We start from the raw sequence: 57233 nt of genomic DNA, 5'->3' as shown, positions 1-57233 counted from the left end.
TCTCGCTTCCCGATCCTTGCCGTCGAGTACAGCCGTTTCAATGTTTGATCCCAGAAGCTGCAGGGCTTGCCTGGCGAGCAATTTCGACAAGGGGTTGTTGTTCGCGTTCTTGGACGTGTAGGCCTCTATCGCATGCACCATCGCGTCAACGCCCGTGGCGGCTGTGATGTGAGGCGGAAGGCCCACCGTAAGGTCCGCGTCGAGTATCGCCACATCTGGCAGGATAATCGGCGACGAAACACCGCGCTTCTCATCGCCCCCAACCGTGATGATGGAGACCGGTGTGACTTCCGATCCGGTGCCGGCTGTCGTTGGAATGAGCGCCAGAGGGAGCCGCGGTCCCTTTGCGTTCCCAACACCCCAGGCTCCGTCGACGTCTTCGCCGGAACCGCAGAGAAGGGCGACCACCTTCGCCACATCGAGGGACGAGCCGCCGCCGAAGCCGATGACACCGGTCACTCCAGCCGCCTTCGCAACGTCCGTGGCTGCGAGAAGCGTTGTAAGCGAAGGGTCTGCTTCGACGCTGTCAAATATGATCACGTCGATTCCCGAGTTCGCCAGGGATTTCAGGGCAAGGTCGCAGAGGCCGAGCCTGCGGAGTCCTGTGTCGGTGACAAAGAGGATGCGGTCACCGAGCTTGTGCTTCACTAGACCGCCGATTTCGGACGAAGCACCAGGCCGAAAAACGATCTGGGCGGTCGTGCTGAAAACAAAGGGATTCATGCAAAACTCCATTCTGTATACTTAGTTACGCCGCTGGAAGCCTCTCACGAAGCTTCACTCGCAGGATCTTGCCTGATCCGGTGCGCGGAATTTCATCCACGACGTAGATCCGATCGGGAATCTTGTATGCGGACAGACGTGCCTTGCAGTGGCCGATGAGGTCATCTTGGTCGAGCGTGGCTGCAGTTTTGAGTACCACGCAGGCGACCGGTACTTCTCCCAACATGGCATGAGGCATGCCTATGACTGCGCAATCCATCACTGCATCGAGGAGAAGGATCGTCTCCTCGACTTCCGCCGGCGCGATGTTCTGCCCACCGCGAATGATCAACTCTTTCAGACGGCCGGTGATCGTCAGGAAGCCGTTCTGGTCGCATCTCGCCAAATCCCCGGTGTGATACCATCCGTCTATGACAACCTTCTGCGTCTCCTGGGGCTTGTTGTGATAACCCTGCATCAGGTTGGGACCCTTGCAGATTAGCTCGCCTTCCATATCGACAGGCATGTCGAGACCTGTGTTGGGGTCGACAAGCCGGACACTTAAACCCGGCAGGGGCAAACCACAGGAACCCGAAACACGCCATTTGCCTGGCCAATTCATGGTAACCATCGTCGAGGTCTCGGTAATGCCGTAACCGTCAAGCAGAGGGACACCGAAGAAATCCTCGAAATCGTTGTTCAAGCTGCCTGGCAAGATTGCTCCGGCGGATACACAAAGCCGAACCGAAGATAGGAGTCTTTCGCCGCTCGTCTGGCATGCCGATAGGAAGTAATGGAAAACCGTCGGAACGCCCGGCATGAACGTGAAGCGGCCTGTCCGAAGCAAGTCCGTGGCTTGAGAAGTCGAGAACTTCTCCATGATGTACTCACTCGCACCAGTGGCGATGATTGAGAGTACTGCGATGTTCAACGCATATGAATGATAGAGGGGTAGCGTATTCAAGACGACGTCGTTTTCGCTCAACCCTGCGATCGGCGCCCAACACGATGCAGTGACCCACAACATCGATCGCGTCGATAAAAGCACTCCTTTGGGCTGCCCCGTCGTTCCCGACGTGTAGACGATATAGGCAGGCCGGTCGATATCCCGGTCGTCCTCAAAAGACGTAGTGGAAACGTCCAACTGAATCTGAAAGTCAGCGTTATCGCTCTCAGTCACAACTAAGGTAGAACGGCCCAGCCGCCGCACCAATTCTTCCGCCATCGCTCGCTTTTCCGGCGGGACCACCAAGAACGCGCAATCGGCATCTGTGACTCGATAGCTAAGTTCTGCTTCCGTAGATTCAATGCTGACGGGAACTGCGACGCCTCCAGCGCGCACGGCCGCAAGACACGCGACGACCCAATTGACAGAGTTCGGCAGAAAAATCGCCACAGCCTGTCCCTTTTCGAGACCCATAGCGATGAATTGAAAGGCCAGGTTCCGTGTCTCGCTTTCCAGACCTCGATAGGAGACGGACCGCCTCCTGTCCTCGAATGCCAGCTTTTCGGGGTACAGGCCGGCATTCCGCCGGAGCATCTCTCCGACGGGCGCGATAAGCTCAAAGTGTATCATGTTTCCTCCTCCCGCTCCTTTGGTTAGACCATGCAGAAGCCGCCGTTCACGCTGATAACCTGCCCCGTCACCCAAGACGCCGCCTCTGAAGCCAGGAACGTAACCATCGGAGCAACGTCATCAGGTTTTCCGATCCGGCGGAGCGGATAGGCCTTGACGATCTTGTCGAGGTTCCGGGCTAGGAATTCGGGGTCGGAATGGGACGTCTCGATCAAACCGAGCGACACGGTATTGACGGTGATATTGTTGCGGCCAAACTCCCGGGCCAAGGACTTTCCAAGCGCTATAGTGCCGCCCCGCGCAGCCGCGGCGAGCGCCAAATTGGCCTCCCCAATTCGCGAGCTGTCACCCACGAGATTAATGATGCGGCCGGAGTTCTGTGCGATCATTGATGGCGCAACCGCATGGCAGCAGTTGATCGCGCCGTAGAGGCATACGTCGATCTGCTTCTTCCAGTCCTCCGGAGTCGATTCCACGAACCGCTGGTATTTGACGTAGCCGGCATTGTTGACCAGCACGTCAATCGTTCCGAAATCCGCATGCGCGGCAGCGACCATCGCCTTGACCTGTTCGTTGTCACTGATGTCGGCTTGGTAGGCTTTGGCCCTTCCGCCAGCGTCCTTGATGGACCTGACAACGGACTCGGCCTCCGCTTGCGAGCGGCTATAATTGACCGCCACAATCGCGCCTTCGGCAGCGAGTGCGCGAGCGATGTCACCGCCAACGTCTCGCCCGCCGCCTGTAATCAGCGCGACCTTGCCATTCAGATTGGTTTGCACTGCGATATCTCCTTGAAGTCTTTGCTGCCCTCGGCAGCCCGATTTGCGGCCACACGATGTGGCGGCTTAATACGTCGAGGCGTGTTGGCTACCGCCCCAAGAATCGCGGCGACCGCTTTTCCTTGAAAGCCTTGCGCCCTTCGACATAGTCATGACTGGCGCTTGCCTCGTCGATCAACCGCTCGGCGGCGTTTCGATTTAGTTCGCCGCGCGCGCAGCCGTTCAGAATGAACTTGGCGCCCTTGATGGTAAGGGGAGCGCTCTCGGCCATTTCCGCAGCGCGATCACGGGCCGCGGCTTGCGCTTCCATCGCGATCTCATCGACGAAGCCAAGCGCAAGGGCCTCCTCGGCATTGAACCGCCGCCCCGTGTAAAGTATGCGCTTCGCCTTCGTGACGCCGACGAGTGAAAAAAGCTTACGCGTAGCGGAGACGCCGTAGACGATAGATAGACGCGCGGCCGGGATGCCAAACACGGCGCTGCTTTCCGCGATCCGGAAATCACAGGACATAGCGAGATGCGCAGCTCCACCCAGGCAATAACCCCGCAAAACTGCAATCGTCGGCTTCGAAACTCCGTAGATCGCATCACCCGCGGCATCGACGGCTACTTCGTAGCGCTTGCTTTCTTCAAGTCCCTCGCGAACTGCCTCGAACTCGCTGATGTCGGCTCCCGCTGAGAAATCAGCGCCAGCGCCCGTCAGGATGATCGACCGCACTGCGGAGTCGTGATTAAACCGTTCAAATAGATCCGCAAGCTGCTGCCACATCTCGTACGTAACAGCATTACGATGCTGAGGTCGGTTCAGCGTGACCAACGCAACCCCACCGGCATTCTCTACTAAGATGTTACTCATGTTCCCGCTCGCATAACGTCCTACTGCGCGCTAAGTCGCATCGGCATCTCGATTGTTTGGGGTGCCCGGCCCACGGATAGCCGGACACCGCTTGGCTTAGTTTTTGACCAGCGGGCACTGGCTTTCCGACAAAGGCCTAAAAGCCTTGTCTCCCGGAATAGTCGTAACAAGCTTGAGCAGATCCCATTCGCCGGTAGATTCTGCGGGCGTCTTGACCTGGTAGACGTACATATCGTGCACGAAACGGCCGTCCTCCCGGATCTTTCCGTTCTTCGCAAAGAAGTCGTTGACCGGCATCTCCTTCATTTTTGCCATGACCTGTCGAGTATCGGTCGTGCCCGCGGCCTGGACAGCCTGCAAGTAGTGCATCGTTGAAGAGTAATCCCCTGCGTCTCCCATATGGGGGGGACGGCCGACGCGTAGTTCAAACTTCTTGGCAAACGCTCTCGTTTCGTCGTCCCGGTCCCAGTAGAACGCGTTTGTGAGGATCATGCCCTGTGCGGTCTCCAAGCCGAGGGAATGTACATCGGTGTCCCAGACGAGCAGGCCTGCGACGATCTTTCCCGACGAGGTCAGGCCGAACTCGGCGGCCGATTTGACAGCGTTGACGAATGTCGTTCCTGATCCTGCCAAGGCAACGACTTGCGCAGGGGACGCCTGGGCCTGCAACATGAACGCGCTGTGATCCGAAGTCTCGATCGGATAGCGCACTGCTCCCGACACCTCACCACCGTTCGCCTTAACAATCTGCGTTGCATCAGCTTCGAGCGCGTGACCGAAGGCGTAGTCGGCAGTCAGGAAGAACCAGTTCTTCAACCCCTGTCGGATCAGCTCGTTTGCGGTTCCGTTCGCGAGAGCGTAGGTATCGTAGGAATAGTGAATGCTGTTTGGCGTACAGCTATCATTGGTCAGGCGGGACGAACCCGACCCGTTGACGATCGCGATCTTGTCCTCGTCTTTTGCAACCTGCGCGACCGCAAGCGCGATTCCCGAGTTGATCAAATTGTTGATCATCGTGACGCCTTGGGACTCGTACCACTCACGCGCTGTGGATACCGCGACCTCGGGCTTGTTCTGATGGTCGGCGACGACAACCTCTAACGGTCGATCCAGAACTTTTCCGCCGAAGTCCTCGACGGCCATCTTCACCGCCGCGATCGCCCCCTCGCCGGCTTCATGTGAAAACTGACCGCTAACATCGGTGAGCACGCCAATCTTTACAGGGCCCGCGCTTTGCCCCGCAGCTGGCATGGCTACAGTCCCGAACGCGGCAGCGCACGACAGCAACATCCTCAAATGTCTCATGATCCATCCTCCCAGTTTCGGCGTCTATGCCCTCAAAACGCCAACTTCGTAAACTTGCGCTATCATACTTGAACTCGCATGATCCTGTATCTTGATCGCTAATTCGTTGGGCGCATGATAAGTGTAAGCAGAAAATTTAAGTCAGCGCAAGCTTGCATTATTAGACTTGATGTGTTTTCCTGAATTCGCCTTCTCAAGCAAGCTGAAGGTTGCGGGCCGACTCTTGATCGCCCGCCGGAGGAGAAAAAAATTCGGTAAGGGAGGACTCGTGCCGGATAACGCACCCATCATCGAGGCGCGCGAACTGACGCGCGCATTTGGCGGCTTCATTGCCGTCAGCAACGTCAACCTGAAGATCAACGGCGGGACGATTCACGCGTTGATCGGACCCAATGGCGCAGGCAAAAGCACGCTCTTCAATCTATTGACGAAATTCCTCTCGCCGAGCAGCGGACGGATATTTTTCAAGGAGAGAGACATTACGAATATGGCGCCGGCGGAGATCGCTCGTCTCGGCCTTGTTCGGTCTTTCCAAATCTCATCGGTCTTTCCACACCTCAGCGCACATGAGAACGTCAGGGTGGCACTGCAGGCTCGCGAGCGCGAAACCTTCGCATTCTGGAAATCCAATAAGAACCTTCGACGGTTCAATGATGAAGCCACCGCCCTTCTCGAGAGCGTCGGCTTGGCTGATAAGGCTCGGACGAAGGCGAGCGAGCTGTCTTACGGACGAAAGCGCGCACTGGAACTGGCGACAACATTGGCGCTGGACCCGGACGTGCTACTCTTGGACGAACCCATGGCAGGCATGGGGACAGAAGACATCGGCCGAACGGCGGAACTCATTCGGACAGTCGGACGAGGGCGCACCGTTCTCATGGTCGAACACAACCTGGGCGTCGTCGCAGATCTTTCCGATAAGATCACAGTTCTAAGGCGCGGTGAGGTCATCGCCGAGGGGACCTATTCCGAAGTCTCCGCAGACGATGAAGTCCGCAAGGCGTATTTGGGAGGAGCCCATGGCTGAGATCCCGCTCCTAGCAATCGAAAACCTTGAGGCATGGTACGGCGAAAGCCATGTGCTGCATGGAGTCAACTTCGACGTCAAGAAAGGTGAAGTCGTCACGCTCATCGGCCGCAACGGCGCGGGAAAGACGACGACACTTAGGAGCCTTATTGGCGTAGTCAATAAACGCCGTGGCACGGGCATCTACAAGGGCGTCGACCTTTTGACGGTTGCGCCACACAAAGTCGCGCGTCTCGGTATCGGCTACGTGCCTGAAGAGCGCGGGATCTTTTCGACGCTGAGTGTACTTGAAAACCTGCTGTTCCCGCCCGCCTGGCAGTCAGGCGGGATGGAGATAGATGAGATTTACGGTCTGTTTCCAAATCTGAAGGGACGCGACAACACCCCAGGAACGCGCCTATCAGGCGGCGAACAACAGATGCTGGCAATCGGACGCGTGCTGCGGACAGGTGCCGATCTCATCCTGCTCGACGAGCCGACCGAGGGCATCGCACCTGTCATTATCGAAGAGATTGGTGCGGCACTGCGCATCCTCAAGGACAGGGGCATGACCATCATCCTGGTCGAGCAAAACCTGCGCTTCGCTGCCTCCGTTGCCGATCGCCATTTCGTCCTCGACCAGGGGAAAGTGATCGACGAAATCCCGAACAGCTCGCTCGATGCCAACATGGATCGGCTGAACCGGTATCTTGGAGTTTAGACCATGATCGTATTCTCAAAACAGGTGGAAGCCGATGACTGAGATCTTCGGGGTTCCGACACCCGTCCTTGTCGGCCAGCTGCTGCTCGGCCTCATCAATGGCTCCTTCTATGCGCTATTGAGCCTGGGGCTGGCGATCATCTTCGGCATGCTGAATGTGATCAATTTCGCTCATGGCGCGTTCTACATGCTTGGTGGATTTGCCGCCTGGTTCCTGCTTTCGACGCTGGGCCTCAACTATTGGGCGACCCTTATAGCAGCGCCCCTGCTGGTGGGCCTAGTCGGCATTGTGGTAGAGCGGCTCTTCCTCAGGCGACTGTATCGGATGGACCATCTCTACAGCCTGCTGCTGACCTTCGGGGTAGCACTGATGATCGAGGGACCGTTTCGCCATATCTTCGGTGCGGCAGGCAAGCCCTACCCGGTTCCATCCGCACTTTCCGGAGGAATCAATCTCGGCTTCATGTTCCTGCCGATCTATCGCGCCTGGGTGATCGCGATCTCCCTCGTGATTTGTCTCCTGACCTGGCTAACCATCGAGCGCACGAAACTCGGCGCCTATCTGCGAGCAGCGACAGAGAGTCCATCTCTAGTACAGGCGTTCGGGATCAATGTCCCACTGATGCTGACACTGACGTATGCATTTTGCGTCGGCCTCGCGGGATTCGCCGGGGCCCTTGCAGCCCCCCTCTACCAGGTAAGCCCAGGCATGGGGTCAAGCATCATCATCGTTGTCTTCGCGGTTGTCGTCATCGGCGGCATGGGATCGATCGGTGGAGCCATCATTACCGCACTGGCCCTGGGTGTCATCGAGGGCCTGACGAAAACATTCTATCCAGCAGCGTCCTCGATCGCGGTGTTCGTCGCCATGGTCCTGGTCATACTTATACGTCCGTCCGGCCTATTTAGTCGCGAGGCATGATCATGAGTTCGACCCTATCTCCTTCCATGCCGGCGCCCACCTTCGCCCGCAAAACTGGACCTATACTTCTCGCCGGCGTCGCGCTGCTGATGCTATGCGCCCCGCTGGTGATGTATCCGCTGTTCCTCATTAAAATCCTGTGCCTCGCGCTGTTCGCGGCAGCTTTCAACCTCGTACTCGGGTATGCAGGCCTACTTTCATTCGGACATGCCGCCTTCTTTGGTGGCGGGGCTTACATCGCGGCGCATGCCGCCAAGGTTTGGCACCTGCCGTTTGAACTCGCCGTGCTTTCCGGCACACTTTTCGCTGCCATCCTCGGCTTCGTGTTTGGAGCCTTGGCCATCCGTCGTCACGGCATCTACTTCGCAATGATCACGTTGGCGCTTGCGCAAATGGTCTACTTTATGGCCGTGCAGATGCCGTTCACAGGCGGAGAGGATGGGATTCAGGCGGTTCCGCGCGGGTACCTGCTTGGAACAATCGATCTGCGGAACATCACCGCCATGTACTATACGGTGCTCGGCGGGACCGTGTTAGGCCTCGTGGTCATCTGGCGAGCAGTGAACTCCCCCTTTGGCCACATCCTGGCTGCGATCCGTGAAAACGAGACCCGAGTGACGTCTCTCGGCCTCAAACCTGAGCGCTACAAGCTAATAGCATTCACGCTCTCAGCGAGCCTGTCAGGTTTCGCAGGATCCCTCAAGGCGATTGCCTTCCAACTCGCCTCGCTCGTCGATGTGACTTGGCATATGTCGGGCGAAGCCATCCTCATGACACTGCTGGGCGGCATGGGAACGCTAATTGGGCCCATCGTCGGAGCGTCTATCATCGTCGGCTTGGAGCATTTCCTGTCGACCAGCGGCCTGCCGATCACTTTCGTCATCGGCCTGTTCTTCGTCGTCTGCGTGATGGTCTTCAGGCGCGGAGTGTTTGGAGAACTTAAAGCGGCCTTAGAGCGCCGCTCAAACTAACCATAAGTCTCGTTATGCAAGCGTTATTGGCCGGGGTCTTGTGCAACCCCGGCTCTTTTGTTTATCAACCACGGATGCAGGAACGCGCTCCGAAGAGATAACCGATGGCGGCAGCCATAATCAGTTGCACGACGCTCGCCAGGTCCGGCGATATGTGCGCGCGGCCTTCTGCAGCCGGCGCAATACTGGGGAGCAATCCACCGAAAATCGCCCAAATGGCCACCACCACCGCTGCAAAGACAACCGCCGCAAGTATCGGCAGGCTCGGGGAAGCAGCCGTGCCCATGGCTGGCGCTGGCGAGGCGGGACGATGCGCAGACGCCGCGCTCACATCGGAACCGTTTGCTGCAGGCGTAGTGCCCTGCTGTTTCTGCTTCGTTTCAACAGGATCGGATCGATCGGTCGATTCACGCACCCCTTGGCGCGCTTGGATTTCTTGCGCAAAACGTTTGAAGAATTGGCCGGACATCTGTTTCGCCGTCACGTCGATAAGGCGCCCCCCAAGCTGTGAAAGCTTCCCACCTATCTGCGCGTCGACCGTGTAGTGCAAGACGGTTCCGTCTACGACCGACTCGAGCCGCACATTCGCGACGCCCTTCGCGAAACCGGCGACGCCGCCCTGCCCCTCGCCTGTGATCTTGTAACCGTTCGGCGGATCGAGATCGGACAATGTAACCGCCCCCTGAAAGCGCGCTTTTACGGGACCAACCTTGATAACTGCGACCGCCGCCATCTCCGTATCCGAGGACTTCGTAAGCTCTTGGCAGCCGGGGATGCACACCCTTAGCACCTCAGCGTCGTTAAGCGCGCTCCACACCTCCTCCTTGGTTGCTGCGATATGCTGTTGACCCGTCATATCCATGGACTTTCCTCCTCATATATCTTTGCGATCGCCCTTCCTGTCAGGGCCAGCAGGTCGCTTGACATTCGTACATTAAGTCTAATAATGCAAGTTACAATGACAATAATGACCCACTGAGGGCGAATATCGGAGGAAAGCCCAAATGGCATGTTTCCCACCAACTGCACACCGCACCGCGGTCACATCGGCCCAGCACTGTCGCCGGGTTCTTCACTCCTTGGTGGAAGCGTCCATCCGCAAGGCGACGATATGAAACCGGCGCAATTCGAATACCTCGCCGCATCGACCATAGCCGAGGCCGCTGAAGCACTAGCCGCTGCGGACGGTGACGGCAAAATTCTCGCGGGCGGCCAGAGCCTGATGCCTATGATCAATTTCCGCCTGGTAAAGCCAGCCATCCTCGTCGACATCAATCGTATCGCCGGTCTCGATCGGATCGAACTACAAGGGGATCGGCTGCGCATTGGAGCCACGGTCCGCCATCATATGACGGCTACTGACGCTCTGGTTCAGACGCATCTTCCGATCTTGCACGACGCTATGCACCACGTCGCGCACATGACCGTACGTAATCGCGGGACGTTTTGCGGGAGCGTTTGCCACGCAGATCCCGCGGCTGAAATGCCCATGATGACACTCCTTCTCAATGGCACGATCACGGCCTGCTCCATCCGAGGTGAACGACATATCCCAGCCTCAGAGTTCTTCGTCGGCTCACTCATGAACGCCCTTGAGCCAGACGAATTCGTCACTGCAATCGAAATCGACACGCTGCCTGCCGACACGGGATGGGGCTTCGAAGAATTCTCCAAGCGTCACGGGGACTTCGCGCTGGCTTGCGTCGCTACAACAATGCGTAGCGTTGACGGCGTGGCCTGTGACGTCCGCTTCGGCATGATGGGCGTCGGTGAGACGCCGCTGCGCCTGTCAGAGATCGAACAACTCATCGAGGGGAAGACGATATCCGACCACCTCCTAGCCGACATCGCGGAAACCCTGAACGGCGCACTGCACCCGAACACGGACATACATGCTTCCGCGGATTATAGACGGCATCTTGCCGGAGTACTTGCACGACGCGCCATTCGCAGCGCGTGGAAACGGGCACATCCTCAGGAGAGCAAGGCCGATGACTGAGAGAGCAATCACCGTCACCGTCAACGGTTTGAGCTACACGAAGTCGATCGAGTCGCGCTTGCTGCTCAGCGACTTCCTGCGCCATGAGTTGGGGCTAACCGGCACGCACGTTGGTTGCGAACACGGGGTGTGCGGGGCTTGCACGGTCATTCTGAATGGGCGGAGTGCCAGATCTTGTCTTACGCTTGCAGTGCAGACTGACGGCATGCAGATCGAGACCATCGAAGGACAGGGGGACGTGGAAAACCTGGGCCGCGTCCAAGACGCATTCCGGCAGCATCACGGCCTTCAATGCGGATTCTGCACACCCGGTTTCATTATGGCCGTGACCGACCTCCTGCGACACCACCCACTCGAGACCGACGACCAGATCCGGGAGGCGCTGTCAGGCAACATCTGTCGCTGCACGGGCTACGAACACATCGTCGACGCCGTCCGCGAACTGGCAAAAGAAAGAGGACCCCTGAAATGAAGATGCACTTTCTCGCGGGCGGCCGCTTGCGCATGCGCCGATCCATCTACTTCTCTGGGGCCGCAAAAGAAGAAACGATCGAGTTGCCGGTGCATGCAACGCTGATACGGCACTCTCAAGGCAACGTACTTTTCGACAGCGGATGCAACCCCGGAGCCGCAATCGATCCACAGGCGCGCTGGGGCGGCCTAAGCAAGGTCATGACACCGATCTTCGCACCCGAGCAAACGGTTGTGTCTGAACTCAAGCGACTTGGATTGACACCCGGCGATATCGACGTCGTGATCTGCTCACATCTTCATCCGGACCACTGCGGCTGCAATGCGAGTTTCCGGCGCGCCACGATCCTCTGTCACGAGGCGGAACTGGACGCCGCGAAAGCTGACGGCGCTGAGCAACAGGGCTATCTGAAAAGTGAGTGGGAGCAACCCCAAGGTTTCCAGACATTCAGGGATGAACACGACGTTTTCGGCGACGCGCGTGTCGTACTTCTTCCGATGCCGGGGCATACCCCTGGGATGACTGTAACTCGGCTGACGCTGGAACGAGACGGAACGTTCATTCTCGCTTCAGACGCGGCCCCTCTACAAAAGAACATTGACGACGGGATCGCGCCCAAAAACACGTGGAACATGGATCTAGCCGAACAGGCGCTTGGACGGCTCAAGACGTTCAGGGACGGTGGCGACACAGTCATCTCTGGGCATGATGACACGCAGTGGCAAACCTTGCGAAAAGGTACGGAGTTCTACGAATGAGCCAGCACGACCACTCCGTCGAGCTCCGCCCCAAACTCGTTGGCCAAAGGATAAGGCGCACCGAAGACCCGCGGCTCCTAGCGGGCGTCGGACAGTATGTAGATGACATGGCACCGGCGGGAATGCTCCATGTCGCGTTGCGGCGATCCGATCAGCCGCACGCGCGTATCGTGGGGGTCGATATTGGAGACGCCTTTTCCGTTCCGGGCGTCGTGGGGATATACGACGCAACGGACCTCGAAAACGACATCAAACCCGCCATTCCCACGTCGCGAATGCCCGGTTACTACGCCACCCCGATCTGGCCGCTGGCACGAAAAAAAGTGCGTTATGTAGGGGAACCGGTGGTCGCCGTCGTTGCGGAAAGCCGCTATGCCGCCGAAGACGCCTTGGAACATATCAACATTGAATACGAACCCCTGCCATTCGCCATCAGGCAGGTTGACGCAGTCAAAGACGATGCTCCCTTGTTGCACGAGGAAGCTGGGACGAACACGATCATTCGACGTGAATTCAAACGTGGCGACGTCGACGCCGTATTCGAGGGCGCAGCGGTCACGGTCAAAGGTCGTTTCCGCATGACGCGCAAGACCGCAGTCGCAATGGAGAACCGATCCTATCTCGCCGAATGGGATGCCCGGAAGCAGTCTCTGACCCTCTACACATCCTCTAACATCCCTGGCGTGATACGCGACGTGTTATCTGAATGTCTGGGGCTTCCCGGCACCCGCCTCCGAGTGGTCGCTCCGGACGTGGGCGGCAGTTTTGGCGGAAAGGGATCCCTGTATGGCGAGGAAATGCTGGTCTGCCTCCTGGCCCGGAAACTCAAACGGCCGGTGAAGTTTATCAGCGATCGCCTTGAAGATCTCTCCGCGACAAGCCAAGCGTTCGACGAGTTGATCGACGCCGAACTTGCGGTGACGAAGGATGGGATGTTGATCGGGTTGCGAGCCGAGGTCATCGGCGACGTCGGGGCGTACTCAATCTACCCTTGGACTGCCGCGCTGGAGACAGTCCAAGTAGTCAGTTTCCTACCCGGTCCCTATAGAATGGAACACTATCGGGGCCGCATCAGAGGGGTTCTTACACCAAAACCACCCACTGGCCCCTACCGCGGCGTTGGTCGTCCCTCGTCCACATTTGCGATGGAACGCCTTGTCGAGATGGCGGCACGGAAGCTCGGAATGGATCCTGTCGAGTTTCGTAGAAGGAACTTGGTCCGGGCCGAAGAATTTCCGTATCGCACCGCTTCGGGCATCATTTGGGACAAGTCGGCATTCCAGGAATGCCTAGCAGGCGCTTGCGATCACGTTGACTATCCCAATCTGGTTCGAGAACGCGACAGGGCGAGAAAGGAAGGCCGCTGGGTTGGGATTGGGCTTGCGAGCTACGCGGAATTGACCGGGATTGGATCGCGGATATCGGTGGCGCCTGGTATGCCCATCAACACAGGCACGGAAACGTCGAAGATCGAAATTGACGCCACCGGGGCCGTCACTGCGGCCTTCGGCATTTCGTCTCACGGCCAGGGGCTGGAGACGACGCTCGCCCAGGTGATTGTTGACGAACTTGGGTGCAAGCTCGAAGACATTGTGGTCAGGCACGGCGACAGTTCGCTGGTTCCGATGTCGAGCGGAACCTACGCTAGCCGTTCGGCGGTGCTGGGTGGAGGCGCGGCGACCTTGGCGGCTCGCGCGGTCAAGGCAAAGGTGCTGCGTGCCGCAGCCTATCTAATGGAGCAGAGCGCCGAAGATCTCGATATCCAAGACGGTATTGTCACGAGCCGCGCCTCGAACCTAACGATGACACTCAAAGAGGTAGCATCGGCGGTTTACACCCAGATGGGGCGTATACCCCGTGACCAGAGGGAGGACCTGATTGCGTCGGAGACATACGATCCCTATCTGGGCACGGCTTGCTCATCAACGCATCTTGCCATGGTAGAGGTTGATCCGGAGACCTACCACGTAAAGATCCTGCGGTACGTGGTGGCCGAAGACTGCGGCAAGATCATCAATCCGATGATCGTCGATGGCCAAGTGCATGGAGCCGTAGCGCAGGGGATTGGTGCCGCCCTGCTGGAAGAGATCATTCATGACGATCAAGGACAAGCAGTGGCCGCCAGCCTCGCCGACTACCTTGTTCCGGTGGCGAGCAGTATCCCCCCGATTGGGATCGTGCATATCGAGGCGGACCTCCCCAACAATGTCGGCGGCTTCCGAGGTATGGGCGAAGGGGGCACCATCGGCGCTCCGGCTACAATCGCGAATGCGGTGTCTGATGCGCTTTCGCATCTCGGTATTTCGGTGCAAACGCTTCCTGTGACACCTGAACGAATATTCCAGATGCTTCGCGACCGGATATAAGACAACCTTTCGCCGCCCAGAGGCGGACCACTATAGATGCCTATTCGGATTTTCGTGTGGGATCGGATCCGCACGGCACACGTTCCGGCACGAAGCGTCCGAATAGCCTATAGATCAAACGGATACCGAAGAACGTAGTCGGTGTCCTTAGCCGCAATTGGCTTCTTGCATTCCGAGCAAACGACGACCGCCGAGAAATCCTGCCCGCACGCCTTGTGCCGCAGCCGCATCGGCGGCTTGCCGTCCGCCAGCCATCGATCGCCCCAGGCCATCATCACCAGCATCGGCTTGTAGAGATCAAGGCCCATCTCCGTGAAGCGATATTCAAACCGGTCACCCGAATTGTACGGAACTTTTCGAAACACCTCCGCCTGCACCAGTCTCGCCAGACGATCGGCTAGAATATTGGTCGCAATGCCCAAGTTTTCGCGCATCTCCTCGAAGCGCCGAACTCCGTTCCAACCTTCTCTGAGAACCAAAAAGCTCCACCGATCGCCGATGATCCCGAGGGTTCGCGCTACCGAACATGGCCTAACCCTTTCCAGCAACGTCGCGTCCGAACTTCGACGCGACGTTGGCCGGTTCTCGACCGGTGCATAGCCGGCGCCTGGTCCGTCGCGGGGGGCAACCTCCCGTGCGGTAAAGGGCTCCAGGCATTCACTGCAGGCAGTCACCGGATGACACTCACAACCGCAGTTTTTGTGGATCAATTGGAGTGGCGGCTGCTTATCGCCTGCCAACCATTTGTCGCCGAATTCCATCATAGACAGCATGGTAGGAAACAGGTCTTTCCCTCGGACGGTCAGGAAATACTGTTGCCCGGGCTCTCCTGGCCGCTTTCCCACGCTTAGAATCTCGTTGGCCACCAATGACGAAAGCCGTGACGATAGCGTTTGTCGGGGTATGCCGAGCCTTTGTTGAAATTTGTCGAAGCGGCGAACCCCGAAATAGGCCTCGCGGAGAATCAAGAAGTTCCACGTGTCGAGAACGATCTCCATGGTCCGGCGCACCGACGACTGGCGCTGCATCAGCCGGCCCGGTTTACCTTCGTCCTTAGGAGGTTGATCGAAATTCAGCGGGGTCGTGTCTGTCTTATCCAAAGGAATTTCAACTCTTCACAAGGGCACGTTCGCCAACGATTGGCTGTGACATTGTAAGCAAAGAAGTCTAACAATGAAAGTCGTCTCTTGGAGCTCCCGCTGGGCACGGCGGCGGTTCTGATCTCTCCGCCGCCTTGTTTCCCTTATGCAACCTTCAAGGAGTGTCTTGGCAGTATGGCCGGCTGGGTGTCTGGCTGGCTGAGAAGCGTAAAATGGGAAAGACGCATCCGCAGATCACCGCTTTCTCTTGCAAGGTGAACGCTGGCGGCGCTCGTCTCTTCGACCATGGCGGCGTTCTGTTGGGTTAGTCGATCCATTTGCGTGATCGCCGTGTTCACTTCGACGAGGCCGATGGACTGATCTCGCGCACTATTCGCGATCTGTGACATATGTTGGTTGATCCTGGTCACATAGTCGCCGATCTCGCGTAACGCAGCTCAGGTTTCGCCCCGGGTGGCCGAGAATGCGGGGCGCACCAGACCAGGAGCGGCGAGCACCCCCACTCCGAGCGCTGAACCGATGATGAACCGGCGACGGCTGACCAGCGCCTTCTGCATGAAGTCATTCATGTCCATTTCAGCATTCCTCCTCTCGAGCGCCCAAAGGACGCAGGTGTTCGTTGCCAACTGTTGAGCGACAGCGGCGAAAAAAACTAGACGATTTTTACACTCGTAAATTTCCTACCCCTCCTCGGGCAGGCCATGACATCTAAATCCAAACAGGAGAACGGTCAATTGCTAAATGGATTTAGCAATTGGTTTAGCAAAAAATATTTCGACAGGGCGGCTGTCGCCGTGCCGTTTAAAGTCTCATGGCGCCGCCAACAAGCGTAGCTCAACGAAGCTTTGCAGGAATCAAAACTTTTGGCACGTCAACTTCTGGGAAATCGTCTATCAGCGCGAAGCTTGCGGCAATCATGGCGTCCACGTCTTGGCGAACCATCGTAACGTCGTAGGGCATCTGTGCGGCGAAGGGATCCCAGTCGAATGCCGCGATCTTAGTCAAATTCCAGCTATCCCTTGGCAGGTTCGCTAGGAACGCTGCGGCGCCTTCAAGGCCGGTGATGCCGTTGACGAAGAGACCCGCCGGCAGACGCCCGAGTTCCGCGTACCGTTCGGCAAGGGCCGCTTCCGCAATCCGCGGCGAGTACCCTTCGCAACGGAAAGCGCCTTCGCCGATTTGCACGCCGTGTTTCCCGAGTGCGGTTTTGAAACCTTCGATGCGTTCTCGTGTTGAGTTATCATCGCGAACACCCCCGAAGAAAAACCAGTCATCAACGGGGAGTCCGGCCTCGAAGAGTTTACTGATCATCAGTTCGGTAATGGCCAGGGCAGCTCCGCGGTTGTCCGACACGACTGACGGCGCTTTCGGCCCCGGAAGGTCAACATTGATACAGGGGATGCCCGCAGCTGCGCACATGTCGTTCAACGGCGAAGGATCGCGCACACCTGCGATAAACAAAAACTCGACCTGTTGCGCTAGCAGCGTTTCCGTTATCCGCGCCTCTATGGATGGCTCGCGCTGTGTGCTGACGACTATCGGACACAGGTTTCGCTCGCGAGCTTCGGCCTCGAAGGCCTCGGCCAGGCCAGCAAAGAACCGATTGCGGTAGTGCGGCAGAACCATGCCGCAAAGGCCGGATCTCGAGAGGCGCAAGGCCCGCGCCTTCTGATTGGCCGAATAGCCGAGTTCACCAGCGCATCTGAGGATGTGCGATGCAGTCTCCGGCTTGATGCGGTGTTTTTTCCACTGGCCATTCAACACCAGGCTTACTGCGGTCGTTGATGCGGAACTCGCCGCAGCGATATCATAAATGGTCGGCCTGCGTTTGGTGGTCTTCATAGCTTCAACCGTAATTCGATTTAGCGGTGGTCGTCGATTTCGCCGAGACTATTCCGCGTCATCACCACAACTGATTGATTTCATCATCACATTTGAGAATTCACTAGGTCAATTCCGTCAAATGCGTCCGCTGCTCGGGTAGGCTGCGACGGAGTTTGCCGAACGTGGCTCTGCGCGAAAGCCTCTCGAGAAGCGATCGCCTCTGAGCGCTATCGGGAACACAAACTGGTTAGCCCATCGCGGGCCGGATAACAAAATCGGGCAAGTGCATCCAACACTATAAGTTGTATAATTAGCCAATGCTAAATCTGGAACCAAGGAGATGGTCGATGAGGTACTTTTGTGCATTTGGACTCTTAGGGTTGGAAATCCTCTCGGCGGCGACCGCCAACTCTCAGGAAATCCTCGTTAATCGATACGATGTGCTGGTTCAGCACGACAAGCTGAACGTGTTCCAGAAAACAGGGCAAGAACTCGACACCGACGAAGGCAGAGCCCTCGTTGCCGCCGCGTGCGCATACTTCGGCTGTGATCCCAGCAAAGTCAGTGCCGGCATCGCGGGGGCGGCGAAGCTGATTGTGCCAGGCGGCCAGCAAGACATGAAAGGTCTGATCCAGACACCCGTCGGGTATACGATTTGCTATGCCGCACCCGCGAACCCGAATATGGGGTCGGGCGACAAGGGCGTAGAAACTCACGGCGACACTACGTTCAATACGACTTTGCTTCGCGTTGCGCCGGGCGTTAGCGACCTGGATGGACTTGCTTGGTACATGTCGGTGCCATTTAAAGCTGGAACCGATACCAGGGTGAATGCCGTTTTCGATGTGACGTGGGTTAAGGCAAGCCCCGGATGGCAGCAGAAATATCCTCAATGTCGCAAAAGAGGCGAGCATCCATGGCTTGCCAGAAATAACGAAACGCAGCTGAACGTGCCTTGCACACTCGGAACCGCTGTCTGTGAGTAGGCCTGACCTAAGACATAGGACGTGACTGTCATCACCAGCCTTGTTCGGTTCTTCACGCACGCCTGGAGTAGGCTATGTCTCAATCAACGTTGCGAACCATCTGGATGACAGCAGCGCTGCTCATATTCGTGTTCGTCTTCAACATGTACGGAGGAACTCAAAAGGCAGAGTTTTCTCTGGGCATCACGCTTCCCATCGAATTCAAGGCCGCCGAGAACATTACGCCTGTAGGCTACGCTCTCCATGGCCTCCGAGCGATTGCCCTGTTTTTCTGGGCGATACCTTTCCTAGCCTGGATACACGCGCGAGGCGAATCTGGATCGGCGGCCTCCGCCTTCCCGTTTCGCTTGCTGGACATCGCGCCCGCTAGCAAACCTGGCGTTGTCGTTCAGGTTTTAGCGTTCCTGCTTTTGATCTTGTTCCCCTTGGGTTCAGCGTACCACTTCTGGCAAATACTCGAACGCAGAGCGATGGTATGTCGTCCGGACCCTGCAACTCCCTGCCAGGGGATTTGGAGCAGACCAGAAGTTCCAGCCGGATTTTGGGATCATACCTACCGGTTGACTGAAGGCGCATCGAACAATGGCCCAACCTATGAACCCATCATCGAACCGGTACTTGCCTCGGTCATGTTAATCGTAGCTATCGGCTTTGTAGGTCTGCTGCTGAGGGAAATGTATCGGGCCCAAAATCGACCGGCCACTGTCGGTCATACCTGAGTCGTTGTCGCGACGAGTCAATCCAAGTGATGTTTTCGTGTGGCACTCACACTTCTTACGATCAGGAGGCTGAACCGGCTCCTGATCGTAAAAATCTCCTCACAAACCCTTTTCTTTTGGAGGAGCCTCCGTCTCGGATGCGCGAAGAGCTTTTCTACGAGGAGGATTTTGTCTGTGCCGGGCGGGGCGATCACCCTGCCCTCGCCGGCGCACTCGATCTCGACAGCTATCTATCGCTGCGGCATCTTCAGGTATCGACCAGCGGCAATCCGCATGGCTACGTGGATAGCTTCTTGGCGGAGCGCGGGTTGAAGAGAAAAGTCGCTGTTACCGTCGGACACTTCCTGATGGCACCGTATTTGGTCGACTCCTCGGACCTAGTGGTCGAGATCCCGCCGTTCCGAGTCGTTCAAGCATGGCACGCACGCCATGATGCGGATTCCGGTCACGAATGGCTTCCACGCGTGCTTCGTGAAATCTCGCAACAGACGTGACGTTGGGGCCGATGTCACTTCCACGCGGACTGAAGCGATAAGCGATAGACGGTCCCCACAATGGCTGAAAAAACCACCGCACCGATAGAACGGTGCGGCGTCGTTGGACTACTTGCTTATGTCACGCTGGCCGGTCTCCGGTAGCAACGCTGTGCACAACAGCGACAAGAGCGCAAGACCGGCTACAAACGCAGCTGTCGGATATGCGGACTGATAATGATCGACGAGGCCGGCAGCCAACAACGGAGCCAGTCCGCCGCCAATGATGCCCCCCATGTTGTACGCGATCGCCGAACCGGAAAAACGGACATCCGTTGGAAACAGTTCGCCCGTGAAGGACGGAATCACCCCGTATACCGCCGAATAGGCTACCATCAGCAAGCACGAACCCGCCAACATCGGCAGGAACATACCCGTGTTGAACAGCAGCCAGAACGGATAGATGCTGAGGAAAATGAATACGAAGCCCTGCATCAGGCACTTCCGTCGACCCAGACGGTCCGACCTGGCTGCCGCATAGGGAATTGCGAACAGGTGGGTTGAGACCGCGAGCATCGATATCAGCAGGATTTCCGCGCGGGTCATGCCGAGCGTCTTCGTCGCGTAACTCAGGCTGAACACCGTGAAGGTATAGAACGTCGCGAAATGGCAGATGTTCGCACCACTCGCTAGAAGCAGCATCTTCGGATGATTCCTGAAAAGTGCCGAAATTGGCAGCTTCTTGGTCTCGTTGGCAGTGCGTTTTGCGTTGCGCGCCTCGAACATCGGGGACTCCGGCACGCGGCTACGCACATAGATTCCCACCGCCAAGAGGAGAAGGCTGGCCAAGAAGGAAATCCGCCAGCCCCAGGACATAAAGTCGGCTTCATCCATGAGGTAGTTCGTCCCAAGGAACATGGCGGACGAGAAGACAAAGCCGAACACGGGGCCGATGTTGTTGAGACCTGCATAAAAACCGCGCCGCTTTGCCGGCGCATGTTCCAGCAACATGATCACTGCGCCCGAGTATTCTCCCGCATAGGCAAAACCCTGAATGAAGCGGAAGACACACAGTAGGAGCGGCGCGATGAAACCCGCGCTCGCATAGGTCGGCAGAAAACCGATGGCAGCTGTGCTCAATCCCATCGCGACGAGAGTGAGGAAAAGCAGCTTCTTTCGCCCCAGCTTATCGCCGTAGTGACCAAGGACGATCGATCCGATGGGACGAGCGACAAACGAAATTGCGAACGTGGTCAGCGACAGCAGCAGCGACACGTTCGGATCGGTCGATGGGAAGAAAAGCGGAGCGAAAATGAGTGCGGCCGCGGTTCCGAACAGGTACAGATCATAGGCTTCGAGCGCCGTTCCGAAGATACTCGCGAACATCACGCGACGCATTACACTCTCGTCAAACGCCGCCGTCGCGACGCCGCGACCGTCTGCCGCCGTATTAACTGACATAAATACCTCCCTGCCGGACGAAGGTACGCCCGGTTTTTTTTAAAATTGGCGATTGGAATAGCGGCGCAACCTCCTCCCGGTCGCGCCGCTTCATAGCTCAGGCATCCAAGGCGAGCATTTCCCGAACTTCCTGCGGAGTTGCAGGTTCTCGTCCTGCAGCGCGGATGACGCGCACCGTCTCGCGGATAAGCACTTCATTGGTCGGATGACCAAGCTCTGGGTAGGGATAGTCACCGATGCCCATCGCCAAATGGCCGCCTCGACGGGCAATGGTATCTGCCAGGGCGAGGAGATTGCCTCCAAGAACGTTCACCGTCCATTCTATCGGCCGGTCCGAGGGAAGGAACATGAGGTGCGCCTCCAGTCCCTGAACCGTCCCTGGATGACCTGTGATAACCCTGCCGTCCGTCATGTGGAACAACATGTAGCCGGGCTCTTCGATCAACCCCATGTCCATGAGCATAAGGGCCCGCCGGGTAAAGCCGACCGACCAGCTGACCATTTTGGGCTTCACACCCGCCCGTTTCAGTTCGCGAGCATAGTGCATCAGGGAGTCAGTCGTGTTCACATAGATGCGCTCTGCGAACGAAATGCCACGCTCCTCGCCATCGTAGGCTTCCAGGTTTGCGCTCCCAGTATCGATGGGAGCGATGTCAGGCTTCGTGATTGGATCTTGCGCAAGTCGAACTACGTTGTCGATGCGGCTGCGAGCGTCGGTATCGTTCGAGAAGAAGCCGAGGGTGGGTAGAATGAGGATGTCCGACTTCGCCCTGACCTTCCGGATAATCTCGTCATACGCTTCGAACGTGTTGAGCGGCTGGCCGTCTACCATGCGTGCGTGAAAATGGAGGATCGACGCACCCTCTTCACGTACGCGCGCAGCCGTCTCGGCGATCTCATTGGAGGTCCAGGGGACGTTCTTGTTGTGGTCACGCATCGCATATTCGTTGATGCGAGCCTCAAGGATAAGTTTCTTCATCTCACTCCCCCGGAATTCTATTTCTCTGTGCCGCGAAGAACGCGGATGAAGTAGTCATCGTCACCAACCTGCCCCCCCTTGAGGAGAACCTCGAGCCCATCGAGCCCGCCCCCCATCAGTTCGCAGAGATGCCCGTGCTGCACCCGGTCGAAGACTTTGATGGTCAGAGATTCCGCGTCGCTGTTGCGAACGGCATAGCTTGAACTGTCGCCGCCGGCGAAGACCACGCGTTGGATGCCCGCTTGCTTCCGCGCTGCGATCATGAGCTTGGCATATACGAAGCCAATGAGCTGTGGTGGGATGTCTTCAAAGCGCGCCCGATCCATGTCATTTCCGCGGGCAGTGTAGACGATCGTAGGTCGATTGGCCGCCAAGTTCGTCATGATCTCTGGCTTCAGAACGTCGATCTTTTGATTGACTGCTCGCTCGTCGCCCAACTCTAGCGGATCAAGGTGGATGGTCGCCCAACCTGACTGCGCTGCTAGGTCGATCTGGCGACCCGTCTGGATGGCGCAGCTTCCTGACAGCACCAGGAGATTCGACGATGGAGAAATTGCAGTTCGAACTTCGATGAGTTCCGAACGCTCCTTCTTGTCCGCAAGGTGCTTGCCTAGATGCTGGGCCAGTCCCTGAGCGGCGACCGCGAAAACCGGGCGGCTTTGGTGACGCTCCCACAACGCACTAGCGATATTTTCAAGATCGCGGTTTTCGACACCATCGAAGATAACGCCTGCGCCTTCGGCAAGGAGCTCCCTGAGACGATCCACCAGAACATCTCGATCTCGGATTTCCGGCAGAAGGATGTTCGCAAACCGTATAGAACATAGGGTCTCCAGATGCCGGCGCAGATCCGCCTCCTTCATCGGAGTGCGAGGATGGTTGGACATGCTCGGGTGCCTGTCCAGGCGAACGATCTCGGCCCCGAACTTGGCATAGTGGTTGCCGAACGCAGTGTATCGACCGAAATCGGGCGTAGCCGCGAGTACAACGAGGTCAGAACCGCTGGGAGCGATGGTTTCCGCGACGTAGCCAAAGTTGCCGACCTGCGCGGCCGAGTCAAACGTTGAGCAGATCTTGTATTGAAGGAAGGTGCAGCCCAAAGCGCGAAGCGCTTCGTAGGCCGGGCTCACCTCCTCGGCAATCTGGGTGTTGTTGAGCGCCCTTGCAGTTCCGGCAAAGCCCACCACGTCCAGGTGTGCCGCTGCTTCGCGCAGCGCATCGATGGGCGGCATCTTCAGGTAAAGCCGCGCCCTGAGGCCGCTCCTATGAAACTGAGCGAGGTTCTCCGACGACCCCGTAAAGTCGTCGCCATAAAAGCCAACGAGCGGCCTCTTCGCGTGCATGTTTTCTCCTCCCGGTCGCGCTGGGATACGACCTCCAGCACTTGACATTACTCATAGGGAAGGATCATATCGAGGTCAAGGTCATACCTCATACCTTTGGTTTGATCGAAGCTATTTTTCGGGAGGTCATCAATGCGATTGAATGGGAAGACGGCAATTGTAACGGGTGCGGCGCGAGGCATTGGCAGGGCCATCGCTGTAGCTTTTGCCCGTGAAGGCGCAGAGGTCGTAGTGTGCGACCGCGATGCGGAGGCTGCGGAAGCCACCGCTCACGAAATCGGATCGGCGGCACTTGCGGTGCGCGCCGACATCTCAGTCGACGAAGACGTGAATGGACTTGTAAGTCAGACACTTAGCAAGTTCGGCAAGATCGACATCCTCGTCAACAATGCCGGGGTCGGAGCTACCACGCTGTTCCTCGAAAGCTCCAGGGAGGAGTTCGAAAGGGTTGTCCGTATCAATCTGACCGGCACTTTCCTGGTATCACAGGCCGTCGGCCGGACTATGGCGGAGCGTCGAAGCGGGTCGATCGTAAACATCGCCTCGCTCTCCGGTCAGAAAGGCGGGGTGGGTCGGTCCGCCTACGGCGCTTCGAAGGCGGGCGTCGAGCTTCTCAACAAAGTGATGGCGGTTGAACTCGCTGACTACGGGATCAATGTAAACGCCATCGCACCTGGGCCGATCCTGACCGAAGTGTCCCGCACTATGCACACGATTGAAACCCGGGAGGCATACCATCGGCTTGTTCCACAACGTCGCTACGGAGAGCCCGAAGAAATCGCGGACGCGGCCGTATTCCTTGCCAGCGATGAGGCTCGCTACATCACCGGGCATACATTGAACGTTGACGGCGGGTTCCTCGCGGCGGGCCTACTGTTCCCGTTCGATCCCAAGAGCTCAACCAAACTCGCCGACGAACGATAGGCGCTCTCGCAGGCACATCAACAATTGGTTGGTGTTGCCGGCGCCCAACATTTCTCTTAGGTGTATTTGGCGGGGTGGTATAACGTATAACGACCACCCCGACTCTACTGGGGAGTGGAGTTGGGATGCTGAAAGGAACGCCAAGTGCTGGACGGAACTAAGAAATATCAGACGCGAGTCGAATTCGCGTTGGATTATATTACCCAGGAGATCGCCCAGGGCAATCTCAAGGCCGGCGACAAGCTCCCCAATGAAAAGGACCTGGCCGAACAGCTCGGTATCAGCCGAACTCCGATCCGCGAAGCGATGAAGACGCTTGCCGTCGCTGGTCTGATCGACATCCGGCACGGTCATGGAAGCTACGTTCGTGGGGAACAGGGTGCTCCAGCGTTGCCGCTGAATCTCTTCCAGCTTTATCTTCAGGATTCCACTCCCGAGATGCTTATGGAACTGCGGGATATTTTCGACCGCAACTGTACCGAACTCGCGGCACAACGTCGAACAGATGCCGACCTTACCAAAATGCGCGAATGTATCGACAGACTAAAGGCCCTGACGGAACAGCCAGACGCTTCCTTGGACGACATGTTGAAGGCCGACCTGGATTTCCACCGCGCGATTTATGAGGCGACGGGGAACAAGCTTATCGTGACGGTCGCCGACTTCGTCCTCAATATGGTGGCCCCTTGGGTCAAGAAGTCACTGGACGTGAGTGGACGAATTCGCGCCGTGGATCTGCATGAGCAGATGTATGCGTCCATCGTCGACCAAGAAGTTGGGGTACCAAGCCGCTTGAGCGTCGACGCCAACATGAAGCATTTCAAGCAGTCTCTTGACCAAGAGTAGAACACAAACATTGGCGTACGGCTCATCACCCTCTTCGATTCTCACGCCGATGTAAGAGTGGCGTCCCGGCTTCGGCCTAACCCAGGTCTCCGGCATCCTGGTCGACTGCATTCTGGCCTGCGATCGACTTAGGGAAGTGCCGACAGCGAACAGGCCGACACCGCGGGTTCGATACTCAATCCAAGCAGGCACTATATCGCTCCGCCGGTGGGAGTATCGGTACGACGCAAGATCGCCGCCATCATGAAACGTGGCTGGCTCCAGAACCCATCCCTGGGCCGTCGCTGATGCTACTCATCCGCCCGGCCCCTCACACCTCGCCCTTGAGAGTTTCCTTCTGAGTTATAAGGCGCGCGGAGTGATGCCCCGACACAAAGACCCAGAGCCAGTTCAGGGCGACGGCCATTCTGCTGCGAGTTCCGATTAGGAAGTAGATGTGTGCCAGACCCCATATCCACCAAGCGATCCAACCTTTTAGCCTCAGCCTTCCAAAATCGACAACCGCCGAGCTCGGACCGATGGTCGCCAAGTTACCAAGGTGCTTGTATTTGAAGGGCGGCGGAGTTTGCGACTGCAGCCGGCGCGCTTTGATAACCGCTGCAACGTATTTTCCTTGCTGCTTGGCCGCCGGAGCAATCCCCGGAACCAGATTTCCTTCCGCCGTTTTGACGGAGGCCGTGTCGCCCACGACGAAAATCTCCGGATGCCCATCAACGGTCAAGTCCGGCTGGACAACAGCCCTGCCTGCCCGGTCTCGTTCGGCTCCGATCCAAACGGCAGCCTTGGACGCCTGCACTCCGGCGGCCCATATTACGGTCCGGCTGGCGACGAATTCTTCTCCGATAGAAATTCCGTCTTCATTGCAAGCAGTGACAGGTCGGCCCGTCCGCACTTCGACGCCCATCCCCGTCAGTGACTTCCGCGCGTACTCCGACAGTGTTTCCGGAAACACCGGAAGGACGCGCGGCCCAGCCTCTATAAGGAGGATTCGCGCGTCCGTCGTGTCGATGCTCCTAAATTCCTCGACGAGCGTACGGTGCGCGAGCTGAGCGATAATGCCCGCCATCTCCACACCTGTCGGTCCCGCTCCGATGATGCCGAACGTGAGCAACGCCTTGCGGGCATCGGGGTCCGTCTCGAGCTCGGCCTTTTCGAACGCCAAGAGAAGGCGTCGGCGGATCGTAGTCGCGTCTTCAAGCGCCTTCAGGCCCGGAGCGAAAGGTTCCCAATCATCACGGCCGAAATAGGCATGGCGCGCTCCAGTGGCGAGGACCAGGGTGTCGTAGGGGACGGCGTGCCCGTCTTTCATCTTCACAAGCTTATTTTCCACGTCGACACCGACGACTTCACCGAGCAAGGTTCGGACATCCTTGCGGCCGCGAAAAACAGCTCTGATTGGCCAAGCGATTTCCGACGTAGCAAGCACCGTTGTGGCGACCTGATAGAGCAGCGGCTGGAAGAGGTGATGGTTTCGTCGGTCTATGATCGTAACGTTGGTTTCCGGACATTTGAGGTCCTTAGCCAGCTGTAGTCCGGCAAATCCGCCCCCAACAATTACGACCCGATGATCCATCTTCTCTCCGTTTGTTAGTTTGAAAGACGCGCCTACTGGAAGCACGTCTTAATCGTCCGAAAACGGACAGGATCAGTCGCTGATACGTTTGCTGACGATAATGGACGGCGGACGGACCAAGAGCGGCAGGAGGTGCTCCAGCACTCTCCTCACGTTCGGATGCTCGCCGTGCCCAGCGGCCGCAGCTTGGCTCGACCAGCCATCAAGGATGAAAAACGTGTTCGGATCGTCGGCGCGTTGATAAAGGTCGTAGTATAGACAGCCGTCTTCTCCCCGAGCCGGGCCTATGAATTCCTGCAACAGTTCCTTGACGCGGTCGCGGTTCGGCGTCTCGCATTTGAACTCTACGATAAGGTGCTGCTCGTCGGACTTTGTGGATGTCATCTGCCGGCTCCTAGTTGAACACGATAACGGGCTTGATCACCCGCCCAGCTTCCGCGTCCGCGATCGCTTCGTTGATTCTTTCGAAGGGATACTTCGTGATCAGCTTTTGGAATGGGAATAGTCCCGCCTGGTTTAGCTCCACCATCTGCGGGATGAAGAGTTGCGGAATCTGATCGCCAAGGATCGCGCCCTGGATTTTCCGGTTAAAAACCATGAGGTCGAGCGGGATCGGAATGTCTTTGCCGAGAGCGTCGAGGCCAAGGAGCACCACATGCCCCCCTGCCCGCGTACACTTAATGGAGTTGAGGATGACAGGGACGATCCCCACGGCATCGATAGCGAAGTCAGCGCCGCCGCCGGTGAGTGCGTGGATCTGCTCGACCACGTCAAGGTCTTTCCCGTTGATCGCGTGGGTGGCACCGAGTTCGATGGCCATGTCCAGTCGCTGCTGATTGAGGTCCACGATGATGATCTTGCTGCATCGACGGACCTTAGCGGCCATTATGGCCGCCAAGCCGACAGCTCCTGCACCGAAGACGGCAATCGTCGAACCGATTTCCGGTTTCATGGCATTGATGACCGTGCCCGCCCCCGTCGCCATCCCACATCCCAGCGGCGCGGCAATCGTCAGATCGAAATCTTCGGAGGGCAGCCGCGCTGCGTTATTTTCGGTGGCGAGGATATGCGTCGCGAACGACGACTGGCCCACGAAGTTACTCCCAATCCCAACCTCGTCGCACAGGAGCGCCTTTTTCCCGTTCGGTCGGAGGCCAGTCAGGTTGTACTGGGTATAGTTCTGGCAGTTCATGGGGTGAGAACGACGGCAGTCCGCGCAGAACCCGCAAGAACTCTGGCTCAGTGCGATCGCATCTCCGATCTTTAGGCTCTGCACATCCGAGCCCACGGCTTCGATGATGCCAACGCCCTCATGACCGGGGATCACTGGAGCCGGAGGGCCAAAGATGCCGTCGCGCAAAAGCAGGTCCGTGTGGCAGATGCCTGTCGCAACGGTCCGGACGAGGATTTCGTTGCCTTCGGGGTCAGCGAGTTCCAGCTCTCGGAATTCTAAAGGAGCCCTGGGTTTGACGGCGACGGCCGCGGTGATCTTTACCATTTGCACTCTCCTGCTTTCTCCCATCCAGTTGACGGGAGTAGGGTATATCGAGCTTGATTCTGACCTCAGACGCGTCCCGTGCGCATCCCGTATATGATTGCGGCGAGCGCGATGATCACGCCTTGGACGATGAGCTTGCCGGGCTCCTGGATGCCAAAAACCGTCAACATCGCGAAGAGGAAGCTGAAAGCCACGACGGCGACGAAAGGTCCGGCGACGCCACCCCTGTCTACACCGAAGGTCACGCCGCCGAGGATCGTGGCGGCAAGAGCATTCATAAAGGTGTCGAAACCCGGCTTGATCGTGCCGACGGCCAACGCCGAGACCTGCACCAGCGCTGCAACTCCCGTCAAAACGCCAGCCATGACGTGTGCTGTGAAGATCGTGCGGGCGAGCGGGATGCCGGTGGTTTCAGCTGCGCGGGGATTGTCTCCGACGGCCCTGAAATAACGGCCGACGATGAGGAAGCGAAACGCGGTGGCGACGATAAGCGACATCGCCATCCAAATTAGAACGGAATACGAAAGACCGTAGACGTTTCCGCTCGTCAGTACTCGTAGCCAACTTGGTGTGGAGCCGGGTGCCCTACCCGCGCTCATATACTGGACCATGCCGATAAGGATCCCCGAGACGCTGAGTGTAGAAATCACCGCGGAAGCACGAATGTAGGCTACCAGAACGCCATTGACGAGGCCTATGACCAAACCAACGATGATTGGCATCAACACAACGATGAACGGCGGGTAGTTGTTGAGAAGTCCAGAGCTGGCGAGATAGATCGCGAACGCGAACACACCGCTAACCGACAAGTCGATCGAGCGTACCCGCATCACAAGCGACTGGGCGAGCACCGCGATGCCGAGGGGCGCTGATTGCTTCAGGATGACGAACCAGTAGTTCGGGTTGATCAGCGTGGCGCTGACCGCGGGGGCCACTGCGATAAGGATCGCAAGCACGTAGTAGGCGGGCGGCAGACCAAGAATCCATAACACCGTCCGCTTGACGTTGAAGGGAGTCGACGACGCTTGAGTGTTCGTATTGGCTGTAGTCATCGAGGCATCCATCTTCAAAGTCCGATTGTTTTGCGGCGCTGGGAGACCACCAGTGCCAAGAGCAGCGCGCCCTTCACGACCGACTGAAGGAAAGCCGACACGTTAGCGAGGTTCATCACGTTATTTACGATGCCAAGCATTGCCGCGCCGACGACAGTTCCGAGAATGCTTCCGATGCCCCCAGCAAGGTGGACACCGCCCAGAGCAGCGGCAGTGACGGACTCAATGCCAAAAGCGGCTCCTCCCTTCGGGTCACCCGAGGCAAGGCGTCCTGCGAGGAACATCCCCGCGGCACACGCGAACAGTGACGACAGCACATACGCGGTCACAATGGTGCGCTCTACGGGCACGCCGTTCATGCGTGCGTTGAAGTCGTTGCCACCGGATGCGAATAGGTACAGCCCGAAGGGACGCCGGTATAGAAGCCAAGCTGCGACAAGCGACGCGACAACTAGCCAAAGAAGCGAGTTCGGCACGGGACCAATCGAGCCAGCTACGGAAAGGGAAAGCCAGTCGGGGACCCGGCCACCGGGGATCGGCAAAACGATAAGCGCGAGCCCCTGCCCGATACCCATAGTGGCGAGCGTCATAATGATTGGATGAACATTAAGCCTTGCGACTCCGAAACCGTTGACGAGGCCGAAAGCGGTGGCGATCGCAATACAGAGAAGAATGCGGACGAACGACGGCAAATCGAGTGTCATTATCGCGGTCGTCACGCTGATAATCGAACCCACGGAGACATCGAGCCCACCCGTCAGGATCACGAAAGTCTGCCCCAGGGCAGAGATGACGAGTGTCGTGGACTGCGCGAGAAGATTCGAAAGGTTTTCGGCGGCTAGAAAACCGGGAAGAAAGATGATCGACGCGAGGATCATGACAATTAGCGTGCCGATCGATAGACGGATCGCGCCAGCCCGATATGGAACCTTGATCAAATTCGCTACGGTGTTCAATTGCTTCTCCTCAATGGATCGCAGCGTGCGGAGCATGCGAAGGGTGCGCGCCCAGGGCCGTGCCGAGGATGCTTTCCTCGCTCGCCTCGTCTGCCGCCAGATGTCCGACAATCTTCCGATCGTGCACAACGAGGATGTTGTCGCAGAGGCCGATAAGCTCAGCGAGCTCCCGCGACGAAACGATGACAGAGCCGCCGCGATCGCTGAAATCGCGCAACAGACGGTAGATTTCGGCCTTTGCACCCACGTCGACACCGCGGGTTGGCTCCTCGATGACAAGGATATCGACGCCCGACAGCAGCCAGCGCCCCAGAAGCACTTTTTGTTGATTTCCACCGCTCAACTTTCCCACCGGCGCGCCGGGATCGGCTGCAGCCACGCGCAGCGACTTTATGACGTCCCGCACCTTGGAAACCGAGCGCCAGGCGACGCTCGCCATTCTCCGGTTAAGGTGTTTGCCGAGCGCAATGTTGTCGTAGATAGGCAGCCGGAGGAACAGACCTTCCAGCTTCCGGTCTTCGGGAATAAAACCGATGCCGGATGCTATGGCCTTCGGAAAGCCGGACCCCACGTCGACCCGGATCATCTCGTTGGCGGGACCGCGGCGGCTGATTGCAGCGCTCTTGGCGTCCTCGATTCCTACGACGGCACGCATGATTTCCCGCTGCCCCTGCCCTTCGAGTCCGGCCAAGCCAATGATCTCTCCCTTACTTACGGAGAACTTGACCGGTGGGCCGTTTGCATTGAGGCGTAGCTCTGAAACCTCAAGCATCGCGGCTCCTGTCTCCGTCGCACGCGGTGGGAAAAAATTCTGAAGTTCGCGTCCGACCATTGTTGCGACGAGGGACTGGAGGGTGAAGTCAGAAGCCTTCGCCGTTTTCACCCAAGTCCCGTCTTTCATGACGGTGATGGTGTCACAGAGTTCGAACACCTCATTCATTCGGTGCGAGATATACACGACAGCCTTGCCCTGGCTTTTAAGATCGCGGATCACCTTGAAAAGGTGCTCGACATCGGCCGAATTTAGAGCAGCGGTAGGTTCGTCGAAGATGAAGACATCTGCGTTGGAGGTAAGACCTTTGGCAATTTCGACGGCCTGCTGTTGGGCGACTGTCAGCGTCTCCACTATGGCTGCGGCGTCGAGTTGCGGAAATACATCAGCGAGAAGATGTCTCGATCTCGAGATGACTTCCGCACTGTCGATCGAACCATCGGCACGGCGCGGCTCGTGGCCAAGAAACATGTTCTCGGCCACCGTTAGGTTCGGAATCAGTGTGAACTCCTGAAACACTGTCGACACCCCGGCCAGGCGTGCTTCTTTTGGGGTGCGGAAGTGCGCCTCTTTGCCTCTCAGGCGCACGTTCCCCGAAGTCGGCTGGTACACGCCTGCGAGTATCCGCATGAGGGTGGACTTTCCCGCCCCGTTTTCACCCATCAGTGCGTGCACCGATCCACGCTCGAGCGAAAACCGGACGTCGGAAAGAACTTTGGTCGCGCCGAACGCTTTGTTGATGCCGACCATTTCGACAAGCATGCTCATGAATAACTTCCGCTTTTGAGTAGAGTACGGGCGCGGTCCTCCCGCGCCCGGCTTTCATCAGCCTTTGAAGTATTCAAGCAGCTTCTCGTTCGGCATCTCGGTCGGCGCCCAGTAGGCGTCCGTGAGGTCGGAACGGTAAAACTGTGAAAGAGTATCGTCGCTGATCGGCTTTGGACGGTTCGTCCAGTTGCGCTGGATCGGCTTACCTTCCAGGAGCGCGAACGACGCCCTGAGTGCGGCGGTGGAGAGCGCGGGCGGGCAAATCGGCCCGATCGAGGAAAGCTTCTCATCATTCCAGCGGCGCATCCAGCCGTTCAGCGCTTCGCCCGTGATCGGAGGGATTGTCGAAGCACCAGCCTCCTGGAGCGCATCGAGAACGCCTAGTGACATGTTCGCACCATCCGTCCAGACGCCGGCAACATCCGGGTCCGACAGGTAGAGGCTCTCGGCGATTTTCTTTGAGTCTTCGTAGGACCAACTGCCATGCTGCGTAGACGTAATCTCGAGGCCGGACTTGCTAAAGACTTCCATTGCACCGCTGTAGCGGTCGGCATCGATCGGGTGTCCGGCGACACCGCGGAGAACCCACACCTTGCCCTTGTTGCCGAGCTTATCGACGAGGAACTGAGCCATGACGCGACCGAAGTAAAAGTCGTCGCCTTGAACCTGGATCGTGAAGTCTTCGGTGTCGACGCGGCCCAAGTAGACAACGGTCGGGATTCCCGCCGCTTTAGCTTTTCTGATGCCTTCCACGGCTGAGCCCGTAGTCAGTGGCGCGATCATGATCGCGTCTACCTTCTGTGCGATGAGGTCTTCGATGTCAGCAACCTGTTTGGACGGATTTAGGTCTGCGCTCCGGAACTGATAGTCGGCGACCCGATCCTTGTTTTTGGAGATCTCGTATTCGGCCTCGAACGCAGTTTGGTAGGTGTGGGTGGAGCCCGCGAGGCCGTAGTGGCTGTGGCCAATTTTCCACGGACCGGGCTTGGCAAACTTGCCAGCTTCCACGATCGGATTATCCCCTTCTGACGGCCACGTATCGGGAAGGATGCTGATTGTGTCCGAAGCGCGCAGTATCGACGGAACGCCGAACGCTCCAGCCGCTACCAACGCTCCACCAGCCTGCAGGAATGTACGTCTTTTCATAAGTTTCCTCCTCATAACGCCGGAGCGGTAAAAATTGTCTGCTTACGCGAGAGCTGTGATCTCGCGTTCATCGCCAGACTCTCCTCAGAATGGCGATGACAATGCTTATAAATCATCAGACAATCTGTCAATCATCTGAACCGATTAGATTCCAATGAAATCATAAATTGTCCTATTATCCTGATATTATTCATTTTTTTATGCCTAGAGTCTGGATTTTTGATATAAGACAATCTTAGCCCGAGCAATTAAACTCGAAAGGGTCATCCTGTCATTGGGGATCGCGACCGTACGCCGCCGCGATGGCGTCGTGAGTCAACGCTGAAAGAGCTTTCCGACACCCAGACTGAAAGTCGATGGCTTCCCTCGCGGGACGCAAAAACGGCGATTTTAATCAGGCAATCTGTCGCCTTCAATGCGAAACTGGGTCGCGCATAGTTCGCAGTTTCACAGAACTGGACGAGGAAAAATGAATAAGTAGCTAATTCTACGCGCGAATTTACGCTTTTATGAGCGGAGACCCTTGAACGAGGGGAGTGCACGTTTAGTGACGCCCTCTGATTAATATTGACTGATTGTCTGATACTTCGTAATTCTGCATCGGTCCGCGCTAAACGGCGTCGTGGGAGGGAGTCAATTTCATGAAGCAAGCATACGCAGCCATATCGCGCGAGAAATCCAAGCCGCTCGTCCTGGAATGCATCGGTATAGAGGAACCTCGTCCTGACGAGATTCTCGTTCGCATCGTGGCATCAGGCGTTTGCCATACCGATATGGTTGTGCGTGACCAAGGGTACGATGTACCTCAGCCAGTGGTGCTCGGCCACGAAGGTTCCGGCGTCGTCGAGGCGGTTGGCTGCAACGTGAAAGCGCTCGTGCCCGGCGATCACGTCGCACTCAGCTACGCATATTGCGGGACATGCGACAAGTGCCTCGCAGGAACGCCATACTATTGCGAGGACTTCTTTGGCCGGAATTTCCGGGGAACGCGGCCCGACGGAACCTGCCCGCTACACGATTCCCAGGGCACTCAGATCAGCGGCTGCTTTTTCGAGCAGTCGTCGTTCGCGACGTACTCGATCGCATCAGAGCGAAATGCCGTTAAGATACCTAAAGACGTTCCGCTTGATTTGATCGGCCCGCTCGGCTGCGGTCTCCAGACAGGAGCGGGAGCGGTCCTAAATTGCCTCAAGCCGCCACCAGGCTCTTCCATCGCCATCTTCGGCGCTGGAGCGGTTGGAATGGCCGCCGCAATGGCTGCAAAAATCGCTGGTTGCGGCACCGTCATTGTCGTGGACCTTAATGCTGAGCGCCTGGAGCTTGCAGTCCAATTGGGCGCGACGCACACGGTCAATGCGCGGCGACAGGACAGCGTGAAGGCGATCAAGGAGATCGCTCCGAACGGTGTCGATTTCAGCCTTGAATGTACCAGCTCACCAAAGGTGTTCCGCCAGGCGGTCGATTGTCTCGGCGTTCCGGGAACTTGCGGCCTCGTCGGCTCGTCGGCCCTGGGAACCGAAGCGTCGATCGACATCGGCAGCTTCCTTTTTGGTCGAACGCTGGTCGGCATCGTCGAGGGCCAGAGCATTCCAGCAGATTTCATTCCCCAGCTCATTGACCATTGGCGAAACGGTCGCTTCCCGTTTGACAAGCTCGTCCGATTTTATGAACTCAACGAGATCAACCAGGCGATGGCAGATTCAGAAAGCGGGCAGGTTATCAAGCCAATACTGCGCATGAAGCACTAGGCACTGAACCGCCGCACGAAGAAACCCTCCATCGCAGTCCTGCGAGGGGTCGATGGTAAGCGGACTTTGTCTTTCGTGAACTAAATAGACATGCCTCCCAAGGCACGGGCGGAGCTAGAAATGGCTTCGCCCGTAACTTGTCTCGTACGCTAGGGATTTTCTCCGATGGCCTCGGCTGTAGTGGGAAGCACGGCGCGCTGGAAATATTCAGCGCCGCCGTCCAAGTGAGGGCGCCATCCGCGGACGCGTCAAAGAAATCTTCGGCCGATCGAGCTCCTAGAGCTCGTTTTCCACGAAACATGTTCGTTCGCCATCCCTGACCGACGACGTTCACCTCGACTTCGTATCGCTCTAGGCGCATCAGCTGAGCGAAAGCGGCAAGACGGGACCCGAACCGCATACGACTCTAAAGCAATATAAAGCACGAAGAACCCGGTTCACCGTATCCCGGGTCTTCGTTTGCAACGATGGATTTGCCAAGGATCAAGCAGATCCGCGGGATACATTGGACCTGGCTGGTGATCCTCTGCCTTCGATACTTGCCCGGGCTGCGAGATCAGCCCAATCTACTTCCGCGTCCGGCGTCGCGTCGGCAGTGCTTTTCCCGAACCATGCACCAACCTCTCGGTCTTCGTTGGATTTCGGTTCGCCGGACGATGAGATTTCCTTCATGCAGTCCTCCGTGGTCTCGTGCGCTGATCGGGCGGTTCTTCATGCGCGGGGTCGCAACCCAAGCAAATCCATGTAGTAACGACGACCTACGACCGAGCGAACGATATCTCAGGCAGGGATACCGCCCATGCAGACGTACTTCATCGACAGGAAATCATCCAATCCGTACTTCGAGCCCTCGCGGCCGAAGCCCGATTGCTTCACGCCGCCGAATGGTGCCACTTCGGTCGAGATAAGGCCCGTGTTTACACCGACCATCCCGTACTCGAGAGCTTCGGTGACCTTCCAAACATTCTTGAGGTCATTCGCGTAGAAGTACGCAGCCAAACCGAATTCGGTATCGTTCGCGAGTTCGATGACCTCGTCTGCCGTCTCAAACTTGAACACAGGCGCAAGCGGAGCGAATGTTTCCTCGCGAGCGACCTTCATATCCTTGGTTGCTCCGGAGAGAAGGGTTGGCTGCACAAAGGTACCCCCTCTTGCATCGCGCTCGCCACCCACGACGACGGAAGCACCACGGTTCACTGCATCATCGATGTGATTATACAACTTTACAACCGCCTCTTCATTGATAAGCGGACCGATCGTCGCGCCCTCGTCGAAACCATCGAGAACCTTTAGAGCAGCGACACGCTCGGCGAGCTTTTGCACGAATTGATCGTAAATGCCGCTTTGAACGTAAAGACGATTGGCACAGACACAGGTCTGACCAGCATTACGGAACTTCGACAGCATGGCCCCTTCGACGGCTTCATCGAGATCGGCGTCGTCGAACACGATAAACGGTGCGTTGCCGCCGAGTTCGAGACTAAGCTTCATGATCTTCTGAGCGCCCTGCGCCATTAGAATACGTCCGACCTCCGTCGAACCGGTGAAGGTCAACTTCTTGACGATCGGGTTCGAGCAGACCTCCTCGCCGAACATGCGCGCGCTGTTTGTGGGCAGGACGCTGAACAGGCCATCTGGAATACCGGCGCGCTCGGCGAGTATTGCCAAGGCAAGCGCCGACAGCGGAGTCTCGGCTGCGGGCTTGAAGACGATTGCGCAACCGGATGCGAGTGCGGGCGCGATCTTACGGCAGACCATAGCGGACGGAAAATTCCAGGGCGCGATCGCCGCTACGACGCCAACCGGCTGCTTGATGACGAGGAGACGCTTGTCCGCCTGATGGCCGGGGATGGTGTCGCCGTAGACGCGCTTGGCCTCCTCCCCGAACCATTCGATATAGGACGCGCCGTAGGCGACCTCACCACGGGCCTCGGCCAGCGGCTTTCCCATTTCAGACGTCAGGATGATTGCAAGGTCTTCGGCGTTCGCAACGACCTGATCGTAGAACTTCCGCATGATAGCAGAGCGTTCCTTGGCGGAGACTTTCGCCCATTTCTTCTGCGCGGTCTTGGCGGCATCAATGGCCGCGCGGACATCGCTGAGCCCCGCGCTCGGCAGCGAGGCGAGAATGTCCATTGTCGAGGGATTCTGCACCTCGACGCGGATTCCCCTTTCACCGTCCTTTTGCCATGCCCCACCGACCAACATTTCCTCGCGAACAAGAGACGGGTCCTTCAGTCGGCCCAGAAGGGTGCTGGAAATAGCCATGGTATTCCTTTCGGTAATTCGATTCAGATCTGGTTTCGGATGTGCGGGGAGCGCGCGTAGATCGCGACCATTGGCACGATGAGCAGTCCCACGACCGCCTGTTGGGCGGGGAAGCTCAGGCCGAGGCCGACGAGAAGCGAGGTCAAGACCGTGAGCACCAGTACGCCGAGGACGGTGGCACCGTATCCTCCCGCTCCTCCAAGGAGCGAGGTCCCGCCTATGACGACCGCTGCGACTGTGGTGAAGAGGTAGGGATCGCCAACGCCCACGAATCCGCCACCAGAGAACCCGAGAAGGAGCATGCCGGTAATCGCCGACATTGCCCCGCTGACGCAATGGATGGCGGTCCACACCTTGAATTCCGAAATGCCAAGCCGCGCTGCGGCGGTCCGGGCACCGCCGATCGCATAAATGCTGCGTCCGAACCACGTGTTGTACATCGTCCATCCCAGTGCAACTGCGACGACGGCCCAGATGATGATCACTGGAGGAATGGGCAGGCCTAAGAAGGTGCCGTTGAAGGCCGAGATGTTTCGAAGCCACTCGGGAACCGGTGTGAAGACGGTCCCTCCGAACTGAGTGCCAAGAGACGTGTATATCTGCACAGCTCCCACCGCCGCGAAGCCAACACCCAACGACATGATGAGCGCCTGTCCCTGCAGCTTGAAGCTCAGCGCCCCGTTAGCTGCCCCGACACAAGCGCCGAGTACGACAACAACCAGCATTGCAAGGGGCGCAGGCAACCCCGCCACCATCAAGCTGGGAAGGAGAATGTTCGCTCCGCCAATAACATATGGAATTGACAGGTCGAGAGCGCCAACCAGCGCGCAAAGAGTCTGCCCTATCGAGGCAAGACCCAGGAACGCCGCGAGAAGAAGGATCGAGCGCGCGTTTTGTGACGAAACGAATCCCGGAACAAGTAATGCCCCTGACAACAGTAGGCACGCGAGAAGAGCGAAGCCGATCGAGATGCTCTTGTGCGTACGAACGGGATTCGACGATTGAACAGTGCTGATCTCGTTAGTCATGAGCCTGGAAACCATTGTACTTGTCCCTTCATGCGGCAGCGCGGCGGCTGATGACGAAAACGTTGACGAGGAGCGATCCGATGAGGATGAGCCCGAACGCCATCTGCGTGACGAAACCTGAGACAGTGCCGAAGTTGAACGTGGATAGCAGGTAGGAAATCAAAAACATATTGATCGCTCCGAGGGTCGATCCCAGCGCACCCCCCCTACCACCAGACAGGCTCGCGCCGCCGAGAACAAGCGCGGTCACCGCCTGCAGCGTGTAGGTGCTGCCCTGAGTGGGATCACCCGACGAGATCAGCGCCGTGTAGCTGAGGCCGGCCAATCCAGCGAAGATGCCACCGACGACATGGGCGATGATGCGAACTGCGTCGACCCGCACACCACTGGTGTAGGCCATTCGCTCGTCGGCACCCGTCATACGCAGGTTCCGATAAAACATTGTGCGTCTCAGGAATACCCATACCACGTAGGCAGCCACGAGGAGCAGCAACACCGGAGAGAAGACGCTCGTTCCCGCACCCCAAGACAGCATCCAGTCCGGCGCAATGCCGCCCGGACGGGACATGACCATGAGATTGATACCCGATAGAACAAGGAAGCTCGCCAGCGTGACAATGATCGGAGCCACGCGGACATAAATGATCACGAGTGCTTGCAGAAGTTGATATACGGCCCCGAGGCCAATGGCCCACGCGACTACTGCGACAGGATTGGTGATACCGTTGCCGACGAGCCAGGTGATGAGCGTAACGTTGATGAAGCCCATGAGCGGACCGATAGAAAGGTCGACCGCTCCCCGACCCGCCATGACGATTGGCGTGAGCGCGAGGGCTGTAAGGATCAAAGGCGTGGCCACCAGAATTGCTCCGGACAGACCGTTGTTCGTGAACAAGCCTTGAGCGCGAAAGGCGACCGCGATCAGAAGCACGACGAAAAGCCCGGAGGGGACAAAAAGCGAGCGATCCTGGGTGACTTGACGGATGATGGTTCCGGACATCATGCGGTCCTTTCCAAATCGAACTCTACCAAAGCGTTTTTCGACTTCCCGAACATCGCGGCGAGGATGGGTTCTTCGCTAATTTCATCACCAGAAAGGGATCTGAATAGCTTTCCCGCGAAGAAAACGTCGACGCGATCGGCAAAGCCGATGAATTCCTCAATCTCACTGGAGAGATACACGACGCTGCCGCCCTTGTCGGCGAATGCGCGAAGCTCGCGATAGAGATCCCTCTTGGTTCCGAGGTCCACGCCGCGCGCCGGATCGTTCAAGACGATCATCTGCGGGTCGTTAGCGAAGGCTCGACCTATAAGTACCTTCTGCTGATTGCCGCCCGATAGCGACGTGATCTTGTTCGAAGGGCTTCCTATTTTGATGCGTAAGCGTTCGACCTCACGCTTGAACATCGGTTTTAGCGACTTCTTCCGAATTATGCCCAACGGACCGAGGTTTCGCTTGTAAACCCCAATTGCAAGGTTCTCGAAAATGCTTTGCTGCGGAAATATGCCCTCGCGCTTACGGTCCCCGGAAACATAGGAGATACCCGCGTTCGTCGCATCGCTCAGGCAAGTGACCGGTACCATTTTGCCCGTGTCAGCGGAAAGGACCTGTACCACACCGCCGAATGGCTGAACGATCCCGGCGACAGCGCGCACGAACGCGTCCTGGCCTTGTCCGTCAAGCCCCGCGACACCGACGATAGCTCCCTTTGGGAGTTCGAAATCAAACGGGCCTGCTGTTTTGTGGGTAGAAAGACCGCGAACTGTCAGAATTGCCGGACCTGTCTCGCGCCCCCGTGCCGACGCGTAGTCCTTGGCATCGCTCGCGCGACGGTCGGCCGGGGTCATCATCGCAAGGAGGTTTTCCTCGGTGATTTCGTGTTTGTCCAATACGCCAACTGTGACGCCATCCCTCAGGATAGTCGCCCGGTCGGCAATACGCACGAGTTCGGCAATCCGGTGGGTCACGATTAGGATCGTCGCGCCTTCGGTGCGGAGGCGGTCAATCTCTTCGTGCAAACGGATCGTTGAATCGAGATCGAGCGCAGCAGATGATTCGTCGAGAATTAGAACGCGTGGCTTTCTCAAGATTGCGCGGGCGATCACGATCCATTGTTTCACGCTAAGTGGAAGGCTGCTGACAACCTCGTCGAGATCGACAGACTTGCCAACAAGGCGGATGAGTATTTGCTGCGCCTCAGAGCGCCTGTTGTCGGCGCCCGTTTCAGACTTAAAGATGCCGTCACGGCCGACATAGAGGTTGTCGAAGACGGACGCCTCTTCGGCGACGAGCACTTCCTGGAATATCGTCGTGAGACCTATCTGTTTGGCCTCGGTAGGTGAAGTCACGCGTTCGCCGAGGATAGTCACGCGCCCCGCGTCGGGCAGGAGCACACCCGACATTATTTTGGCCATGGTGCTTTTGCCGCTTCCATTTTCGCCGACGATCGCGTGGACTTCGCCCGCATGGGCTTCGAAGTCACATTTTTTGAGGGCCCGGGTCTCGCCGAAAGACTTGGCGATGCCGACCATTCTGATTGTAATTTCTTCGGTCATGAGGGTTCTCCCCCGTAGTGGCCGCGCACAGCGGTCGTTCCTCCTGCGAATGGCGCTCCACCCGGCGGCCACAGCCGCCGGGTGGATACTCGCTTACTTCGCGACAGGCTTCCAAGGATCAGCAGGAAGCTCGAAGTACTGATCAGCGATACCCGCCGGGAACCAACCGTCGGCCTTCGGTTCAACAAAGTCCGTAGAGTTCAGATCGCAATCCTCGGGAAGCGTCGCCTTCACGTCTTCGATTGAGTAAGGCAGCACGGGCCGCAGGAATGACTGTACCTTCGGCCCCTGCCCCTGCAGCGTACGGAGCATGATCTCCCACATCTGCTGCATCTCGCGACGCGGCGGCCAGATGTGGAAGCTTGCATCGACCCAGTCGGGGTTCTTCCGCCAATAGCAAGCAGCCGATGCTTCACCACCAAGCGTGATCGGCACCATGGGTCGACCCGACTGCAGCATGGCATTGAGAACGCCGTTTTCCTGTGCACCCTGAGTGAGGATACCATCGATCTGGGTCGGGTTGGTTGCCAGGAACTTCTGGACTTCGACTTGAGCAACCTGATCAGTCCACTTACCTGCGACTTCTCCGACGATGTTGATGTCCGGGTACGTGGCGAGAGCCTCCTTGGCGGCCTTGTCAAAGCTGTCCGACGATGCAAAGCCCGGTATACCCGATACCAGAAGGACGTTGCCCTTCTTCCCGATCTTCTCTGCCAGCCAGGCCGCCATTTCCCGGCCGCCCTGGGCATGGTTGGCCGCTCCGTTGATCGCGTAGGGCGACGTCACGTAGCCGGAGAACGAAAATACAGGAACCCCTGCCTTGTAGGCGTAATCGATCGTCTGATTCAGCGCAGTGACGTTGGAGCAGCAGATGATGATCGCGTCTACCCCGTCGTCTACCATCTGACGCATCTGCTGGATCTGCACCGCGTCCTTGAGATCCGACTGGGTTACCACCACTTCAGAGATCAGCCCGGCCTCCTTCGACCGCGGCAGCAAGTCGCTCATGATCGCGTCAAGCGCAGCAGCGCGCCACGTGTTGCCTGCGTAGCTGCTCGCGTAGCCAATCCTCCAAGGCGGCCCCTTTTTGGGCTTGAAATCCTTGTAGACGCTTGCGCCAAGCGGGATTTGCGGATCGACCACCGCGTAGATCGCCTGCTCGGACCCTGGCAGTTGGTCCACCCCGTCGGCATGGGCCGCGCCGGCAAACGCGCAGGTAGCGACCAGCATCCCGAGGGTATGTTTCAACAAATCATTCATTCGATATCCTCCTCCCAAAGGGGCTTCAGGCGACTTTCGCGCGTGCGTCAGATGACTGCTGAATCTCGTCGAGGATCGGCAGCAGATACTTGCGGAACTCGGTGTAGTCTTCGGTGACCGGGAAATGCCCGAGCTTCTCCATCGTCCAAAACTTGCTGCCCTTGACGAGGTCCGCGGCGATCTTGGTATCCGCCGGCGAGGTGTTCGGATCGTACTCGCCCGTCAGGAAGTAGAGCATGCACTTCGACGTATCGATCTTGCTCGCTTCTTCCGGAGAAACGTTGTGGTCGTAGTAATAGTAATAGAGGTCGCCCGCGAAGATGCCCGGGCCGCCACAGCTGTATTCCCACTGAATTTCGCGGACATTGGATTCCGGCGAATAAGGCGAAATGTTCAGCAACATTGCCGCACCGATCGATGTGCGGTTGACGTTCGGGTTGTCGAATTCCTTGCGGATGCCCGCCATGCCGACATCGACGTATTCGGCGGCCGAGCGCAGTGCGCCTTCAACCGAGATCGTGGCGCGGAAGTTGTCGGGGTAGTTCGATGCGAGGTCGATCGCGAGATGGCCGCCCATGGAACTACCCATGTAGACCGGGCGATCGAGACCAAGAGCCTTCGAAAACACGAGTTGGAAGTCCATCATGAACTTCTTCGTCATGTTGTATTCCTTCTCCCACCAGCGGACGCCGTAGGGCGGGAGTGACTTGCCGTGGTAGGGTAGGTCGAACGCGATGACACGGAAGTTCTTCGTCACTTCCTCGTCGCAAAGCATGTGGCGGTACTGCCGCCCGTCGGAACCGGCCGTGTGGCCGACGAGCAGCGGAATGCCCTGCCCGGCTTCTTCATAATAGACGCGGTATTCGATACCTTCGATCGTGAGATAGATGTAACGGCCAGTGATCGGATCATGCTTGGTCATGCTGCTACTCCTTCCGGACGGGCATTGCGCATCAGGGTCGTCATGCGGTTCAGAGCAGGCAGATACGCGAAGGTTTCGTTGTTGTTGCTGAGGTGAAGCCCGTGCTTGATGTTGGAGGACTGTAGGCACTGGTAGAATGGCAGCGGCTTGAGCTGCAGCAGAGCATCCCACTGTTCCGCTGAGCCACGGATGACGATCTTGCACTTGTCGTCGTCATAGTTGGCCACTTCAACATTCACCAGCTTACCGTCTTCAAAATGAAGAGCGACGCTGCGGCTAGGAAAGTCGCATTTGATGATGCCGTTCAGGTAACGGGTTTCGCGTTTGAATTCGAAGTCCTCGCGCGCGAGTCGGGTGAACATCTCGAGATCGATAGCCAACTTCGGCTCCTCCCTAATTGATCGACGCGGACAATTCCGCGATCACAGTTTTGGTCGCCCCTCCCAGGGCGACGACGAATTCAGATTCCCATTTCGTTGAACACTTCCTGGGCGTGGCGGAAGCTATCGATTCCGGCAGGTACGCCCACATAGATCGCTACCTGCAGGAAGATTTCCTGGATTTCTTCCTTGGTCAGACCGTTGTTAATCGCACCCCGGACGTGCCCCTTGAGTTCGTGCGGGCGGTTCAGAACCGAGATCATTCCCAGATTGAGGATGGACCGCGAACGCCTGTCGAGACCGGGGCGGTTCCAGATCGTGTCCCAGCAGTACTCGGTGACTAGCTGCTGCATGGGCCATGTGAAGTCGGTCGCCTTTCCAAGTGCGGCGTCGACGTATGCATCCCCCATGACTTCACGACGCGTCGCAAGTCCATGAGCAAATTGCTCAGACGGCACCGGCCGTTCTCTGCCGCTGGTCTTTAGTTTCGCTGCTTCCGTTGCGGTCATTCCATAAAGCTCCCTAGCATTCGGTTAGATGATATTGACAGATTGTCAGACAATCTGTCAAATCATTTTAACACCCATAGACGACGCTGATGGCTTATTTTGCGTGATGCTTCAGGTACTGGATGACCCGGGTATGGTCTTCTGCAGGCCCGAGGTCTTTCTGAGCCGCATCCCATGCGTCCGCAGTGCTTGCGAGAGTTTCCAGACGAAGCCCGAGCGTTTTCGCGAGGTCCGCGGCGATACGGATGTCCTTCGCCATCAACCCGAGAGCGAAGCCGGATCCAAACGTCTCCGACAAGACAAATTGCTTCATCTTGACCTCGGTTGCGTTGTTCTTGCCCGAGGAAGAGTTGAGGATGTCAACGACCGTATCGGCCTCGAGTCCAAAGGAACGGCCAAGGATCACAGCCTCAATCGCCGCCAGTACGCCAGCGCCGGAGACGAAGTTGTTGATGGCCTTCATCGCATGGCCTGATCCGATGGGTCCCGTCTTAAATATCTGCGATCCCAGCGGTTTCAGGATGGCTTCCGCCTCGGCAATATCAACCTCCGCCCCTCCCGCCATGATGGTCAATGTGCCAGAGACGGCCCGCCTGACGCCGCCAGATACGGGAGCGTCGATTAGCCTGAGACCCCGGGCAGCCAGCTCGCCGCCGAGTTCCCTGGTATCGTTCGGAGCCGATGAACTCATGTCTATGACGAGGGCATTGGGCTTTAGCCCTTCGTAGGCGTTTCCCCTTAAAAGGGCGTCGCGGACGACCTTGCCATTCGGAAGCATGGTGATGACGAAGTCAGTGCCAGCCATGGCATCGGAGATCGATTCGGCGGCGCGGCCGCCTGCTCTCGCGAGATTTTGCCTAGCGTCTTCCGAGAGATCAAATCCGGAGACGTCGAAACCTGCTGAGATAAGATGTTGAGCCATAGGCTGGCCCATCGCGCCCAGCCCGATGAAGGCTATACGCGGTGTGTTGACTGTCGCTGACAATGTTTCCTCCGAGTTCAAACAAGCGATTGCAGCGCCTGTCTTCTTCAGAAGCGAATAAACGGATTATCAGACAATCTGTCAATCGCAAAATTAAGATTCGTTGGCCGCGTTCTTTCGCAAGTACTCCAGCGCCACCTTTGCAGCCTGGTCGATATGATGCTTACAGGCGGCGGCAGCCAGCGGACCGTTACGGTTCTTGATAGCTTCTGCAATCTCTTTGATTTCCGCGATGCTGTGCGCCAACCGTCCCGGTTGTGTCATCGACGTCATACGGAGAAGATTGATCCTGTTGTGTAGTGAGGTAAGCATCTGTCTAACGAACGTGTTTTTGCCGCCATCCATCAAACAGTCATAGAAAGCATTCTTCGCGTCGATCAGACGGCTACCTACCCCGCTCGCGGCGGCGGCTTCGAACTCAACTACGGCAGCCTGAAGTGTCGCAATATCCGCGGGCGTACCGTGTTCTGCAAACTGCTGCCCTGCAAATCCCTCCAGAAGCGCTCTAACTGTGTAAAGTTGGGCCGCCTCCTCGTAAGTGATCGTGCTGACTACCGGCCCCTTATGCGGATAGCTTGTGATGATCCCCTCAGCCTCAAGTTGGCGGAGTGCTTCCCGAACTGAGGTCCTGCCGACACCTAGCATCTCGCACAGCTCACGCTCGACTAAGCGTTGGCCCGGCTTAAACCGGCCGGTTGCAATCGCTTGACGAAGAGTCTCTTCGACCTTTACGCGCAGGGAAGCACTTTGTCTCACAATCTGTAGATCTGTCTGCATCACCATCACCAACAAGCGGCCGCACAGCCGCATAACCGTCTTTCTGAATACATATGGCGGCTTTCCCCGTGGATATCAACTTGGATTGTCTGATGATCCGCGGTGGCTAAGCAATATTTCCAGCACCACATCGGCGCAGGGACTGATCGACAACCTAGTTTCCAGCATCTTTCGATGAATGCTCTTCATCGCTCCGTACAACGGAATGCTGCATACGAAAGTCGACGGCACGGTTATATTCAAGCGCGTCCCATGGCCGCAACGGCGTCAACTACAATCTTGATTTGGGTAGCGAGGCCCAAAGAAGCGGTTTGATCAAATGGGATGGTCGGCACGCCGCGAGGTTCGGCATCTCACAAGACCATTGCCGCCGACCGCGATCGCATCGCAGGTTAAAGTAACTCAGGAAGCGACAAACCAACAATGACAGAACGGATGAATGCAATACTTGCACCCGGCAGAGTGGCGGTAGTGACAGGTGCCGCCAAGGGACTTGGCGCAAGCGCTGCTCGAGCTTTTGCAGCCAAAGGTATGGATCTTGTTCTCTTTGACAAAGACGAGCAGACGCTGATGGCGCTCGCAAACGAATTTAGCGTGAGAGTGCTTGCGATCATCGGAGACGTGGCTGATGAGGCGGATTTGGGCCGGTTACGTGATGAAACCCTCGAACGGTTCGGCGATGTCGCGATCCTCATGAACAACGCAGGTATTATAAAGGGCGCTGGGCCATGGGACGCCCCGTCGGCGTGGAAGCGACAGCTAGACGTGAATTTTGGAGGGATCCTAACCGCCCAGCATCTTTTCGTACCACAAATGATTGAGGCTCCCCGTCCTTCGGCGGTCATCAACCTCGGGTCCAAGGAGGGCATTACCACTCCTCCCGGCAACGCCGCCTATTCAGTCGCGAAGGCAGGAGTGAAGGTTCTGACGGAGCAGTTGTCCCACGAACTGCTGAAGGTCACCGATGGTCGTGTCTCTGCCCATCTGCTTGTCCCGGGCTACACCTGGACACCGATGAACTTCCCCGGAGTGAATCCGGTCACCGACGAGAAGCCTTCGGCTCCGTGGACTGCGGAACAGGTAATCGAACGACTTTTCCAAGGGCTGTACAACGACGAGTTCTACGTGATCTGCCCGGACAACGAGGTCACCTCGGCAATTGACGCCAAGCGTATTCGATGGGCCGCCGATGACATGATCGAAAACCGACCGGCATTGTCCCGGTGGCATCCGGAGTGGAAGGCCGCGTTTGCGGCGTGGTTGAAGGCGTAGATCGGGCGCGGACAGACGAATGGCCTATGAAACCCTACGTGGAAACACTATATTTGGCATTCCCAACTGGACCGGCCGTCGGGCGGCCGTACACCGTACGGATCCGACGGCGCTCGCAATCAGAAAAAATTTTCGGTTGCATGGCAATATCTACCATCCCATGAGCATATGTAGGTAGACAACGCATTTCTTATGATCGGAGTTCGATATGCCCTCAGAGGGCATTGTGTGGAGTGAAATTCAGTGGGATCAGGTTCTACCGCGCGTCCTCCTCTTCGCGGTTCGTCTTATGAAAAAGAGACCTTTTGCGGGGGCCGGCACTTCCGCAGAGGATTTGGTGTTTGACGCCGTCGGAAAAACAATGAGCGGCGCAAGGCAATGGAGACCAGAGGAAGTGGGTCTGACACAGCACTTGATGGGCGTGGTGTCGAGTGACCTCTACAATCTTGTCCGCAAGTCTGCGGCTTTTAAGAGCGAGAGCCTTGACGAGGCCGCAGTTGAATCGTTGGCGTCCAACGAGCCAAGCCCAGAAGAAACGACGATCGACCGCGACGAGATCAGTGCTTTCCTCTCCTTCCTCAGGAACCGCGATAGCGCACTGGCCGACGTTGCTTCGGCCATGATCCTACTGGGTGTAGAACGTCCACGCGAGTTGGCAGAGAGTTTGGATATCACGATCGAGAACGTTCACTCGATCAAAAAGAGACTGCGACGGGCGTCAGAGGACTACCTTGCGCAGGGTGAGAGAAAGTAAGATGGCACATCTCCTGAACCTCAGCATTGGGCACCCGGCGGACGCAGATAATTTCCGCGTTTTGGAAATGGACCACAAGGATGTCGATCTGGAACTGGCTCAAAGCGGCATCGCGGTCAATGAATTGATTTCAAGGGTGAAAGTGAAATCGGCTGCCATCGACGGGTATCTGGCGACCGTGGAGCGGGAAGATTCACCACGTGTCGTGAAAGGAAAGCTCCGGAAATTCGTTATTATGGGAGCCGGTCCGTTGGTGGTTGCCCTCGGAACCGCCGGAGCACTCCGAGCGGGGCTTGTTACCTCGGAAAACGCCATGATTCTGGCGGGTATCATCCTCGTGGGATGCGCGGTGATCATGGGAATCGCGGTTTGGGCAGCCCTTAACGTTCTTCTGGAGTCGGCGTTCAACAACTGGACGAGAGCTAGGCGCGCCGACGCAAAACTCCTGGCAACCGAAACCGCTATACAATCGTACGTAGTGCACTACCCGGAAACAGCAATGTTGCTAACTACCCACTTGGCGAAATTCCACATCACGTTCCTCCAAAAGCCATAGAGGATCACTTGTCTGACCAAACACTCTGCTTCTGCGCGATTGTATGCGTACTGATTTTCAACTTGTATATCCTACACTTCGCGCGGGATACTGGGTTGTTTGGCTTTCAGGGACTGAAAGAAAAAAGCAGGCACTGCGTGAAGATGTATCGAAGTTGCGCCGCGTGGCATGAGCGCATCTTCGTGGCAGTGACGTGCGCGTTCGTACTGTCCAGGTCAGGCTTGGCAGCAGTCCTGACCTTGGCGTCCGCGACGTCACTCCTCGTCATCGGGGCGGCGTGCAAGTACGAACCGCTGAAGGACATAATCGAGTTCGTGAAGTGGGTGGCCGAGTGGTTCGCACCTCAACCGCCTGCCGCGCCTCAGCAACTTCCCGGCCAGGGTGCGGTACATCCAAACTGACGATGTGGCCGAGCGTCACTCACGCCGGCCAGTTCGCGTTAAGCAGCTAATGCCAAAAAAAGGTCCCGCGAAATTCGCGGGACCTGGAGTTCGGACGGCAGGGTTTCCGTCCGCTGGGAGCTGAATTGACTGACTTAGGTGAGCTTGCCGACGGTCTTTTCCAGAATGGCCCACAGTTCTTCGCCATATTTTTCGCGCCAACCGGTATAGAAACCACCATCCCGCAGCTTCTGGCGGAATGGCTCGGTATCTGGTTGATTGAACACGAGGCCCTGTTTCGCCAATACGTCCTTGAGGGACTCCGATAGCTTCGCCATGTCCTGACGCTCGTCGAGCGCGGCCTGGTTGATGTTGCGGCTGACCACTTCCTGCACATCCGGCGGCAAGCCTTCCCAGTTGCGCTTGTTCGCGACGCAGAAGAATGCGTCCCACATGTGGCGGGTCAATGCGCAGAACTTCTGAACCTCGACGATGTTGGCCGTCTTGATATTCGCGAGGGAGTTTTCTTGGCCGTCGACGACTTTCGTTTGCAGCGCTGAGTAGAGTTCGTTGAAGTTGATCGACGCGGGAGCGGCTCCGAACGTCTGGAACATGGAAGTCCAAAGCGCCCCCACAGGCACGCGGATCTTCATGCCCTCGAGGTCCGCAGGCGAGTTGACGGGATGGGTGCTAGTCGTGATGTGCCGGAACCCGTTGTCCCACATCTTCTCCATCGGCAGGAGGTTGACCTTTTCGATGAGCTTGCGAAGCGCGACCCCAAGTTCGCCGTCCATGGTCTTCCAAACGGTATCATAGTCCGGGAAAATGAAGCCGAGGCCGTAGATAGACGCTGAGGGAACCATCGTTGAAAGCACGTTAATGCCGGAGTTCAGGAACAGATCGATGCCGCCTGCCCTCACCTGGGACAGCATATCAGTGTCGCTGCCGAGTTGGTTGTTCGGATAGACCTGCAGTTCCACCCGTCCGTTTGTTTCCTGCTGAATGCGCGCTGCGGCCTCCCTCGCACGCGCTGTGATCGGGTGGGTTTCGGCCAGGTTGAACGCGAACTTCAGTGAGTACTCAGCAGCGGCCGCACGCTTCACCGAAAAGCCGAGCGTAGCGGCTCCGAGACCGACAGTGGTCGTCATAGTGAATGCGCGTCTAGTCAAATTTACCATTTCGTTCTCCTCCTAATGAATTTTGTGAATGTTGATGAATGACGTCGGATTACAGGAACCCGATCGAGAGCCACGGAACAGCAGCGACGACAGCGAGGCCAATGGCCATGGCGATGATGTAACCAACGATCGGCTTCATCCCCACATCCGGGCTCACCCGACTGATTGCACAGGCGGCGTAGTAGCCAACCCCGAACGGCGGAGCGAAGAGCCCGATACCCATCGCCAGCACCACCACCATCGCGTAGTGCACCTGGTGGATCCCGAGTTGATGGGCAACCGGAAACAGGAGCGGCGCGAACAGGACGATCGCGGGAATACCCTCAAGCACGCTGCCAAGGATGATGAAGATGACGATCGAGACAATCATGAACGTCACCGCACCTCCGGGGAGAGCAGAGAGGCTTTGCGCTAGAGCCGTCGAGAAGCCAGATTGGGTCAAGCCCCAAGCCATCGCGGTGGCCGCGCCAATGATCAGAAGGATCGAACCCGAAAGGCTAGCCGTCTCCACAAGCATCGGCTTGAGCCGCCGCCATTCGAACTGACGGTAGAACAGAAGGCCGGCAATGACTGAGTATGCAATGCCGATCGTGGAGACCTCCGTCGCCGTCGCGACGCCCTCGATGACGGCGGAGCGGATGACGAACGGAAGCGCGAGCGCCGGAAGAGCGGCGAGAAGCAACTTTCCGATCTGCCGCCGGCTTGCCTTCTGGACCTGGCTGGTATCGTCGTTCCGGCAGCGCCACCGAACGAGGAAGCAAAGGGTAATCGCCAGAATAAGTCCGGGAAGAAGACCGCCCGTAAACAGCGCGGCGATCGATACCCCGGTCGCGGACCCCACCGTAATCAAGACGATGCTGGGCGGGATCGTTTCAGTCTGGGCACCCGTAGCCGAAAGAAGCGCGACCAGATCGCCTTCGTCAGCGCCGCGCGCTTTCATTTCGGGGAACAGGACGGGAGCGACGGCAGCCATGTCAGCGGCCTTCGATCCGGAAATCCCGGATACAAGGTACATCGCCGCGACCAAGACGTAGTGGAGCCCGCCGCGAACATGACCAAGGAGGCTGGCAAGGAACGCGACCATTGCACGAGCCATACCCGTCATTTGGATCAGCTGACCGAGAAAGACAAACAGCGGGATTGCGAGAAGGATCAAGTGACTGACACCTTCGTCAATCCGGCCGACAATGATCAACGGCGGAGTTCTGGTTGTAAGAATGAGATAGCCGAATGTGGCGATCGCGAACGAGAAGGCGATTGGCACCCCACCGAACACACAAGCGGCCACGCCCCCGACGAAGAAGATCAGAAGGTTCAAATTCCCGAGCCCCGCGAGAACGGGTTTCAGTGCCCAGAAAAGGCAAAAGATGGCGGCAACGGCGACGACTGCCGCTAGGGCAAGACGGAGATTAGAGCTCTGCAGGAGCCGCAACACCGCGAATACGAACATCAAAGCAAAACTGGTTGGCAATGCAGAGGCACGCCAAGAGTTCTGAATATCCATCGCGGGCGTCCAGATGTAGGACTCTTCGATGGCATACTCGAAGGAAGCGGGCAGGATCAGCACAAGAAAGGCAAGTGCCGCGGCAACTGACACGAGTTCGACAAAGCGTCGTGTGTCACCCTTTAGCGCGGTCACCAGCGCCGTCATGCGCATGTGCTCCTGCCGCTGAAAGGCGACCGCCGAGCCAAGCATGGCAAGCCACAGGAACAGGATTGAGGCCAGTTCGTCGGACCAGACCAACGGCATGTGGAAGACGTAGCGAGCGACGACGGCGGAGAACAGAAGAAGTATCTCGCAGAGCACCAAAAGTGCTACCGGGACCTCCAGGCACTTTACCAACGCGCCCTCGATCCGCCGTGCCACGGCTGCCAAGCTCGACGTCTGCTCGCCTACATCTTGGATGGTTCCGTGAACAGTCATGGCAGCCTCCCCATTCGGGCAAGCGTGCTCGTTTGCGCACTGACGCAACGCAGTCGTTTGTTCCTCAACGATTTATCCTCCCAGTAGTCACCGACAGCACCCTGAGGGCGCAAGCCTCCTCCCGGAAAGCCGCTCGGCTTCCGGCCCGTAGTGATGTTTGAAGAGCGCCTTCCCACAGGCGTCACGCGCTCACTCCTCAGCGCGTAGGTATAAGGTATGATGTCATACCCATAAACACAAGCGCTTTTTTAGCGGAACGCGATTGGCAACCGGCGGCAAGTCGAGGAAAGTGGGGGCTCGGAGAACGGGCCATCGAAACGCCAGTTTCGGCGAGCGATGCTGCCACCGCCCCAAATGCTACGAGCGGCTTGTTGTGAGCAATGAAGTGGCCGATGGGCCGTAAAGAGGGTCCGCAACAGCTCGGAGGTAGAAAAGAGCAAGCCGTGGCAGTCGGAGGCCAAAAGCTCCACCGATCGTCGACTTGTTGTCGAGATCCCCAATTATCGGTGCCGAGCTGACCTTCAGCGATGACTGCGAATGCACCGGACATACGCCGGACATAGGTCGCGGTCTGGGCGGCAATCATTCGCTGCCGCGTTCTGGAGCGACACGCAGATCAGTCAGAACATGAGGAGCACGGACTGAAGACCTTGGTAGCCCATACCGTCACTTCGCATCTTTCCGTGCTCGCTTGTGAGCTGCCGGTTTCCGCGACGTCGCTAGGCTAGGCTTCGTCTGTTGGCGCGACTTGTTGAAGGCGGCGATCTTCCCGGCCACCTCCTGAAACCAATACTCGATACGCATTTCGCAAAGAGCCTTGTGCGGTGGAAGCGCCGCAGCGGCTCGTCGCTCGAGCTCCGTTCTCAATCTGGCCAACCATGGGAACTCCGGCGCCAACTCGTCATCATACCCGCCGCGATACCGTTCATGAAGAGAGGCGAAAAGCTTGTCATTTGGCGAGCCATCATCGATCAACAGGTCGGCAAACGTGTCGACTCCCAAGTGATGAAGGACTGCGACACCACCATAGTTCTTCTTGTCCAACCCTGTTTCGATCAACTTCGATGAGTGGTCAGTCGACGTGCGCAACGATGACAGCAGTTCACCGGCTTCTAGCGCCATTTTGCGATCAAGCGCCTTTTGGGACGCCTTCTCGACTAGCGCGTGAATGGGCAAAAACTCGGGGTTCTCCACTTCATTATACACCAAGCTGCCATACGAGCCCGCCATCATCCCGAACAATTCATGCGCAGGGGTCAGCTTCCCTTCTGCGACAACATCGTCGAGATACTTTTGGAAATAGTCTTCGGTCGGCACACCATTCAGTAGATCATCATCGTAGCCCCTCAATCGGATAATGGTCCCCGCTGCGTGCAAAATCTGCCCCGGATGAACTACCTCACGCCCCGAAAGCTGCCGGACGAGTTCGTCTCTTGCCGTCTTGTAGTCTGTCGCAGTTAGCTCGTACCAGCTCCACAGGCGACGCCACGGAGGTGCGACGCGGTGCCCGACGACGGCCGGATGCTCACTTAGGAAGGCATTGACAGCCGGAACATCCACGGCCCCGCTAGAGAAGAGGTCCGCCAAATGGGCTGGTGGAATGATCGGATCATTCCATGCAACCAACTCATAGCGTTGCCCAATGTTCTGCCCGTTCACCTCGTCCGGATCGTCCTGCCGACGTCCAACCGACCGAATATCTGTTCGCAGTGACCGCAGCGAACCGTCATCCAAAGTCCCACTCCGGAATTCCATTCCAACGGCCACCATATAGAGCAGCAGGACACGTAGAGCCTGAGGATTGGACCGCAGCCTCGGATCAGTCGCAGTTACCAACCGTTCGAAATCGAACAGGATCGAACGAAGACTTCTGAAATTCTGCTTCTTCGAGGCCTTGAACGTTAAGAGAAGATCATCCCGCGCAGTCTGAACAGCTGTAACAACTTCTTTGCAGTCGAGGTTCTGGAGAAGATTGTCGAGCACGTTTTGGGGATCGGAACCAACGCGTATCGTTTTCCCGACCAGTTTTTCCTTCCGTCTGGAATAGTCCTGCCTCTCATGAGAGGCTATATCAGCCTCGCTCGCGACAACAATAACCCTCAGTTTGTTGTGTTCTACGTAACGATTGATATAGCCCATCACCTCCACCAGAGGCAGGTGCGAGCGTTCAAGGTCGTCGAAAACAAGCACGCGTCCGTCAAGCTTCAGAGTTAGATCTTGCAGAAGGGTCGCGTTCTCTTTGGCGTCGGCAGTTACCCCAAGTGCGCCGACAGCTCGAGAGAGGACGGTGTTTACAACCTTCGCCGCCTTCCCTCCCAGGATCGGGTGTGCCTTTTCGAACATCTGCGTCGTGATCTCAGCGAGGTCTTTGACCCCGAAAAGTGTCACGTGAATGAGCGGATCGACGGCTAGAGCATCGGCCTTGCGAGCCTTGGCCAGCCGTTCCTTGAAATAATTCGCGATGAAATAGCTTTTCCCCGACCCCCAAGGCCCTTCCAACAAAACGGCAGAATCCGGCTCTGCCTGCTGATCGAGATAATAATCCAAATACTCGGTCGCGCTTTCCTGTCCGCTCAAAGCCGTCCCCTAATTACATTAACGAATGCATGGACTTATTGGTTCTTCTTAACGCTGATAAATCACTTCTGGCGAAATTGCGAGCCGCATTGAAGCAATGCCCACCAGTGCAAGGCGAGGTCGTGTACGCAACGTGCCCCGTGTGACACACCGATTGTCCCAACGCCACCTACGCGCTAGACAAACACTACGGATTGCATTGGAGGTTGCTTGGGACGAAGCCGTTCAATCGCAATCGTGGGAATCCTGACCGCTGGTCTCCTCATAACCGCGGTGCGTCGTCATCTTTAGCCTTCCATGCGGATTTTACATGTACGTGCCATCGGAAGTCCTTCGCGCGATCGAAAATGTCTGGGCGATGCCGTCCCTGCAATCAATCGAGCTCAGAAAAACGCCAGAGGTCCTTGAGTTAGACGCCGTTTGCGAACGGGTCTACGCGCAAGGTAAAGGCGGTTATGCGCTTGCGAACGCTCTCCGATCGCTTGGCGTTCCCTGTATGCTGCCACCCGATGCGAAGGAATTGTGTCTTCATCCAGCAAAGGCGGCCGAAAGGCTCCACGACGCGTATCTCCGGAAAACAGTTCTCCGCCGCCATCTCTGTCCTCTTGAGTACGCAGACCACCTGCCGGAAGTCGTGTTCGGCACAAGCCGCGCAGGACAATTTACGAGCGCTGAGCTTGGTGAGTTCATGGACGCGAAACGTCTTCGAAGGTACTTTCCCGGATATCGCTTGGCTCTAAGGGACTACGCCAAATTTCGCTGGTTGGTCGTCGAGGAAGAAGTCATCGTAAAGGCGCCCCCACTGCAACGCGCCTTGCCATTCCTATCCATGGATTTCAGCCGTGATCTAGGAGAGATCAACCCACACCTCGGCCGCTTCCCGCAAGCCGTCGAGGTCGCCCTGTTCTTCCTTCTCCTTGCTCCCTGGGAAGAATGGGTCCGATACCAACAAGCGGGTTGGCGTGGTTTTCGATTGCCCTGGATATACTCGCTGGACGATGACCTCTTCGTCGGGCCGACGGTACCGCAAAGCCCAACTACCCTTGCGACGGAACCCGAGTACGATCACTGGGACAATGAGACCGGTGATGAGCGGGCAATAATCATTCCGCTCGACGACGGTTACGAGTCTCAATGGCTGCAGTTTGTTGGCGAGACATGGTCCGCATTTGAGAAGGCACGAACCACTGCACTGTTCGAAACCCCAGTCGGTCACTTCCTCGTCCGAGCTTTCCTGGCGGACGACATCGACGAGATCATGGCCCATATGACCACGATAGAGGCCGGGCTTGGAACCATCAGCGATCACAAAAGGAAACTGCGCCCCAAGCCTGATCCGCACAAAGACGTGTCCTCCACGGATAGGGTCGCGGCGAGACTGGCCGCTTTGCTGCGGGACCCCAGTTGCGTAGCGGACTACCAGGAGCTTTTCGACCTCAGAAGTACTTTCGTCCACGGAAGAGGCGGGATTGCGCCAATTTCAACGCAACAGCGTATCCGCGCGCGCAGCCTCGCACGACTCGTCGCAAGAAGGCTCGTGGACGATGCAGCGTCGTTGTCGGGGACCCGAGAGGCAAAGCTTGATCAGCTTCTCGACGCCGGGGTTCCTTTTCTCCCATAGGCAGACGTGAGACGCCTCTAGCCTTCGGATTTCATTTTCGAACGCTTTAACAAAGCTTTGCAACGCACATTAGAAGAAATCGATCTATTCTAATGAGAAGCCGTAGGCCAAAGCGATTCGCGGCAAAAACATTTTTGCGACAGGGTTCCGCATTCGGCTTCCCGAGACGATGGAATGACTAGATGGCAAATGCGGATGACGAGAATGACGAAGACCTGCGGCCCCTAACACGACGGCAGAAGGACGGAACGCTATTTTTCAGAGCCCCCGAGGTAGTTGAAGAACTCCGGCGGGTCCTACAGCGTCCGGTCGATGATCTGGTGGCCAAGAAGCGTACCGTTTCGAGCGCGGTCCTGGTCTATGTCATGCGTCATCTCAGGCCACCTAGAGAAACAAAATGGTTCATTGAGCTTTGGGAAGAGTTGCGTCGCCGCGTATCATACATGGCTTACAAACAAGCAGAGGGGTTATCTCCACAGCGTGCTCGAGACGTTAGCCAAGCGGTCTGTGACTGGTTCCGCGAGGAGCTTTTCTCCGAGACTGACAAGGCCGACGTGTTCGAAGCCTGCTTCAAGAAGGTGATCATTCTCAGGACACTCGATGAAATCCGAAAAGTGCGACGGCGCGACCAAATCGAGAAAAACGACGTCGAATTCCAGAACGACGATGGAAGCTACCGTGACTTGGTAGACGCCATAAATCTCCGCAACATCGGCCGCAGTATGCCTCGTGGTGAAGCCGCAGCTCAATTGAATCGAATACTGTCGCAGTTGACACCCAGAGAAAGGGACGCCGTCCTCGCTGTTCATGGGGAGGGACTGGCGGAAAGCTCAAGCGACCCCAACGAAATCACCGCTTCGTCGAAACTAGGTATATCCGATCGACGCATCCGCAAACTTCTCGCCAATGCGGAAAAACGAGCCTCGGCGAACGAGGAGGAATAATGCAAAAAATCAAGCACATTGAAGACATTCTTCTTGAACTTGTTGAAGCCGACGGATTTGGTGAACAAGAGGTTGTTGCCGCTATTGAGCGATATCCCGAACATCGGGAGTCCATCCTGGCGTTTTACATCGAGTGGCTGGCGGACGACGACGGAAAAGGCGCTCCTCCGATCCCGCCAGGCGAAGGAGGTTCCGACCTTTCCAAACTCTGGGATCAGGAAATCGACGCTGCAAATCCCTTCGAAAGTCAGCGACCTGCTGCTCTCAAGAGCATCGCGGAGAAATGCGATATTCCCTTGTCCATTTTGGTCAGGATTGAAGAACGGGCCATTCACGCCACATCGTTGCCCCTGATACTAATCCGGAAACTCGCCGAGGAACTGAAAACCACTGCATCCAGTCTACTTCAATTTCTCGAGCAGGATCAGGCGCTGACCGCATCGGATTTCCGTTCTGACAAAGCCCCCGTCCAGCGGGCCAAGCTCTCTTTTGCCGATGCGATCCGCAAAACTTCCATGCCGGAGGACAAGAAGCAGAAGTGGCTAGATCTTTCGGAATGATGCCATGGAAAACATCAACGCCGTCCGACGCGCTGCAAATCGACTAAGAGAGAAGATAGATCCGCGCTTCCAGCAGATGACTGCGTCGGAGGTCCTAATCCGGACGCTCGCCGATCAGGAACTGACGGTCGACGAAGTGGCGGCAGATGATGACGTTCTTGCGGGTGGTTTGGGCGTCCTCAAG

The 57233-nt window shown here is 57.3% G+C and carries 54 protein-coding genes (2 of these 54 running past the window's edge); 21 read left to right on the top strand and 33 right to left on the bottom strand.

The features are described 5' to 3' along the window. The 5 genes from ACTJKE_RS06780 to ACTJKE_RS06760 form a co-directional block, all read right to left on the bottom strand. On the bottom strand, positions 1-723 hold the 5' portion of the coding sequence (locus ACTJKE_RS06780; RefSeq protein ID WP_060521596.1) for an iron-containing alcohol dehydrogenase. The gene continues 438 nt to the left of window position 1, outside the view; only the first 723 of its 1161 coding nucleotides appear in the window; it begins with the start codon at positions 721-723; the stop codon falls past the left edge of the window. Between the two features lie 25 nt (positions 724-748). Continuing rightward, a complete protein-coding gene (locus ACTJKE_RS06775; protein WP_060521597.1) occupies positions 749-2278 on the bottom strand; it encodes a class I adenylate-forming enzyme family protein in 1530 nt (509 codons plus the stop codon). Positions 2279-2301: 23 nt separating this feature from the next. After that, the gene (locus tag ACTJKE_RS06770) at positions 2302-3057 is read right to left on the bottom strand and encodes an SDR family NAD(P)-dependent oxidoreductase (protein WP_060521598.1); all 756 of its coding nucleotides are present in this window, start codon (positions 3055-3057) and stop codon (positions 2302-2304) included. An 88-nt stretch (positions 3058-3145) separates the two neighbouring features. Beyond that, the gene (locus tag ACTJKE_RS06765) at positions 3146-3913 is read right to left on the bottom strand and encodes an enoyl-CoA hydratase-related protein (protein ID WP_060521599.1); all 768 of its coding nucleotides are present in this window, start codon (positions 3911-3913) and stop codon (positions 3146-3148) included. Positions 3914-4009: 96 nt separating this feature from the next. Next, positions 4010-5218, bottom strand: coding sequence for an ABC transporter substrate-binding protein (locus ACTJKE_RS06760; RefSeq protein WP_060521600.1), 1209 nt, complete (start codon positions 5216-5218; stop codon positions 4010-4012). 268 nt (positions 5219-5486) lie between these two features. Here ACTJKE_RS06760 and ACTJKE_RS06755 point away from each other — a divergent pair, with 268 nt between their 5' ends. From ACTJKE_RS06755 to ACTJKE_RS06740, 4 genes are read left to right on the top strand one after another with little or no spacing between them, the layout of a single operon-like run. Beyond that, entirely contained in the window at positions 5487-6245 is a 759-nt protein-coding gene (locus ACTJKE_RS06755; RefSeq protein ID WP_060521815.1) for an ABC transporter ATP-binding protein, read from the top strand. After that, entirely contained in the window at positions 6238-6945 is a 708-nt protein-coding gene (locus tag ACTJKE_RS06750; protein WP_250806556.1) for an ABC transporter ATP-binding protein, read from the top strand. The genes ACTJKE_RS06755 and ACTJKE_RS06750 overlap by 8 nt, the downstream gene beginning before the upstream one ends. Positions 6946-6979: 34 nt before the next feature. Beyond that, positions 6980-7867 (top strand): branched-chain amino acid ABC transporter permease, encoded by an 888-nt coding sequence (locus tag ACTJKE_RS06745; protein WP_440691515.1) that lies wholly within the window; start codon positions 6980-6982, stop codon positions 7865-7867. Between the two features lie 26 nt (positions 7868-7893). Beyond that, entirely contained in the window at positions 7894-8838 is a 945-nt protein-coding gene (locus tag ACTJKE_RS06740; RefSeq protein WP_060521816.1) for a branched-chain amino acid ABC transporter permease, read from the top strand. 64 nt (positions 8839-8902) lie between these two features. Here ACTJKE_RS06740 and ACTJKE_RS06735 read toward each other — a convergent pair whose 3' ends face one another. Next, a complete protein-coding gene (locus ACTJKE_RS06735; RefSeq protein ID WP_060521603.1) occupies positions 8903-9700 on the bottom strand; it encodes an SRPBCC family protein in 798 nt (265 codons plus the stop codon). 147 nt (positions 9701-9847) lie between these two features. On the opposite strand from ACTJKE_RS06735, the gene ACTJKE_RS06730 reads away from it, so the two are divergent. Genes ACTJKE_RS06730 through ACTJKE_RS06715 form a run of 4 tightly spaced genes read left to right on the top strand, consistent with a single transcriptional unit; the run spans position 9848 to position 14433 of the window. Beyond that, the gene (locus ACTJKE_RS06730) at positions 9848-10837 is read left to right on the top strand and encodes an FAD binding domain-containing protein (RefSeq protein WP_113544693.1); all 990 of its coding nucleotides are present in this window, start codon (positions 9848-9850) and stop codon (positions 10835-10837) included. Next, the gene (locus ACTJKE_RS06725) at positions 10830-11309 is read left to right on the top strand and encodes a (2Fe-2S)-binding protein (RefSeq protein ID WP_060521605.1); all 480 of its coding nucleotides are present in this window, start codon (positions 10830-10832) and stop codon (positions 11307-11309) included. Before ACTJKE_RS06730 ends, ACTJKE_RS06725 begins: the two co-directional genes overlap by 8 nt. Further along, complete coding sequence (locus ACTJKE_RS06720; protein ID WP_060521606.1) at positions 11306-12067, top strand: N-acyl homoserine lactonase family protein; 762 nt, start codon at positions 11306-11308, stop codon at positions 12065-12067. The genes ACTJKE_RS06725 and ACTJKE_RS06720 overlap by 4 nt, the downstream gene beginning before the upstream one ends. Then, complete coding sequence (locus ACTJKE_RS06715; RefSeq protein ID WP_060521607.1) at positions 12064-14433, top strand: xanthine dehydrogenase family protein molybdopterin-binding subunit; 2370 nt, start codon at positions 12064-12066, stop codon at positions 14431-14433. The genes ACTJKE_RS06720 and ACTJKE_RS06715 overlap by 4 nt, the downstream gene beginning before the upstream one ends. A gap of 107 nt (positions 14434-14540) precedes the next feature. Here the strand turns inward: ACTJKE_RS06715 and ACTJKE_RS06710 are convergent, their stop codons facing one another. From ACTJKE_RS06710 to ACTJKE_RS06695, 4 genes are all read right to left on the bottom strand, one after another. Further along, complete coding sequence (locus ACTJKE_RS06710) at positions 14541-15533, bottom strand: winged helix-turn-helix transcriptional regulator (RefSeq protein ID WP_244496955.1); 993 nt, start codon at positions 15531-15533, stop codon at positions 14541-14543. Between the two features lie 143 nt (positions 15534-15676). Further along, the gene (locus ACTJKE_RS06705) at positions 15677-15922 is read right to left on the bottom strand and encodes a hypothetical protein (RefSeq protein WP_060521608.1); all 246 of its coding nucleotides are present in this window, start codon (positions 15920-15922) and stop codon (positions 15677-15679) included. A 48-nt stretch (positions 15923-15970) separates the two neighbouring features. Then, on the bottom strand, positions 15971-16108 hold the full coding sequence (locus tag ACTJKE_RS06700; protein ID WP_156400764.1) for a twin-arginine translocation signal domain-containing protein: 138 nt from the start codon (positions 16106-16108) through the stop codon (positions 15971-15973). Positions 16109-16367: 259 nt separating this feature from the next. Then, complete coding sequence (locus ACTJKE_RS06695) at positions 16368-17375, bottom strand: substrate-binding domain-containing protein (protein ID WP_060521609.1); 1008 nt, start codon at positions 17373-17375, stop codon at positions 16368-16370. 362 nt (positions 17376-17737) lie between these two features. Here ACTJKE_RS06695 and ACTJKE_RS06690 point away from each other — a divergent pair, with 362 nt between their 5' ends. The 3 genes from ACTJKE_RS06690 (at position 17738) to ACTJKE_RS06680 (ending at position 19556) form a co-directional block, all read left to right on the top strand. Further along, complete coding sequence (locus ACTJKE_RS06690; protein WP_156400765.1) at positions 17738-18343, top strand: hypothetical protein; 606 nt, start codon at positions 17738-17740, stop codon at positions 18341-18343. 74 nt (positions 18344-18417) lie between these two features. Continuing rightward, entirely contained in the window at positions 18418-19062 is a 645-nt protein-coding gene (locus ACTJKE_RS06685) for a hypothetical protein (RefSeq protein WP_060634997.1), read from the top strand. Between the two features lie 137 nt (positions 19063-19199). After that, complete coding sequence (locus ACTJKE_RS06680) at positions 19200-19556, top strand: hypothetical protein (protein ID WP_244496956.1); 357 nt, start codon at positions 19200-19202, stop codon at positions 19554-19556. 108 nt (positions 19557-19664) lie between these two features. Here the strand turns inward: ACTJKE_RS06680 and ACTJKE_RS06675 are convergent, their stop codons facing one another. The 3 genes from ACTJKE_RS06675 to ACTJKE_RS06665 all read right to left on the bottom strand — a co-directional run bounded on the left by ACTJKE_RS06675 (position 19665) and on the right by ACTJKE_RS06665 (position 23318). Further along, positions 19665-20996 carry an MFS transporter gene (locus ACTJKE_RS06675; protein ID WP_060521612.1) on the bottom strand — a complete coding sequence of 444 codons (1332 nt, stop codon included), beginning with the start codon at positions 20994-20996 and terminating at the stop codon, positions 19665-19667. Positions 20997-21093: 97 nt separating this feature from the next. Then, the gene (locus ACTJKE_RS06670; protein WP_060521613.1) at positions 21094-21975 is read right to left on the bottom strand and encodes a 3-keto-5-aminohexanoate cleavage protein; all 882 of its coding nucleotides are present in this window, start codon (positions 21973-21975) and stop codon (positions 21094-21096) included. A gap of 17 nt (positions 21976-21992) precedes the next feature. After that, positions 21993-23318, bottom strand: a complete 1326-nt coding sequence (locus ACTJKE_RS06665) for a four-carbon acid sugar kinase family protein (protein ID WP_060521614.1) — start codon at positions 23316-23318, stop codon at positions 21993-21995. A 132-nt stretch (positions 23319-23450) separates the two neighbouring features. Between ACTJKE_RS06665 and ACTJKE_RS06660 the strand changes: the two genes are divergently transcribed. Both ACTJKE_RS06660 and ACTJKE_RS06655 read left to right on the top strand, forming a co-directional pair. Next, positions 23451-24242 carry an SDR family NAD(P)-dependent oxidoreductase gene (locus tag ACTJKE_RS06660; RefSeq protein ID WP_060521615.1) on the top strand — a complete coding sequence of 264 codons (792 nt, stop codon included), beginning with the start codon at positions 23451-23453 and terminating at the stop codon, positions 24240-24242. Positions 24243-24386: 144 nt separating this feature from the next. Continuing rightward, positions 24387-25088, top strand: coding sequence for a FadR/GntR family transcriptional regulator (locus ACTJKE_RS06655; protein ID WP_060521616.1), 702 nt, complete (start codon positions 24387-24389; stop codon positions 25086-25088). Between the two features lie 310 nt (positions 25089-25398). Here the strand turns inward: ACTJKE_RS06655 and ACTJKE_RS06650 are convergent, their stop codons facing one another. The 7 genes from ACTJKE_RS06650 to ACTJKE_RS06620 all read right to left on the bottom strand — a co-directional run bounded on the left by ACTJKE_RS06650 (position 25399) and on the right by ACTJKE_RS06620 (position 32853). Then, positions 25399-26661, bottom strand: coding sequence for an NAD(P)/FAD-dependent oxidoreductase (locus ACTJKE_RS06650; protein WP_060521617.1), 1263 nt, complete (start codon positions 26659-26661; stop codon positions 25399-25401). A gap of 72 nt (positions 26662-26733) precedes the next feature. After that, positions 26734-27045, bottom strand: a complete 312-nt coding sequence (locus ACTJKE_RS06645) for a putative quinol monooxygenase (protein ID WP_060521618.1) — start codon at positions 27043-27045, stop codon at positions 26734-26736. Between the two features lie 10 nt (positions 27046-27055). Then, positions 27056-28159, bottom strand: a complete 1104-nt coding sequence (locus ACTJKE_RS06640; protein ID WP_060521619.1) for an NAD(P)-dependent alcohol dehydrogenase — start codon at positions 28157-28159, stop codon at positions 27056-27058. A 65-nt stretch (positions 28160-28224) separates the two neighbouring features. Further along, positions 28225-29223: an ABC transporter permease gene (locus tag ACTJKE_RS06635; RefSeq protein WP_440691506.1), complete on the bottom strand. Its 999-nt coding sequence runs from the start codon at positions 29221-29223 to the stop codon at positions 28225-28227. Positions 29224-29225: 2 nt separating this feature from the next. Then, positions 29226-30167, bottom strand: coding sequence for an ABC transporter permease (locus tag ACTJKE_RS06630; RefSeq protein WP_060521818.1), 942 nt, complete (start codon positions 30165-30167; stop codon positions 29226-29228). Between the two features lie 10 nt (positions 30168-30177). Next, positions 30178-31707 (bottom strand): sugar ABC transporter ATP-binding protein, encoded by a 1530-nt coding sequence (locus ACTJKE_RS06625; RefSeq protein WP_060521621.1) that lies wholly within the window; start codon positions 31705-31707, stop codon positions 30178-30180. A 57-nt stretch (positions 31708-31764) separates the two neighbouring features. Next, positions 31765-32853, bottom strand: a complete 1089-nt coding sequence (locus ACTJKE_RS06620; protein ID WP_060521622.1) for an ABC transporter substrate-binding protein — start codon at positions 32851-32853, stop codon at positions 31765-31767. Positions 32854-33494: 641 nt separating this feature from the next. Here ACTJKE_RS06620 and ACTJKE_RS06615 point away from each other — a divergent pair. After that, complete coding sequence (locus tag ACTJKE_RS06615) at positions 33495-34601, top strand: NAD(P)-dependent alcohol dehydrogenase (RefSeq protein WP_440691503.1); 1107 nt, start codon at positions 33495-33497, stop codon at positions 34599-34601. Positions 34602-35381: 780 nt separating this feature from the next. On the opposite strand, the gene ACTJKE_RS06610 is transcribed toward ACTJKE_RS06615, so the two are convergent. The 10 genes from ACTJKE_RS06610 to ACTJKE_RS06565 all read right to left on the bottom strand — a co-directional run bounded on the left by ACTJKE_RS06610 (position 35382) and on the right by ACTJKE_RS06565 (position 45283). Further along, a complete protein-coding gene (locus ACTJKE_RS06610; RefSeq protein ID WP_440691501.1) occupies positions 35382-36869 on the bottom strand; it encodes an NAD-dependent succinate-semialdehyde dehydrogenase in 1488 nt (495 codons plus the stop codon). A 23-nt stretch (positions 36870-36892) separates the two neighbouring features. After that, a complete protein-coding gene (locus ACTJKE_RS06605; RefSeq protein ID WP_440691499.1) occupies positions 36893-37897 on the bottom strand; it encodes an ABC transporter permease in 1005 nt (334 codons plus the stop codon). Between the two features lie 28 nt (positions 37898-37925). Continuing rightward, positions 37926-38900 carry an ABC transporter permease gene (locus ACTJKE_RS06600; protein ID WP_440691497.1) on the bottom strand — a complete coding sequence of 325 codons (975 nt, stop codon included), beginning with the start codon at positions 38898-38900 and terminating at the stop codon, positions 37926-37928. Next, complete coding sequence (locus tag ACTJKE_RS06595) at positions 38897-40453, bottom strand: sugar ABC transporter ATP-binding protein (protein ID WP_440691495.1); 1557 nt, start codon at positions 40451-40453, stop codon at positions 38897-38899. Before ACTJKE_RS06595 ends, ACTJKE_RS06600 begins: the two co-directional genes overlap by 4 nt. 93 nt (positions 40454-40546) lie before the next feature. Continuing rightward, the gene (locus tag ACTJKE_RS06590) at positions 40547-41713 is read right to left on the bottom strand and encodes an ABC transporter substrate-binding protein (protein WP_440691493.1); all 1167 of its coding nucleotides are present in this window, start codon (positions 41711-41713) and stop codon (positions 40547-40549) included. A 25-nt stretch (positions 41714-41738) separates the two neighbouring features. Next, on the bottom strand, positions 41739-42635 hold the full coding sequence (locus ACTJKE_RS06585; protein ID WP_060521629.1) for an alpha/beta fold hydrolase: 897 nt from the start codon (positions 42633-42635) through the stop codon (positions 41739-41741). Then, on the bottom strand, positions 42632-43015 hold the full coding sequence (locus ACTJKE_RS06580; RefSeq protein WP_440691491.1) for a hypothetical protein: 384 nt from the start codon (positions 43013-43015) through the stop codon (positions 42632-42634). The genes ACTJKE_RS06585 and ACTJKE_RS06580 overlap by 4 nt, the downstream gene beginning before the upstream one ends. 80 nt (positions 43016-43095) lie before the next feature. After that, a complete protein-coding gene (locus tag ACTJKE_RS06575) occupies positions 43096-43524 on the bottom strand; it encodes a carboxymuconolactone decarboxylase family protein (RefSeq protein WP_197423400.1) in 429 nt (142 codons plus the stop codon). Positions 43525-43618: 94 nt separating this feature from the next. Next, the gene (locus ACTJKE_RS06570) at positions 43619-44458 is read right to left on the bottom strand and encodes an NAD(P)-dependent oxidoreductase (RefSeq protein ID WP_440691622.1); all 840 of its coding nucleotides are present in this window, start codon (positions 44456-44458) and stop codon (positions 43619-43621) included. Positions 44459-44599: 141 nt separating this feature from the next. Then, complete coding sequence (locus ACTJKE_RS06565; protein ID WP_440691489.1) at positions 44600-45283, bottom strand: GntR family transcriptional regulator; 684 nt, start codon at positions 45281-45283, stop codon at positions 44600-44602. A 423-nt stretch (positions 45284-45706) separates the two neighbouring features. On the opposite strand from ACTJKE_RS06565, the gene ACTJKE_RS06560 reads away from it, so the two are divergent. From ACTJKE_RS06560 to ACTJKE_RS06550, 3 genes are all read left to right on the top strand, one after another. Further along, the gene (locus tag ACTJKE_RS06560; RefSeq protein ID WP_060521632.1) at positions 45707-46555 is read left to right on the top strand and encodes an SDR family NAD(P)-dependent oxidoreductase; all 849 of its coding nucleotides are present in this window, start codon (positions 45707-45709) and stop codon (positions 46553-46555) included. A gap of 208 nt (positions 46556-46763) precedes the next feature. After that, the gene (locus ACTJKE_RS06555) at positions 46764-47309 is read left to right on the top strand and encodes a hypothetical protein (protein ID WP_060521633.1); all 546 of its coding nucleotides are present in this window, start codon (positions 46764-46766) and stop codon (positions 47307-47309) included. 1 nt (position 47310) lies between these two features. Next, positions 47311-47865, top strand: coding sequence for a hypothetical protein (locus ACTJKE_RS06550; RefSeq protein ID WP_060521634.1), 555 nt, complete (start codon positions 47311-47313; stop codon positions 47863-47865). Positions 47866-48400: 535 nt separating this feature from the next. Here ACTJKE_RS06550 and ACTJKE_RS06545 read toward each other — a convergent pair. The 3 genes from ACTJKE_RS06545 to ACTJKE_RS06535 form a co-directional block, all read right to left on the bottom strand. After that, the gene (locus ACTJKE_RS06545) at positions 48401-49393 is read right to left on the bottom strand and encodes a TRAP transporter substrate-binding protein (protein WP_060521636.1); all 993 of its coding nucleotides are present in this window, start codon (positions 49391-49393) and stop codon (positions 48401-48403) included. A 79-nt stretch (positions 49394-49472) separates the two neighbouring features. Next, positions 49473-51347: a TRAP transporter large permease gene (locus ACTJKE_RS06540; protein WP_440691486.1), complete on the bottom strand. Its 1875-nt coding sequence runs from the start codon at positions 51345-51347 to the stop codon at positions 49473-49475. A gap of 666 nt (positions 51348-52013) precedes the next feature. After that, complete coding sequence (locus ACTJKE_RS06535) at positions 52014-53924, bottom strand: P-loop NTPase fold protein (protein ID WP_440691484.1); 1911 nt, start codon at positions 53922-53924, stop codon at positions 52014-52016. 310 nt (positions 53925-54234) lie between these two features. Between ACTJKE_RS06535 and ACTJKE_RS06530 the strand changes: the two genes are divergently transcribed. The 4 genes from ACTJKE_RS06530 to ACTJKE_RS06515 all read left to right on the top strand — a co-directional run. Then, positions 54235-55545 carry a hypothetical protein gene (locus ACTJKE_RS06530; RefSeq protein ID WP_060521638.1) on the top strand — a complete coding sequence of 437 codons (1311 nt, stop codon included), beginning with the start codon at positions 54235-54237 and terminating at the stop codon, positions 55543-55545. A 182-nt stretch (positions 55546-55727) separates the two neighbouring features. After that, entirely contained in the window at positions 55728-56489 is a 762-nt protein-coding gene (locus ACTJKE_RS06525) for a hypothetical protein (RefSeq protein ID WP_440691482.1), read from the top strand. Further along, a complete protein-coding gene (locus ACTJKE_RS06520; RefSeq protein WP_060521640.1) occupies positions 56489-57049 on the top strand; it encodes a hypothetical protein in 561 nt (186 codons plus the stop codon). Before ACTJKE_RS06525 ends, ACTJKE_RS06520 begins: the two co-directional genes overlap by 1 nt. A 4-nt stretch (positions 57050-57053) precedes the next feature. Further along, positions 57054-57233 carry the 5' portion of a UvrD-helicase domain-containing protein gene (locus ACTJKE_RS06515; protein WP_440691480.1) on the top strand. The gene runs 3165 nt beyond the window's last position, so only the first 180 of its 3345 coding nucleotides appear in the window; it begins with the start codon at positions 57054-57056; its stop codon lies beyond the right edge, outside the window.

It is taken from the genome of Ensifer sp. 22521 (assembly GCF_052044795.1).
In the GTDB taxonomy this organism is placed as follows: domain Bacteria; phylum Pseudomonadota; class Alphaproteobacteria; order Rhizobiales; family Rhizobiaceae; genus Ensifer.
The sequence above is the reverse complement of the archived record's forward strand: the minus strand, read 5'-3'. Positions and strand labels throughout refer to the sequence as shown.

Bases quoted from the DNA above. Each gene is read 5' to 3' on its own strand.
- ACTJKE_RS06575 (WP_197423400.1), bottom strand. From the start codon at position 43,524: ATGACCGCAACGGAAGCAGCGAAACTAAAGACCAGCGGCAGAGAACGG.
- ACTJKE_RS06550 (WP_060521634.1), top strand. From the start codon at position 47,311: ATGGCACATCTCCTGAACCTCAGCATTGGGCACCCGGCGGACGCAGAT.
- ACTJKE_RS06605 (WP_440691499.1), bottom strand. From the start codon at position 37,897: ATGACTAACGAGATCAGCACTGTTCAATCGTCGAATCCCGTTCGTACG.
- ACTJKE_RS06765 (WP_060521599.1), bottom strand. From the start codon at position 3,913: ATGAGTAACATCTTAGTAGAGAATGCCGGTGGGGTTGCGTTGGTCACG.
- ACTJKE_RS06635 (WP_440691506.1), bottom strand. From the start codon at position 29,223: ATGGATGCCTCGATGACTACAGCCAATACGAACACTCAAGCGTCGTCG.
- ACTJKE_RS06530 (WP_060521638.1), top strand. From the start codon at position 54,235: ATGTACGTGCCATCGGAAGTCCTTCGCGCGATCGAAAATGTCTGGGCG.
- ACTJKE_RS06555 (WP_060521633.1), top strand. From the start codon at position 46,764: ATGCCCTCAGAGGGCATTGTGTGGAGTGAAATTCAGTGGGATCAGGTT.
- ACTJKE_RS06590 (WP_440691493.1), bottom strand. From the start codon at position 41,713: ATGAATGATTTGTTGAAACATACCCTCGGGATGCTGGTCGCTACCTGC.
- ACTJKE_RS06740 (WP_060521816.1), top strand. From the start codon at position 7,894: ATGCCGGCGCCCACCTTCGCCCGCAAAACTGGACCTATACTTCTCGCC.
- ACTJKE_RS06685 (WP_060634997.1), top strand. From the start codon at position 18,418: ATGTCTCAATCAACGTTGCGAACCATCTGGATGACAGCAGCGCTGCTC.
- ACTJKE_RS06720 (WP_060521606.1), top strand. From the start codon at position 11,306: ATGAAGATGCACTTTCTCGCGGGCGGCCGCTTGCGCATGCGCCGATCC.
- ACTJKE_RS06565 (WP_440691489.1), bottom strand. From the start codon at position 45,283: ATGCAGACAGATCTACAGATTGTGAGACAAAGTGCTTCCCTGCGCGTA.
- ACTJKE_RS06645 (WP_060521618.1), bottom strand. From the start codon at position 27,045: ATGACATCCACAAAGTCCGACGAGCAGCACCTTATCGTAGAGTTCAAA.
- ACTJKE_RS06745 (WP_440691515.1), top strand. From the start codon at position 6,980: ATGACTGAGATCTTCGGGGTTCCGACACCCGTCCTTGTCGGCCAGCTG.
- ACTJKE_RS06610 (WP_440691501.1), bottom strand. From the start codon at position 36,869: ATGGCTATTTCCAGCACCCTTCTGGGCCGACTGAAGGACCCGTCTCTT.
- ACTJKE_RS06760 (WP_060521600.1), bottom strand. From the start codon at position 5,218: ATGAGACATTTGAGGATGTTGCTGTCGTGCGCTGCCGCGTTCGGGACT.
- ACTJKE_RS06615 (WP_440691503.1), top strand. From the start codon at position 33,495: ATGAAGCAAGCATACGCAGCCATATCGCGCGAGAAATCCAAGCCGCTC.
- ACTJKE_RS06670 (WP_060521613.1), bottom strand. From the start codon at position 21,975: ATGAAGAAACTTATCCTTGAGGCTCGCATCAACGAATATGCGATGCGT.
- ACTJKE_RS06700 (WP_156400764.1), bottom strand. From the start codon at position 16,108: ATGGACATGAATGACTTCATGCAGAAGGCGCTGGTCAGCCGTCGCCGG.
- ACTJKE_RS06600 (WP_440691497.1), bottom strand. From the start codon at position 38,900: ATGATGTCCGGAACCATCATCCGTCAAGTCACCCAGGATCGCTCGCTT.
- ACTJKE_RS06695 (WP_060521609.1), bottom strand. From the start codon at position 17,375: ATGAAGACCACCAAACGCAGGCCGACCATTTATGATATCGCTGCGGCG.
- ACTJKE_RS06545 (WP_060521636.1), bottom strand. From the start codon at position 49,393: ATGACGACCACTGTCGGTCTCGGAGCCGCTACGCTCGGCTTTTCGGTG.
- ACTJKE_RS06625 (WP_060521621.1), bottom strand. From the start codon at position 31,707: ATGAGCATGCTTGTCGAAATGGTCGGCATCAACAAAGCGTTCGGCGCG.
- ACTJKE_RS06520 (WP_060521640.1), top strand. From the start codon at position 56,489: ATGCAAAAAATCAAGCACATTGAAGACATTCTTCTTGAACTTGTTGAA.
- ACTJKE_RS06675 (WP_060521612.1), bottom strand. From the start codon at position 20,996: ATGTCAGTTAATACGGCGGCAGACGGTCGCGGCGTCGCGACGGCGGCG.
- ACTJKE_RS06680 (WP_244496956.1), top strand. From the start codon at position 19,200: ATGCGCGAAGAGCTTTTCTACGAGGAGGATTTTGTCTGTGCCGGGCGG.
- ACTJKE_RS06560 (WP_060521632.1), top strand. From the start codon at position 45,707: ATGACAGAACGGATGAATGCAATACTTGCACCCGGCAGAGTGGCGGTA.
- ACTJKE_RS06620 (WP_060521622.1), bottom strand. From the start codon at position 32,853: ATGAAAAGACGTACATTCCTGCAGGCTGGTGGAGCGTTGGTAGCGGCT.
- ACTJKE_RS06595 (WP_440691495.1), bottom strand. From the start codon at position 40,453: ATGACCGAAGAAATTACAATCAGAATGGTCGGCATCGCCAAGTCTTTC.
- ACTJKE_RS06715 (WP_060521607.1), top strand. From the start codon at position 12,064: ATGAGCCAGCACGACCACTCCGTCGAGCTCCGCCCCAAACTCGTTGGC.
- ACTJKE_RS06735 (WP_060521603.1), bottom strand. From the start codon at position 9,700: ATGGATATGACGGGTCAACAGCATATCGCAGCAACCAAGGAGGAGGTG.
- ACTJKE_RS06525 (WP_440691482.1), top strand. From the start codon at position 55,728: ATGGCAAATGCGGATGACGAGAATGACGAAGACCTGCGGCCCCTAACA.
- ACTJKE_RS06570 (WP_440691622.1), bottom strand. From the start codon at position 44,458: ATGGGCCAGCCTATGGCTCAACATCTTATCTCAGCAGGTTTCGACGTC.
- ACTJKE_RS06665 (WP_060521614.1), bottom strand. From the start codon at position 23,318: ATGCACGCGAAGAGGCCGCTCGTTGGCTTTTATGGCGACGACTTTACG.
- ACTJKE_RS06585 (WP_060521629.1), bottom strand. From the start codon at position 42,635: ATGACCAAGCATGATCCGATCACTGGCCGTTACATCTATCTCACGATC.
- ACTJKE_RS06640 (WP_060521619.1), bottom strand. From the start codon at position 28,159: ATGGTAAAGATCACCGCGGCCGTCGCCGTCAAACCCAGGGCTCCTTTA.
- ACTJKE_RS06540 (WP_440691486.1), bottom strand. From the start codon at position 51,347: ATGACTGTTCACGGAACCATCCAAGATGTAGGCGAGCAGACGTCGAGC.
- ACTJKE_RS06750 (WP_250806556.1), top strand. From the start codon at position 6,238: ATGGCTGAGATCCCGCTCCTAGCAATCGAAAACCTTGAGGCATGGTAC.
- ACTJKE_RS06725 (WP_060521605.1), top strand. From the start codon at position 10,830: ATGACTGAGAGAGCAATCACCGTCACCGTCAACGGTTTGAGCTACACG.
- ACTJKE_RS06660 (WP_060521615.1), top strand. From the start codon at position 23,451: ATGCGATTGAATGGGAAGACGGCAATTGTAACGGGTGCGGCGCGAGGC.
- ACTJKE_RS06650 (WP_060521617.1), bottom strand. From the start codon at position 26,661: ATGGATCATCGGGTCGTAATTGTTGGGGGCGGATTTGCCGGACTACAG.
- ACTJKE_RS06705 (WP_060521608.1), bottom strand. From the start codon at position 15,922: ATGTCACAGATCGCGAATAGTGCGCGAGATCAGTCCATCGGCCTCGTC.
- ACTJKE_RS06730 (WP_113544693.1), top strand. From the start codon at position 9,848: ATGTTTCCCACCAACTGCACACCGCACCGCGGTCACATCGGCCCAGCA.
- ACTJKE_RS06775 (WP_060521597.1), bottom strand. From the start codon at position 2,278: ATGATACACTTTGAGCTTATCGCGCCCGTCGGAGAGATGCTCCGGCGG.